We start from the raw sequence: 56,603 nt of genomic DNA, 5'->3' as shown, positions 1-56,603 counted from the left end.
ACTCGAGCACAACCGTCCCCGCGGTGCCCTCGCGTACCCTCGCGGCGTTCGCCGAGCGCGACATCGACAAGGTGTGCCGATCGGTGCGGATCTTCGGCAAGCAGGCCGCGCCCATCGTTTATGCGGGTTCCAAGATCGCGGTCAGTCACTGGGTTCGCCGCGCGGCTGCCACCCGCGACTGGGCGGGTGCCGGCATACGGCTCAACGCACTGGCGCCGGGCGCGATCCTGACCCCCCTTCTCGAGCGGCAGCTGGCGACCCCCACCGAGGCCAAGGCGATCCGGAGTTTCCCGGTTCCGATCGGCGGCTTCGGGGATGCCGCTCAGCTTGCCGACTGGGTGCTGTTCATGGTGTCCGACTCCGCGCAGTTCCTTTGCGGGAGCGTGATTTTCGTGGACGGCGGCTCGGACGCGTACTTCCGGGCCGCGGACTGGCCGCGGGCGGTGCCGGTCCGGCGACTGATCGGTTATGCCCGGCGGTTCCGGGGATTCACGCCGTACCGCTGACACCGGAGGTCGTTCGTTCGGTTCATCAACCGCCCGGTCCGGCCCCCACGGACCGGGGCGACTTTCTGTGCAGGTCAGAGGGTCGTTGGGAGGTGCCGACCGGATTGGGCGACGAATGTCCCGGTCACCGGGAACTGCCGTCTCCGCAACGCCACCGCGTGCGCTCATAATTCACTGCTTGCACCCGGAGGGTGATGCGAATCACGCGGGGGGAGCCGATGTGTGGGATGTCCTATCCGATGCGCGGGCCTCGCAGTTCTGTGAAGGAGTACCTGTTATGAAACTCGGTGGACTGACTCGCCATCGGCGAGCCGTGGCCGGCCTGAGCGCGCTCGCGGTTGTGAGCGTGGTCGGCCTGACGGCATGCGGCACTGACGATTCCTCGAGCAGCAGCGCACCGTCGGCGGCGACGACGTCCCTGCCCGCCGACCCGGCCGACGGCACGCCTGTCAAGATCGGCTTCATCTCCGCCGAGGGCGGTGCCGCGGTCTCACTGCCCGAGTACCGGCAGGGCGCGGAAGCGGCAGTCGAATACGTCAACCAGAACGGCGGGGGCCTGGCCGGGCACCCGGTCGAACTGGTCGTCTGCAAGCAGCAGGAGGAGCCCACCTCGGCCACCAAATGCGCCAACGAGCTGGTGGAGCAGGGTGTTTCAGCCGTGCTGTCACCCGGGACATCCATGGGGCAGGTGATCGTCCCGATCGTCACCGGGGCCAAGATCCCGTACGTGACGCTCAACGCGGTCTCCGCCGCCGAGCTCACCTCACCGGGTGTCTCGGCTCTCTCCGCCGGACTCCCCGGGACGCTCACCGCCACGGCGACGGGCGCGAAGAGTGAGAATCTGAAGAAGGTCACGATCTTCGCCAGCGACGGTGGCGGCATCGGCAACGTGATCCGCCAGATGGGTGATCCGATCTTTCAGGCGATGGGCATCGATCTGAACGTCGTGCCGATCCCGCTGGGCGTGCCGGACCCGACCCCGATGGTCTCGGCCGGACTGTCGGAGAAGCCCGACGGAATCAGCGTCGTGGCGGATGCGGCAACCTGCGCTGCCGTGCTCAAGTCGGTCCAGACCCAGAACCCCACGATCAAGAAGATCCTCAACCCGATCTGCCTGGACCCGAACGTCACCGATGTCGTCGGTCTCGACGCCGTGAAGGGCAACATCGGCATCACCGCGACCGACTACCTCTCCGACGATCCGGATTCGGTCCTCTACCGGAGCGTCTTCGAACAGTACGCACCCGATCTGTCGATCACCGGTGCCGGATCCTCGGGCTACCAGGTCGTTCTCGGCGTAGTCCGTGCTGCCGACGGTATCCAGGGCGAGGTGAACGCAGCCGCCATCGCGGATGCCCTGAAGGCGAGCAAGAACGTCGAGATGCCCGCGGGTGGCGGAGTCACCTTCACCTGCAACGGGTCCGCCTTCCCGCAGATGCCGACACTGTGCGCGAGCCAGACGCTCTACGGCACGATCAACGATCAGGGTGTCCCGGTCGACCTGAAGGCCGCCGGACAGAAGCCGGCCGCGTAAGCGTCTGGGCAGAAGGAAACAACATGACTGACCATCTCTCCTATCTCGTACTCGGCCTCGGCAACGGCGCGGTGTACGCGGCCATCGGGCTCGCACTCGTGATGACCTTCAAGAGCTCCGGCGTCGTGAACTTCGCGACCGGCGCGGTTGCCCTGTACACCGCGTACACCTACGTCCTGCTGAGGAAGGGGGAGCTGATGGTCCCGATCCCGGGCCTCCCCAAGTCGATTCACCTCGGTGGACCACTTGGGGTGGTTCCGGCCATGGCGATCGCGCTCGTCATAGCCGCTGTTCTCGGGGTGCTCTGCTACGCCTTGATCTTCCGGCCGATGCGCAATGCCTCGGTGGTGGCCAAGGCGGTGGCCTCGATCGGTCTGATGATCGTCCTGCAGGCGGTCATCGCCCAGCGGGTCGGCACGCAGATCCCGCTGGTTGAACCGATTTTCCCGATGAAGACCATCCCCATCGGCGATGGCGTCGCGCCAACCGACCGTATGTGGCTCGCGGGTTGCGTCGTCGGTCTCGCGATCGTCACCACACTCGCCTTTCGGTACACCAGATTCGGCGTCGCGACCGAGGCGGCGGCCGAATCGGAGAAGGGTGCCTATCTGACCGGACTGTCGCCGGACAAGATCGCGTTCAGCAACTGGGCACTGTCCTCGGTGTTGGCCGGCCTCGGCGGCATCCTCATCGCCCCGCTGGTCTCGCTGAATCCGGTTGCATACACGATGTTCATCGTTCCCGCGCTCGCCGCGACGCTCGTCGGCAACTTCTCGTCCATCTGGCTCACCGTGATCGCCGGGATCGCGATCGGCGCCTTGCAGTCCGAGGCGACCAATCTGCAGAACACCTTCGACTGGATTCCGAAAACTGGTCTCTCCGAAGCGATCCCGCTCATCCTCATCCTCGGCTTCCTGGTGGTGAAGGGGCGGCCGCTACCCGATCGCGGTGCGGTGGTGCGCCAGGCACTGGGCCGGGCGCCCCGTCCGGAGCGGATCGTCCTCCCCGCACTGTTGTCGATCGCGTTGGCCGTCATAGCCTTGATGCTGACCACCGGGAGCTATCGGGCGGCCGTGATCACCAGCATCATCTTCGCCGTCGTCGCGTTGTCCCAGGTGGTCGTGACCGGTTATGCCGGGCAGGTGTCGTTGGCCCAGCTGACCCTGGCCGGCGTGGGTGCCTACTCCCTGTCGGTTCTCAACACCCACCTCGGCATCCCGTTCCCGTTCGCGCCCATCATCGCGGCGGTCGTCGCCACCGTGCTCGGTGTCGTCGTCGGTCTGCCGGCCCTGCGCGTCCGCGGCCTACCGCTGACCGTCGTGACGCTCGCGCTCGCGGTGTTCCTGGAGGCGTTCTGGTTCCGGAACCCCTCGCTGAACGGCGGGGTCACCGGCGCGCCCATCGACACCCCGTGGTTCCTCGGGATCGACCTCGGGATCGGTGCCGGGGAGAACTACCCCCGCCTCGCGTTCGGCGTCCTGTGCCTGATCGTGCTCGTTCTCGTCGGGCTCGGTGTGGCCTGGCTGCGACGCAGCACACTGGGGACCGACATGCTGGCCGTCCGCGCCAACGAGCGGTCGGCGGCGGCAACCGGTATCGATGTGTCGCGAACCAAGCTGGCCGCCTTCGGGATCGGCGCGTTCATCGCCGGCCTCGGCGGCTCCCTGCTCGGCTACCAGCAGACCCTCGCCACCGCCGAGTCGTTCACGGTGTTCCTGGGAATCAGTCTGTTCGCGGTCATGTACATCGCCGGCATCACCTCGATCACCGGCGGGATCCTGGCCGGCCTCATGGCACCGGGCGGTCTGCTGTACATCGTCCTCGACCGTGCGGCCGACATCGGGGAGTACTACACGCTGATCAGCGGAATCCTGCTGATCGTCTCGGTGATGGCCAACCCGGACGGTATCGCGAGCCGGCTGCCTCACATTCCCTGGCCGGCGCTGCCCGCGCTGCGGCGGCGGGCCGCCGACGAGGTGTCGGTTGCCGCCGGATCCGCGACCTCAGGTGATGCGGCGCCGTCGATCGACCGCACCGATCCGGTTCTCGCGGTGGCCGGTGTCGGCGTCCGTTACGGCGCGGTGGTCGCCGCCGAGGACGTGTCGTTCGAGGTCTATCCGGGAGAGATCGTCGGACTCATCGGACCGAACGGCGCCGGGAAGACCACGATCATCGATGCGGTGACCGGATTCGCGCCATCCACCGGTGCGGTCACACTAGGGGGCCACGACATCAGCACGCTGCGCCCGCACGTGCGCAGTCGGCACGGGTTGGGTCGGAGTTTCCAGGACGTCGAGCTGTACGACGATCTTTCGGTGGCCGAGAACGTCACCGTCGGCGCGAGCCGGTCCCGTTCGGACGTGCCGGTGGAACGTCGGGTCACGCAGGTGTTGCAGATGGTCGGGCTCGACGAGATGGCCGACGCCGAGGTCGCCACCCTCTCCCAGGGCCGGCGCCAGCTGGTCTCGGTGGCACGAGTTCTCGCGGCATCGCCGAAGGTCGCGCTGCTCGACGAGCCGGCTGCCGGGCTGGACTCCTCGGAGAGCCAGTGGCTGGGCGAACGGCTGCGGATGGCCCGCGACGCCGGGACCTCGATCCTGATGGTCGACCACGACATGGACCTCGTCCTGTCGATCTGCGACCGCGTCGTGGTTCTCGACCTCGGCAAGGTCATCGCGACCGGAACGCCCGAGCAGATCCGCACCGAGGATGCTGTCATCCGTGCCTATCTCGGGATGCCAGGTGGCGCGGTGGATGCCGAGCACGAAGCGATCCCGGAGTTGCACGGCGCAACCCAGACCACAAGCACCCAGGAGGTCCTGTCGTGAGCGCGTTGCACTGCACGGGATTGACAACCGGATACACCAAGCAGCGTCCGTGTGTGCGGGACGTCGACCTCACGGTGGAGGCGGGCGAGATCCGGTGCCTGCTCGGTCCGAACGGTGCGGGAAAGACAACTCTGCTGCTGGCTCTGGCGGGGATGCTGCCGCGGTTCGGCGGTGACATCGAGGTCGACGGGACCTCTCTCGCCGGTGGACGTCCACGTGACGCGGTTCGTGCCGGGATGGTCCTCGTGCCGGACGACCGCGCGCTGTTCCGGCAGCTGTCGACTGTGCAGAACCTCCGACTCGCTGTGCGGGAGCGCAGTCGGCGAGCCGCGGCTGTGGACCAGGTCATCGAGTACTTTCCCTCGCTCGAGAAGCGGTTGAAGATCGACGCGGGGCGACTCTCTGGTGGCGAGCAGCAGATGCTCGCGATCGGCCGTGCCATCGTCCAGCGGCCGAAGGTCCTGCTCATCGACGAGCTCAGCATGGGGCTCGCGCCGGTGATCGTCGACGAGATCCTCGAGGTCCTCCGGCGCCTCGCCGCCGACACCGGGATGGCAGTCGTCCTCGTCGAGCAGCATGTGCACCTGGCTCTGAACGTCGCGGACACCGCGGCCGTGGTGGTGCACGGGAACGTGGTCATCGACGACTCGGCGTCGGCCCTGCAGGCCGAACCGGCGCGAATCGAGCGCGCATACATGGGAACCGAGGGCGCGGTGGCGGTCTGACGGTGGCGGCGACGGTCCCGCTGAATGGACTCACCGGCCTACTTCGCGCACAGACGTAGTGGAATCAGCATCGTCACGTCGACCCGGATCCGGTGCAACGGGATGTCGGAATATTAGAACGTGTTCTAGAATTGAGTGATGCGCTTGCGCGCGACTGCGGTGGTGAGCGTTCCCCAGGTGTACGAGAGTGAGGCGAAATGGCGGTTGACCAGGCGATTCGCGAGCAGATCGCTGCCGACCTGGCGCGGGCGGAGGCGTCGGCGACCGCGATCGACCGGCCCACCGACGCCCATCCTGACCTCGATGTGGTCGACGCGTACGAGATCCAGCTGATCAACATCCGCAAGCGACTCGACGCCGGGGCCAAGGTCGCCGGGCACAAGGTCGGCCTGGCCTCCGAGGCCATGCAGAAGATGATGGGCGTCGACGAACCGGACTACGGCCATCTGCTCGACGACATGCAGTACTTCGAACACACCCCGATCGACGCCAAGAAGCTCTGCTTTCCGCGCGTCGAAGTCGAGGTCGGCTTCATCCTGGGCGAGGACCTGCCGGGCGAGGGCTGCACCAACGAAGACGTGATCGACGCGGTGGCCTGGGTGGTGCCCTCGATCGAGTTGATCGACTCCCGGATCAAGGACTGGAAGATCACGCTCTGCGACACGATCGCCGACAATGCGTCGTCGTGTGGGTGGATTCTCGGTCAGCAACGCGTCCCGATCTCCGAGATCGACACCGGTGACATCGAGGCGACGTTGACGCGCAACTCGGAGATCGTCGCGAAGGGCAATTCGTCTGCGGTATTGGGCCATCCGCTGAACGCCGTGAGTTGGCTCGCGCGCAAGGTCGAGGGCTTCGGAGTGCGCCTGCGCAAGGGCGACGTGATCCTCCCGGGCACCGCGACGCGGGCCATCGACATCTCGTCGGGCGATCACTTCGTGGCGGAGTTCGCCGGCCTGGGCAGCGTCACGCTCGACTTCACCTAGACACGAAGTGTCGCTGAATCCCACCAGACACGAACAACTTTTATCGAGTAAGAGGAGGAACCCGTGGCAGCCAAGCTGACCGCAGCGATCATCGGGTCGGGCAACATCGGCACCGACCTGATGTACAAGCTGGAGCGCTCCGAGGTGATCGAGCCCCGCTGGATGGTCGGCATCGATGCTGCCTCCGAGGGTATGAAGCGCGCGGCCGATCATGGCCTGATCACGATGAGCGGTGGCGCCGACGAGCTGCTGGCGTCGTCGGAGCGTCCGGATCTGATTTTCGAGGCGACCTCGGCCTATGTGCACCGCGAGTACGCGCCGAAGTACGAGGAGGCGGGCATCATCGCCGTCGACCTCACCCCGGCCGCTGTCGGCCCCGCCGTGGTGCCGCCGGCCAACCTCCGCGAGCATCTGGATGCGCCGAACACGAACATGATCACGTGCGGTGGGCAGGCGACCATCCCGATGGTGCACGCGGTGAGTTCGATTGTGCCGGTGCCGTATGCCGAGATCGTGGCGTCGGTCGCCTCGGTGTCGGCCGGTCCTGGCACCCGCGCGAACATCGACGAGTTCACCGCGACGACCTCGGCGGGTGTCGAGACGATCGGGGGCGCGCAGCGCGGCAAGGCGATCATCATCCTGAATCCGGCCGACCCGCCGATGATCATGCGTGACACCATCTTCTGCGCCATCCCCGAGGATGCGGACATCGATGCGATCGCCGAGTCGATTCACCGACGGGAGAAAGAGATCCAGGCATACGTGCCGGGTTATCGACTGTTGCAGGACCCCCAGTTCGACCCGCCGAGCGTCCTCAACGGCGGTTTCGCGCGGGTCTCGATCTTCGTCGAGGTCGAAGGCGCGGGGGACTTCCTCCCGCCGTACGCCGGGAATCTGGACATCATGACCGCCGCCGCCACGAAGGTCGGCGAAGAGATCGCAAAGACGAAGTTGGGAGTCCCCGCATGAGCACCAATGTGGTTCTGACACCGCGCGACCCGAAGCTGATGGCTAGCGCGCGCAAGTACTCCGACACCCTCGACATCCGCATCACGGACTCGTCGCTGCGCGACGGCAGCCACCACAAGCGCCATCAGTTCACCGAGGAGGAGGTGCGCGCGATCGTCGGCGCACTCGACGACGCTGGTGTTCCGGTGATCGAGGTGACGCACGGTGACGGTCTCGGCGGGTCGTCGTTCAACTACGGCTTCTCGAAAACGCCTGAGCAACACCTGATCAAGGCGGCGGCAGAGACCGCGACGCGCGCCAAGATCGCGTTCCTGATGCTGCCGGGGCTGGGCACCAAGGACGACATCCGCGCCGCGCAGGACAACGGCGGTCAGATCTGCCGCATCGCCACGCACTGCACCGAGGCCGATGTCTCGATCCAGCACTTCGGACTCGCCCGTGACCTCGGTCTGGAGACCGTCGGCTTCCTGATGATGAGCCACAGCCAGCCGCCGGAGGTCATCGCCAAGCAGGCCCGCATCATGGCCGACGCCGGGTGCCAGTGCGTGTACGTCGTCGACTCCGCAGGTGCTCTTGTCCTGGAGGACGTGACGGTGCGAGTGGAGGCCCTGGTGGCCGAGCTCGGCAACGACGCGCAGGTCGGGTTCCACGGTCACGAGAACCTTGACATCGCGGTTGCCAACTCGGTCAACGCGATTCGTGCCGGTGCACAGCAGATCGACGGGTCGATCCGTCGATTCGGTGCTGGCGCCGGGAACACGCCCACCGAGGCATTCGTCGGCGTGTGCGACAAGCTCGGCATCACCACCGGCGTCGACTTCATGAAGATCGCCGACGCCGCACAGGATGTCGTCCGTCCGGCGATGCCGTCGGAGTGCCTGGTCGACCGGTCGGCGATGATGATGGGCTACGCCGGTTGCTACAGCTCGTTCCTCAAGCACGCCGAGGGTCATGCCGAACGATACGGCGTCTCGGCCGCGGAGATCCTCCTCGAGGCGGGTAGCCGCAAACTGGTCGGCGGCCAGGAGGACCAGCTCATCGACATTGCGCTCGAGCTCAAGAAGAAGCAGGACGCGAATGCCGGGGTCTGAGCTCGCGCCGGCTCATCTTGATCGAGTGAAAGATATTCAGCCAGAACGATACTGACAGCCTCCCACTGTTCGGGATCCCAGCAGCAGATGTGGACCGTTCGATAAGTGAATAACGAGCAACTCATCGAGGAGGTTCACATGACAGATCCCACACTCCGGCCGGTCTCGGCGTCTCACGTCGAGTGGTCGCTGGAAGCCGATGTCATAGTCGCCGGACTCGGCGTCGCCGGCGCCACAGCAGCGATCGAGGCTGCTCGCGCCGGCGCCGAGGTCGTGGCGCTCGAACGACTCGGTGGTGGAGGGGGCGCCGCCGCCATGTCCGGAGGTTTCATATACCTCGGCGGCGGTACTGCCCTGCAGAAGTCGCTGGGATTCGAGGACTCGGTCGAGAACATGAAGGCGTTCATGAAAGCCGCACTCGGACCTGGCGTCGACGAGGCCAAAGTCGATGTCTACTGCGAGGAAAGTGTCGAGCACTACAACTGGCTCGTGGACGCGGGTGTGGTGTTCGACGAATCGTTCTGGGGTGAGCCCGGTTGGGAACCGCCCCACGGCGAGGGGTTGATGTACTCCGGCGGAGAGAACGCCGCGCCGTTCAACGCCACGATTCCGCCCGCGCCCCGTGGCCATCTCCCACGACGTGCGGCAACTGCGGACAGCGAGCAGGCCGGCGGGTACATGTTGATGAAACCGCTTCTCGCGCTGGTCGAAGAACTCGGCGTGCAAACGCTCTACGACAATCGCGTCCAGTCGCTAGTGGTCGACGACGACGAGCGCGTCGTCGGCGTGATCGCCAGGAACTACGGTGTGGATCAGGCGATCAAAGCCCGGCGGGGAGTGGTTCTCGCGACTGGGAGTTTCGCCTACGACAACACGATGCTGCGCGACCACGCGCCACATATCGAAGGTCGTCCCGCGGCCTCGATCGAGAGTCACGACGGTCGTGCAATCCTGTTGGGTCAAGCACTCGGCGCGGCGACCGCGCACATGGACGCGACCGAGGTGGCCATCTTCTGCGACCCGCAGCTGATGGCCCGCGGGATCCTCGTCAACGGGCAGGGTCAGCGTTTCGTCACCGAGGACACCTATCCCGGCCGGATCGGGCAGGCGACGCTGTTGAACCAAGGAGGCGAGGCCTTCGTGATCATCGATGAGGCGTCGTTCGAGGAGGCGCTGACCACGGATTCGACGAGTGCGATGATGCGCGCCACCCCGAAATGGGTGTGCGAAAGTGTCGGCGAACTCGAGTCCGAGATCGGCCTGCCGTCTGGGTCCTTGTCCGCGACGATAGATCTGTACAACACGCACGCCGCGAACGGAACCGATCCGATGTTCGGCAAGAAGTTGCAGTGGTTGAAGCCCATCGGGACACCTGTTGCCGCATACGATCTACGCGGAATGATGGGCGGATTCACGCTCGGCGGGTTGAAGACATCGACCGACTCCGAGGTTCTCCACGTGTCGGGGGCGCCGATACCGGGGTTGTACGCAGCCGGGCGTTGCACGGCTGGCGTGTGTGCCGGTGGTTACGCGAGTGGTGCCAGTCTCGGGGATGGGAGCTTTTTCGGACGGCGCGCCGGGGTGAGCGCAGCAGCGGGGTGAGGGTTGAGACTGGGTCGACATATGGATTAGCTGTCTCTCCCATTCACCTGGACGCTCCTCTCGGAGCGTCGGCGGCACACCTAACGTGACACACATCACCAACGTGTATTCGCTGTAAGGATGAATTTTGAACCGATTCCCGCTGGCGTTCTTCTCGTTCGTCCACCTTGCGGACAACACCCCCGAGAACCATCGGAATTACAACCGGTGGCATTTGATGGACCATCGGCCGGAGAACCTTGCTCTCCCCGGGGTGGCTTGGGGAGAACGGTGGTCTCACAAGCCTGATATCGACTGTATGGACGGTGCGACAGCGGCATTCGGCTCGGTTGACTACGTTGCCATGTACTGGTTCAACGATCCTGTCGAAGAGTCTGTCGCGGAATGGAACCGGCTCGGCGCCGATTCATTCGAATGGGGTCGCGGGCCGTTGATTCCAGGTGTTCAACGGCCACTCCTGGGATTCTTTCGGCCGGTCAAGGGCTACGCGGCTGCATCGGCGCTTGTTTCGGCCGAGGTATTGCCGCTTCGACCGAATCGCGGTGTTCACCTCACCCTCACCCGATTCGACGACGCGCGAGGTGCTCCCGCACATGAACATCATGCCGCCGAGGATCGCGAACTGATACCTGAACTACTCGATCTCGCCGGGGTGGCAGGTGCCTGGACGTTCACCTTCAGCCACCATCAGAACGTAACCATGCGTCCTCGGATCAATTCCGATGACCCGGAGGGTTCGATGCGGATTCGACTTGTATACATCGATGGTGATCACAGCTCGACGACCGAGCGAATACGTCAGTCGCACGACGATTTCAATGCCTCGAGGGGATTCGACCGAGGAGATTCGTGTGTGCAGACCCTGGCGTGTATGTCGCTGGGCTCCATTGTGCCCTTCGCCGATTGGTGACAAGACGGGTGGCGGTCCAACGCCCTGGCGGTCCGGGCCAGCGGCGCTGACGGACGAACGACTGTAGGTAAGTGGATAAGGAGAACGATGAACATCACGACAACCGACGGGTCGAATGCGGTGGATCCGACACGGTACGGGCCATGGGCGGTCATCGCGGGTGGGTCTGAAGGAGTGGGCGCCTCGTTCGCTCATCAACTCGCCGACGCCGGGATCAATCTCGTGCTGATCGCACGCAAGCCCGGTCCGCTGGAGGAGACCGCCGCGGCGGTCCGGACGCGCGGAGTCGAGGTCCGAACTCTGTCTCTCGATCTGACCGATTCCGGAGCAATCGGTCAGATCTTAGCTGCGACCGAGGATCTGGACGTCGGGCTGCTCATCTACAACGCCGGTGCGAACAGTTATGGAAGCGATTTCGTCGAAGGCGACCTCGGTCGTTTTCAAGACGTGATCGACCTCAACATCACCGCGCAGCTGACACTGGTCCACTTCTTCGGTGCAAAGATGCGTGCGCGCGGTAGTGGCGGTCTGCTGCTGGTCGGCTCGATGAGCGGCTACCTGGGCGGGAAGCATCTGTCGATCTACGGCGCCGTCAAGGCCTTCGGCCGGGTCTTCGCCGAGTCGCTCTGGTTGGAATTGCGAGACCACGGCGTCGATGTGCTCGAACTCGTGCTCGGCGTCACCCGAACGCCTGCGATGGAGCGCGCCGGGATGAATCTCGGTGGAGCAATGAAAGTCAGCGAGCCCGACGACGTTGCGCGCGAAGGACTCGCCCACCTCGCAGACGGTCCGGTATGGGTCGCCGGCGGGAACGCGTCTCGTGCTGAGGAGATCAACGGTCCCGACCGTCGAGGGTTGATCCTCAAACAGCACGAGCGGATGCTGAAATTGTTCCCGCAGAGGGCGAAGGCCGATGCCGAATCCGCTCAAGCCAAGGGTTGAGAGGTGCGAATCGGGATCACCAGCCCGATTGTCACTCGGGTGCCCGGAGTCGCCGGGGAATGGGAGGCATCAGCGGGAATCGCCGAGCTCGCAGACATCGCCTCGGCGGCCGATGAGCTCGGGTTCGAGTATCTGACCTGTAGCGAGCATGTGGCTGTGCCGACCGAGGTGGCGGCCATCCGCGGCGGGACATACTGGGATCCGTTGGCGACCTTCGGTTTCATGGCCGCACGGACTCGTCGCATCAGGTTGTTGACCCAGGTGCTGGTGCTCGGTTATCACCATCCGCTCGAAATCGCGAAACGATACGGGACCCTCGATGCCATCAGTGGTGGCCGGCTCACGCTCGGTGCCGGAGTGGGTTCGCTGCGTGAAGAGTTCGAGCTCCTCGGAGCCGACTTCAACCGTCGCGGCGAGGTCGCCGACGATGCGCTTCGCGCGCTACGGGCCGCGATGTCTCAATCCGAGCCGCGGTACGAAGGAACTCATTACCGTTTCAGCGGAATGCTCATCGAGCCACATGCGGTTCAGAGTGACGTTCCGATCTGGATCGGGGGCCGTACCAAGAGGTCGTTGCGTCGCGCGGTGGAGCTCGGGGACGGGTGGGTGCCGTTCGGTCTGAGTCGCTCGCGACTGCGAGAGATGCTCGACTCGGTCACATTGCCGAAGAAGTTCGAGGTGATCCTCTCGGCAGGCACGGTGGATCCGTCCGCCGACCCAGACCAGGCTCGAATCGAGGTCGCTTCGACAACGGCCGCCGGAGCCACCGTGGTCGGAGTGACCATCACGGCCTCCTCGGCCGATCACTACATCGAGCAATTGACCGCACTGGCCGAAATGCATGATCTGCTTGGTCGAGGCGAGATTTCGAAAACGAGGGAAAAGGATTCGCATGATGTCGCCTGAGGATCGAATGTCAGCGATGGAGGCCAGGCTGCGGCTCTTGGTGGACGAGCGGGAGGTCGCTCGACTGGTGGCCTCGTATGGCCCACTCGTTGACAGTGGAGATGCGGATGCCGTTGCCGCGCTGTGGACTTCCGACGGGATCTACGACGTCGACGGCCTATACATGCACGGACGTGACGAGATCGTCGCGATGGTCAGGTCGCGGACTCATCAGGACTACATCGCGAGAGGCTGTGCCCATTTCCAGGGGCCGGTACATGTGACCGTGAACGCCGACGAGGCGACGGCGGCCGGTTATTCGCTGCTGATCCTGTCGCAGGACAGCGGGTTTCGAGTTCATCGTGCGACCGCACATCATTGGCGGTTTGTCCGGACCGGCGAGGGATGGAAGGCGAGCCGGCGGACGAGCCGTGCGCTCGACGGGAATTCCGTCGCCCCCGCACTGCTCAACGCCGCGGTGCACGGCGTCGACATCTGACACCGCCGCACGACTTGCGCTCAGCTGCGGATGATGTGCGCGAGGAAGTCGCGTGCCGCGCCGGCGCCCGGTTGGGCCCCTGACAGCCACACCGCGCGCAGAGGTCGGGCGAGGTCGAGGTCGGCGATGTCGATGTGGGTCAGCCGGTGTCCGAGATCGTCGGCGACCGAGAGGTCACTGAGCACGGCCGGCCCGGCTCCTGCGATGACCGCCGCCCGCACCGACGCCGTCGTGGACAGTTCCAGCACGGGTGGCGCGGTCTCCCGTCCCGGCCCGAGGGCCCGCGTCAGGGCGCGTTCGAAGAACTCCCGTGTCCCCGAGCCCTCCTCGCGGGTGACCAACGGGGTGCGGGCGAGGTCGGCGGCCGTGACCGGACGCCGCAGCCGCGTCCACGGATGACCCGGCGGCACGACGAGGACCAGCTCGTCACGCGCGACGCTCCGGCTGCGCAGACCGGTCGGAACGCGCGAGCCCTCGACGAAACCGAGTTCGACGTCGCCGGCACGGACGAGGTCGTACACGTGGTCGGAGTTGGTGGCGGTGAACGACACCTTCGGCGCGTGATCGTGCTGGGCGCCGAACGACACGAGCCAGCGGGGCAGGAGATGTTCGGCGACGGTCAGGCTGGCCGCAAGGCGTAGCTGATCACGGCGTTCGAGGCGCAACGCGGCCAGCCCGGCGTCGAACTCCCCGGCCAGGGTCAGCAAGCGGTCGGCCCATTCGGCGACGAGTCGTCCGGACTGGGTGGGTACCGAACCCCGCGGTGTGCGGGTCAGCAGGGTGACGCCGAGCTGGGTCTCCATCGCGCGGATTCGTGCCGACACCGCCTGCTGGGTGACGCCGAGCTGGGTCGCGGCGGCATTGAGACTGCCTGTCCCGACCACCGCCTGCAGGGTCTCCAGCGAAGCGAGGTCGGGCATCCGCGGACTCAGCACCATCGTTCGAGGGTACAAGCATCGCTGATACCCCAGGTACAAACACGATTTGTATCCTGTCAACGCTTTGGGTCCTACCGGCGTCGTGGCATTCGCGCGAACGTGGTGAACATGACCACGACGACCCCCACCGCCGGACTCGCCGAGAAAGACCGCCGGCCCGCAACCGACACCGGGACAAAGCGTCGCCACGTCTCCTACGTTCCGCCCAACTGGTTCGCCGCGGTGATGGGCACCGGGATCGTCGCGATCGCCGCGCACAGCCTGCCCTGGCAACCTCCGGGCCTGGCAGTGGTGGCGACGGTCTTCTGGCTGTTGGCCTGCGCGGTGTTCGCGGGTGTGGTGGCCGCCACCGTCCGCCACTGGGTCCGCGACCCGGAGATCGCCCGCGGTCACCTCGCCCACCGGGTGGTCGCCCACTTCTACGGCGCGGTGCCGATAGCCGTCATGACGGTCGGGACCAGCACGATGGTGGTCGGCACGACGGTCATCGGCCGCGATCTGGCACTGGGGATCGACGTCGTGTGCTGGATCATCGGCACGGTCGGCGGGGTGTTCACCGCGGTGGTCATCCCGTACCGGCACCTGATCGTCGGCCGCCCGGCCGTAGGTGAGGCTTTCGGCGGCTGGCTGATGCCGGTCGTCCCCCCGATGGTGTCGGCGTCGGCGGCCGCGGTGCTCGCCCCGCAGCTGCCCGGGGGCTGGGCGTCGGAGGTCGTGATGGTGATCGGCTGCGCGATGTTCGTAATGGCCGCACTCGCCTCGCTGCCGATCCTGGCGGTGCTGGCGGCGCGGCTGCGCAGCGGTGATGTCGGTGCCGCCCACATGGTCCCCACCTGGTGGATCGTTCTCGGTCCGCTCGGCCAGTCGATTACCGCCGCATGCCTGCTCGCCCATGTCGCACCGCACGTCGTGGGCGCCCCGACCGTCGGAACGCTGCATTCGTTCGCGATGGGCTACGGCCTCACCGTCTGGGCGGCCGCGACCCTGTGGATCGTCGTCGCCGCGCGGCTCACCGTGCGAACGCTGAGGTCGGGGAAGCCGTTCGCGATGACCTGGTGGTCGTTCACCTTCCCGCTCGGCACCTACGTCACGGGTTCGAGTGCGCTGGCACTCACGTTCGGCGGCGCGGTCTTCCAGGTCGCGGCCGTGGCCGGGTTCGCGGTTCTCGTCCTGGCATGGGGTGTGGTGGTGGTTCGGACGGTGCGCGGGGTGGTGTCGGGCGCGCTCCTGCGGGTGCCGTGATTCGCTGTCCGTCGGTCTGATCGGGCACGTGGTGTGACTGGTGGGATTTCTGTCCACCGCAGTTCACCACGGTTCACCGCTGTTGCGTGAGTGACATCGCTTGCAGCGCAGTCGGAATCGATGTCGATGGGGTTGTGGAGAAACTTCGTCGTCGAACGTTTGTGGGATCTCCTGACGTAGAAGTGGGCGGATTCCGGGTTCAATCGTGATGCGGAAGTTTCGGACACGCGCCGCCTCGTGTGAGGTTGGCCAATCGCGATCAGGGCGTCGGGTGTGTGAAATCCGTACGACCGCTTTGTCAATGACCGGAGGTGGCAGTTCGTTGCCTCGACTCGCGCATTGCTCATTTGACACGCGACCGCGTTGTGGATCTGCACTTCCCGTTTGCGAATGCTCTGCGCAGTGAGTCGAAACTCGGGAATACCGGAGGACTCCGCCTTACGGATCCATCGCCGTAACGGCGCCCAACATGATCGGTAAGCGCCTGAAAGTATGTGCCGTATCTCTTCTTTCATCTGATAAGCGCGGGCAAGTTGGCTGTTGACGTTACAGACAACATTGGATTGCAGCCGCCGTTGACTGTCGGTGAGGTTGTCGGGATTCTTCAATAACGCCCACCTCAATCGCCCGCGTTCTCCCTTCGACAAGCCAACAACTCGGTTCATCACCCGAGCGCGGCACCTGTCCAACGCCTGATTGACCCACTGCAGCACGTGAAATGGGTCCATGCACCTGTAGGCGTGCGGCGCCTGCTCGGCGAGGACTGCGCCGATGTACTCGGCGCCGTCAGCGCTGATGTGGGTGATCCGACGGGCGCGCACATCACCGAGCTCATCGAAGAACCGCTCGATCGTCTCCTTCTTGGCACCCTCACCCGCCCACACCAGTTGACCTGAGTCATGGTTGACCACGACGACCAAATATCGGTGGCCCTTGCAGTAGGAGATTTCGTCGATGCCGATGCGTCGCAACCCGTTCAAGCGTTTGGTGAGTCCGACATGGTCGTCGACCACGCGCTCAACGATACGAGACACCGTCCGCCAGGAGACCCGGAGATAAGTACTCACGGCGCTCATCGGCGCGCGCGCACATCCACGCGACGGCGTCGTCGAAAGCCCTGGTCATCTTCGCTTTCGGACGCGCCCACGGAACCCATTCGCTACCCACATTGTGGCGCGGGCACTGCACCCGTCTGGCCGGCAACTCGAGAATGCATCGCCAGCCACCCATGTCGAGATGGCGCCACCGTCGCCGCGCCGACGGCTGATCGTAACCAGGGCAGGGTTTCCGACATTGCGGGCACCGTGACCGTGCCCTGCTGTGCAGCTCCAGCGACACCACCATGATCTGCCCGCGATCATCCTCATCGAACCTGACACCCACCACTCGGGCACGCTCGATTCCGAGCAACTTCTGCAGTACTCTGACAGTGCGCAACGCCCACCCCTTCAGTCTTGGTCTTCGCAAATCAAAACCTAAGGGACAGTGGGCGTTGCGTGCGTTAGGCGCGCGAAAAGGCACCCACTTCTACGTCAGAAGAGCCACGTTGTGGCGAGTACCTTGGTGTCGTGCCCTCGATCACCGAACTCCGTGACACCCTCATCGTCTTGCAACCACCACCCGACGATCCGAGTGGTCGCGCGGTGTTCGACCGACTCGACGAACTCCGGGTGTTGCGCAATGTGCTGGATCATCAGATCGCTGTGCACGTGGCCCTTTTGGACGCGTCGGGTGCGGCGGCGCGCGCGGGGTCGACAACGCGGTCGTGGTTGATCGAGATGGGGATGCCACCATCGGTCGCCTACCGTGGTGTGCGGATCGCCGGCGGGCTGGCGTCGTTGCCGAAACTCGCCGACTGCGCCGCCGACGGGTATCTGTCCGCCGAGTGTGTCGACGCGGTCGTGCGCGGTATCGCCTCCATCGACAGGTGTTCCACATCAACGCTTTCCGACGACGACCGGCAGCTGTTCGAGACCGAACTGCTCACCCAGGCGTTCTCCGGTGCCACACCCGCCGAAATCGACACCCACGCCCGCGGCATCGCCATGGGTGTCGCCGAGGCCGATCCCGGCACGGTTTCGGCAGCTGATGACGCATCACTGAACACCGTGCACGCTCGGGTGACCGACGAGGGCAGAGTCGCCATCACCGGCGATGTGACGGCGGTGATCGGAGAGAAGTTCCTGACGATGATCGACGAACGATCCGGTCCACGTCCCGAACCCGACGGCGCCGACGATCGACGCAGTGCCGGGGAGCGTCGCGCCCTTCTGCTCCCTGAGGTGCGAGCGAAGCGAGCCTCGAAGGGCTTGGTGAGATGCGTCGCGAAACCCTTCGAGGCTCGTCGCTTGCGCTCCTCACACCTCAGGGAGCAGTGGTCATGTCGCCCTTACTGATTAAAGACCGGTGGTGGGCAATATCGGCCGCGTCGGCGCAGCGACTGTCGTGTGACGGTGGGGTGGCCGAGATCGTCCTCGACGGCGAGGGCGTGCCGTTGCGGATGGGGACGACGAAACGGTTGTTCCCGCATCATCTGCGTCAGGCGATCGTCGTGCGGGATGTGTGCTGTGTGAAATGTGGTGCCCCCGCGGCGCATACGCAGGTCCATCATCTGGTGCACTGGGCTGACGGTGGTCCTACTGATCTGGATAACGGGTGCCTGCTGTGCCAGCGGTGTCACACCCAGGTCCATCACCACGGCTGGCGCGTGGTGATGGGTCCCGATCGGCATCCGTGGTTGATCCCGCCGGCGGACATCGACCCGCGACGCCTACCTCGGCCGGCGTATAACCGGCGCTCCATGCGACTCGACGACGCCCTCGTGTAACGACCCCGACCCCACAGACCCTCGGCGTCGATCCGGCGCCACACGACCTTTGACAACTCAACAGTGTGAAAACGACTCCGACATCGGGGTTCAGTAACGAAACAGGCTATATAGCGCGCACTTTCGCTACAAGACGCCGGCGGGTGCGGTCTGCGGAACGTACGCGGCTCCGGTCGGCGACGGCGCATCGTGCATCCGGTCCACGTCTTCGAGACTCAGTCCGGTGGTCTCGACTCGGAAGGTCCATGTGACGAATGCGCCCAGCGCCGACGTTCCGGCGAGAAGAAGCACGATGATCGCCGTTCCCCAGGCATCGAGGAGGACGGGGAACAGGAAGGCGGTGAGGACTGCCCCGACCTTGGCGACCGAGGCGGCGAGGCCCGCGCCCGTCCCACGCAGCGAGGTGGGGAAGACCTCGCCGGCCAGCAGATAGGTCATGGAGTTCGGACCCAGGTTGGTCATGAGGTTGAACAACATGAAGCCGACGAACACGAGGACGACTTGCAGGGTTCCGTCGAGGAGGGTGGAGGCGGCGGTTGTCACCAACCCGACAGCGCAACCGAGGAAACCGAAGACCTGTAGTCGGATTCGGCCGAATCTGTTGACGAGGAGGATGGCCAACGCGATGCCGATGAGGAGGAAGGCATCGATGAGGACTGCGCCTTCGGCGCCGTGCAGGTCGTCGGCGACCACGCTGCTGACGGTCGCGTCGTCTGCGGCGGCGGTTCCGATCGTCGCGGCGATGATCGTCGGGGTGAAGATGCCGATCCCGTACGTTCCGAGGTCCTGCAGAAACCAGGGGATCGAAGCCAGGATCGTCGAGCGGCGCCAGGGTCGCCGGAACAGCGACCCGATGTTGGATGGTGACCCGTCGGCGGAGTCGGAGTCGGGGCCGGAGGCAGACTCGTCGCGGAGTGCGAGGGAGACGGTGGACGGGTACTGCGGTCGGCGAGTCAACAAACGCTTCAGCGCTCGCTCCGCCTCGTCGACTCTGCCTGTGCCGAGGAGCCAATGCGGACTCTGCACGATGAAGACCCGGCCGACGATCACCAGGACGGATGGGACGACAACCACGCCGAACATCCAGCGCCAGTCCGACAGTTCGTCGCGATTGCCCAGGATGATGACGCCGACGAGTGTGCCGGCCAGGGCGCCGACGGCCTGGAAGCCGAACGCCGCGAGCACCCCTCGACCCCGGATGCTGGTGGGCATGGTCTCGGAGATCATGGTGTGTGCGGTCGGGTAGTCGCAACCCAGCGCCATTCCCATGCCGACGAGACACACCACCAGCATCGGGAAGCCGGTGCTGAACGTGACGCCCACCAGGAAGGCCGTGAACAGAACCATCTCGGCCAGGAACAACTGACGGCGACCCCACCGATCGGACAGCCCGCCGAGGGCCGATGCGCCGATCATGATGCCCAACAGGGGCGCGGCCGTCACGACGCCGGATTGGGCTGAGCCGAGCCCGAAGTCGTCGACGATCAGTGGTAGGGCCACGCCCACAATGAAGACGATCATGCCCTCGAGGAACTTCCCCGCGGACGCGAGCAACCAGATCCGTCTTTGCATCGAGGTCATCGCGCCGGCGGTCGCGGGCGTGCCGTCCCGCCAGGCAGGAACCTCGTCCAGGTAACTCTGGACGGTGTCGGGAAGAGCTCCGGACTCGGTGGCGGACATGCGATTCCTGTTCTGCGCCGACGACTTCCACTCGATACGACGGTGAATCGTGCTGTGGAAGTCGGACGCTACAGGTTGTCGCTGGCCGTCTCGTTGCGGCGTGATGAACCTTTGTGGCCGCCGCTGAGCTGCTCGGTAGGACTCATGCGCGAGTCGCGTGAGTCCTACCGAGGCCTGGCCTCACATGCCGGCGGGCGGGTGCCCCAGACAGATGAGGGCGCCCATCGGGTCCTTGATCGCCGCGAGCGTGCCGTACGGGGTGTCCTCGCCGGCCATGAGGATCTCGGCGCCGAGTGACTCGGCCTGTTTCACGGTGGCGGCCACGTCGTCGACGGTGATGTAGATCTGCCAGAACGACGGCACCCCGGCGGGGAAGAGCTTGACCGAGTCCATGATGCCCGCGTACGACGTCTCGCCGTAGTAGATCTGGGCGTAGTTGTCGGGCCCGACGGCATCCGGGTCGCCACCGGTACCGATCTCCTCGATGCGCGCGCCGAGCACGGTCCGGTAGAAGTCGACAGACTTGGCGTAGTCCATGCTCTGGCATTCGAACCAGTAGGGCGTGCCGTGGTCGCCGAACTCGGAGTAACCCTTGTGCTTGTCCGGCTGCCAGAACCCGATCGCCGCGCCCGCTGTGTCGAAGGCCATCAGCATCGTGCCCTCCTCGCCGATGGCCATCGGGGGCACCATGATCGAGCCACCCGCCGCCTCGACTGCCTTCACCGTGGCGTCGGCGTCCTCGGTGTGGAGGTACACCGTCCAGATGTCGGGAGGTCCGGCGCCTTCCATCACCGGGCTCAGCCCCGCGACACGTTTGCCGTTCTTGAGGAGGTTGCGGTAGCCGCCGAACTCCTCGTCGGGAGCCTCGGCCTCCCAGCCGAAGATCGCGCCGTAGAACTCCTCGGCCTTCGCGGTGTCACTGCTCATCAGGTCGAACCAGATCGGTGCCCCCGAGGGGGCCGCATACTCTGCCATTTTCTGTGTCCTCTTCCTTGTTCCGCACAATGTGCTGGGCAACTGCTCGTCGACACACTTCTGACCGACAGGGTCGCGCAAACTCATCGGTCGCGGACCGCGTTGGGGGAGAGTCGACTCATATCCACCGGGATGGGCCATGGCACGCTGGTCGGATGACGACGCACTCGGCCACCGTCGAACGACTTCGCACCACGGCGTGGCCGGTGATGCTGGCCGGCGGACTGCTACTGGTCCTGCTCGCGCAGGTCCAGTGGGTTTGGACCGACGAAGGTGTGGAACCGTCGATCACCGGGTTGGGACACGTCAAGATCCTGGGGGCCAGCGACGACGACGTCGCGTTCTTCTTCGAGGACAAGACGGACCGGCCGGGTCTGAGCGTGGTCGTGGCGGGGGCGGTGATCGCCGTCGTCGCGGCCCTGGGCTGGTGGCGTGCCCGACTCCGGCCGTCCGCCATCGGAGTGATCGGGCTCGCGTCCATCGTCGCACTGGTTGTCGGCGTTAGGGTGCTGAGTGACCCTGCCGCGCAATTGTTCTCCGACTCGGTGTCGGAGGCGCTGGGTGCAGACCTGCCCGCGATGCAGGCCGGTTACGGACTGATCGGGACCGTCGTGGTCGCGGCCCTGTTGCTGGTGGTCGTCGTGGGATGGGTGCTCACGACGTGGTGGCCGCGCCCGACGCTCAGCCAAACCGACGAATCGTCTTGATGTAGCCCATGTTCTTCAGTTTCGTGAAGCCGATCGGGACGCCGTTGGGGCCGTAGGCGTTGAACACGCGGCCCGCGCCGGCGTAGATGCCGACGTGCCCGGCGTCGCGGCCGAAGATGATGATGTCGCCCGGTGCGAGTGCCCGGAACGGGATCGCGTGTCCGACCTTCGCCTGCTGCTGGCTGGTCCGGGGGAGGTGGACGCCGGTCGTGTAGAACGCCCACCGCACCAGCCCGGAGCAGTCCCACGAATGCGGGCCGACGCCGGCCCACTTGTACGGCTTGCCGATCTGGGTGATCGCCGCCCCGAGTGCGTTGAGGCCGACGGTGGTCGGCACCGGCAGGTAGACGTGAACCGACCCGGAGGAGTCCGACGATCCCGCGGCCGCGGCACGACCGGTGTCGAGGAGTGGCGAGCCGGCGAGCGGAACACCGACCGACAGCGCGGCGGTGAGTGCGATGGTGCAGGTCACGCGCGTGGCACGCGTCATCGGTACGGACATGACGACAGCTTGGCCGAGGTGGCCCGGCGTGTCGCCCGTCGTTCCCCAGGTGTGACGAAGGTGTGACCGCTGTGATGCCTGAGGCTTGTGTTAACTAATGGTGCTGTAGCTCTGGTTAATTGCCGGCGCCGATGTCACCAGTAGCCGTCGGGATCCGAGGCGGGGGACTCGGCAGGAATGATGCCCTCGGTGACCCCGTGGTCGATACTCGCCGACAATCGGGCACAGGTGGGCATCATCGCGCCGGGGAGCAGCGGGCCGTTCCCCGTCTCGCCGTTCCCGCCGTCGCCGCCGGCGCGCATCTGCTCGAGGCCGAGGCAGCGCTCCCGGGCGTCGGCGTTCCACTGCACGCTGGTGTGGAACGAACTCGTCTTCTTCACGAGCACGCAGGCGTGGCACGCCCGGCACTCGATCTCGCGCATCCCACCCTGCAGATAGTGCTCGCGGTCGCGGCGGGTGGCCTCGTGAACCCGGGCGAGCCGGTCCGGATCGTCGTGGAAGTCGGGCGCCTTGGCCCAACGGTCGGAACCCACGCGAACCCCTGCTGCCCGGGTCATCATCAGACCTCGGCCTTGTCGGCGGAGTCCGAGGCCGCGGATTCGGTCGCTTTCTCGGCCTCTTGGCGACGCAGGTTCTCCTGGATCTCCTCGTTCCAGCTCTCGAGGGCCTTGGAGGTGTCGATCTCGTACTCGAACCGGCCGGTCATCTCGTCGGTGACCTCGGCCTTGTCGACGTAGAACTGGTCGTACCAGCGGCGGAGCTGGTAGACCGGGCCGTCCTCCTCGACGAGCAGGGGATTGTCGATACGGGTCTTGTTCTTCCAGATCTCGACGTCCTGCAGGAAGCCCACCTCGACGCCGGCGCTGATCTTCGTCGCCATCTTCGACGCCTGCTCGGCGGTCAGGCCCTCGGGGACCTTGGCCATCACGCCGTACATCAGGACGAAGGAGTTCTCGTCGATGGGGTAGTGGCAGTTGGTGAGGATGGTCTCCACGGCATATCCGCCGTAGTACTGGATCATCGGATTCAGCATGTACGACGGCCCGTAATACGCCGCGATCGATTCGAGGCGGCTGTCGCCGTAGTTGGTGCCGAGGGTGACATCGGGCCGGCCATGCGAATTCATGTACTGCGCCGCGATCTCACCCTCGAAGACGTTCTTGAAGTAGTCCGGGAGTGCGAAGTGCACATAGTAGAAGTGCGCCATGTCGACGACGTTGTCGATGATCTCGCGACAGTTGGACCCTTCGATGACGATGCGGTTCCAGGTCCACGGCGTCCACTCGTCGGACCCGAACTCCTCGAGTTCGGGAATGATGCACTCCTCCGGGGGAGGGTTGCCCTCGGGATCGTTGTAGACGAAGACCTGGCCGTTGCGGACCATCGACGGCCACGAGCGGGTCTTGGCGAGCTTCGGATTGCGCTTGGCGTAGGGCACGCCGGCGCAGCGTCCGTTGCCCTTCCACAGCCAGCCATGGAACGGGCACGCCACGTTGTCGCCGGACAGCCTGCCCTGGGAGAGGTCGCCGCCCATGTGTCGGCAGAAGGCGTCGAGTACGTTGACCTCGCCCTTGGTGTCCACCCAGGCCACCAGCTTGGTGCCGAAGATCGTGACCGAGTGGGGCTTGCCGTCGGAGAATTCCTCGAGCAGTCCGAGGCAGTGCCATCCCCGCGCGAAGCGGGTGGGTGGCGCACCCGTGTCGATCTCCCGGATGCCCACGTCCGCCCCGTCGGAGGCGGCGGCTGCGCTCGGCGCACCGGGGCTGCTCGGGGTCATCGTCTCGGGTCCTGAAGACATGTGCCCTCTCCTGTCTGTGGCTCGTGTCGCGTCGAAGAACTGTACCCAATACTAGAACACGTTTCAGATTTGTCAGCCCGATCGCCTCCTTCGAGGGCGATCGGGCCTGTACATGGGCATAAAGTCGCAGTGCTCGACAGAAATGAGAACGTGTTCTAATCTCGAACTCGATGGTTACAGCGGCCGGCGTGCCGGTCGAGGGAGAGACGAGTAGGAGCAGGCGAGATGCCAGCACAACGGAGCGAAGCCGCCGAGCAGGTCCTGGAGAAGATCAACGTCCTGCTCCCGGAACTCGAGCAGCGCGCGCAGTCGACCGAGGATCTGCGCCGCATCCCCGACGAGACCGTGTCGAGCCTCGAGACCGCAGGCTTCTTCAGGCTGCTGCAGCCCGAGCAGTGGGGTGGCTACGAGGTGGACCCGGTCACCTTCTACGAAGCGGTCCGCCGCATCGCGTCGGCGTGCGGGTCCACCGGGTGGGTCTCCGGCATCATCGGCGTGCACAACTGGCACCTCGCGCTGTTCGATCAGCAGGCACAGGAAGACGTATGGGGTTCGGACACCAACGTCCGCATCTCGTCGTCGTACGCGCCGATGGGTATGGGTGAGGTCGTCGACGGCGGCTACAAGGTCAATGGTTCGTGGGCGTGGTCGTCGGGTTGCGAGACTGCTGACTGGGTCTTTGTCGGGGGTCCGGTCATCAAGAACGGCAAGCCCGTCGACTTCGTCAGCTTCCTGATCCCCCGCGAGGACTACACGATCAGGGACGTGTGGAACGTCGTCGGCCTGCGCGGCACCGGGTCCAACACCATCGAGGTCAAGGACGTGTTCGTGCCCCGGCACCGCATGCTGAGCATGCGCACGATGTCGATGGGGCAGAGTCCGGGCCTGGAGCGCAACACCGCGCCGGTGTACAAGATGCCCTGGGGCACAATTCATCCCAGCACCATCGCGACACCGATCGTCGGGATGGCCTATGGCGCCTACCGCGCCCACGTCGAGCATCAGGGCAAGCGGGTCCGGGCCGCCTACGCGGGCGAGAAGGCCAAGGAGGATCCGTTCGCCAAGGTCCGGATCGCCGAGGCCGCCAGCGACATCGACGCCGCCTGGCGTCAGCTGTCGGGCAACCTGCAGGCCGAGTACGACCTCATCCTCGCCGGCGAGGAGATCCCGATGGAGTTGCGCCTGTCCGCCCGGCGCGACCAGGTGCGCGCGACCGGACGGGCGATCGCCGCGATCGACCGGCTCTTCGAGAACTCGGGCGCACACGCCCTGGAGAACGGGACGCCGATCCAGCGCTTCTGGCGCGATGCCCATGCCGGACGCGTGCACGCAGCGAACGACCCCGAACGCGCCTACGTCGCATTCGGCAACGGCGAGTTCGGGATTCCCATCGGCGACACGATGGTGTGACCCTTCGTGACGCTCGCAAGCTCGCTCCTCAGGGAGCAGGGGCCAAGGCTCGCAAGCTCGCTCCTCAGGGAGCAGGGGCCAAGGCTCGCAAGCTCGCTCCTCAGGGAGGTGGAGGCGCGTCCCCTGCTCCCTGAGGAGCCCGGAGCTTGCGGAGGGCGTCTCGAAGGGCCTGGTCAGCACCGCCGGCAAGAGCACACAACAGGAGTCAGCAGATGAGTGACAGTCCGATCCGCTCGTTGGGGTACATGAGGATCGAGGCCACCGACATCGGGGCGTGGCGGACCTACGGCCTCAAGGTCCTCGGCATGATCGAGGGTTCCGGTCTCACCGAGGGCGCCCTGTATCTCCGGATGGACGACTTCCCCGCCCGGCTGGTCATCGTGCCGTCCGAGCACGACCGGCTCGCGAGCGCCGGCTGGGAGGTCGCGAATGCCGCAGAGCTGCAGAATGTCCGGGATCGCCTGGCACGTGCGGGGGTGGTCTTCCGGGAGGGCAAGGACGAGGAGATCGCCGACCGTCGCGTCGCCGAGATGATCGTCTTCGACGATCCGGCGGACAACACCCTCGAGGTCTTCCACGGCGCCGCGCTGGAGCACCGGCGCGTGGTCAGCCCGTATGGGCACCGATTCGTCACCGAGGAACAGGGCCTGGGCCACGTCGTACTGACCTGCTCCGACGACAAGGCCGCACTCGAGTTCTACCGGGACGTACTGGGATTCAAGCTCCGCGACTCGATGCGGTTGCCTCCGCAGGTGGTCGGCCGCGAAGAGGGCGACGAGGTGCCGTGGTTGCGGTTCCTCGGGTGCAATCCACGGCACCACTCGCTGGCGTTCCTGCCGATCCCGAACAGCACCGGCATCGTGCATCTGATGGTCGAGGTGGAGAACGCCGACGACGTCGGGCTCTGTCTGGACCGGGCGTTGCGCAAGAAGGTGCCGATGTCGGCCACTCTCGGCCGCCACGTCAACGACCTGATGCTGTCCTTCTACATGAAGACGCCCGGCGGCTTCGACGTCGAGTTCGGCTGTGAGGGAAGAACCGTGAAAGACGACGAGTGGATCGCCCGGGAGAGCACGGCCGTGAGTCTGTGGGGGCATGACTTCAGCGTCGGGTTCAAGGGCTGAGATGCCCTCGGACGCCCAGACCCAGCAACCGCGGTCGCCATACGGGTCCGCCGACTTCGATTCCCGCCAGTTCCGGACCGCGATGGGCCAGTTCTGCACCGGGGTCACCGTCATCACCACGCTCGACGACGAGGGCAAGCCGGTCGGTTTCGCCTGCCAGTCCTTTGCCGCGCTGTCGCTCGACCCGCCACTAGTGCTGTTCTGCCCGATGAAGACCTCCCGGAGCTGGAAGGTGATCGAGAAGACGGGCAAGTTCTGCGTGAACGTGCTGTCGAACCGGCAGCAGGACGTCAGCGCGGCGTTCGGCGCCCCCGGTGACGACAAGTTCGCGAACATCACCTGGGACCCGTCGCCGGCCGGCCTTCCGGTCATCCGTCACGGACTCACCTGGGTCGAGTGCGACGTGGACAGCGTCACCGACGGCGGCGACCACCACATCGTCATCGGGCGTGCGTTGACCCTCGGAGAAGTGCTGCAGGACAAGCCGTTGCTGTTCTACCGTGGCGGCTACCTGTCGACCGAACACCCGCGGGTCACGCCCGCACAGGCAGAGCTGGAGAATTTCCTGACATGGACGGGCGGGGACACCTGGCTATGACCGTCGACGACGCGACGAGCACCCATACGACAAGCACCGACACGGCGAGTTCCGCACCACCACTGGTCACGCAGCCGCTCCTGGACGCGATCGCGGAGGCCGAGAGGCTGGTGGCGTCGGCCGACTTCGCCGAGACCGACCAGGACCTCGCCGAGGGCTACGACTACCTCGCGGGCAGCATCGCCGCGATCGTCCAGCTGGTGCGAGCCCGGTCTCTGTCGCACCCGAACTTCGTGACGTCCACCGGGCCGTCGACGAAGATGGGCCTGGACAACCCGGACACGCTCTACTACCACGCCGACGTCGAGCCCACCGGCACATACCGCGTGCGCGGCCGCCGCGGTAGCACGGCGGATCTGAGCTTTCAGGTGCTGCGCGGGGACTACACGGCGTCGTCGGTGCCGGGCGGCGAGGACGCCTTCGACGACCGCCGACTGACCATCGCCTCCGACGGCTCGTATGAACTGACCTTCGGCCCGCCCATCCCGGACGCGCCGGACGACTACTTCCCGCTCGGCGAGGGCGCCTCGATGCTCGCGGTGCGCGAGGTCTACTCCGACTGGTCCGAACGCAAGGGATCGATCACCATCGAACGGGTGGACACCGTCGGAACCGCGCCGGCGGAGCCGGACCTGGCACGGGTGTCGCGCCGGTACGCGACGGCGGGCAAGATGCTGACGGCCCGCATCAACACCTGGTTCAACTTTCCGAAGTGGTTCTACCTCGACGAGCCGGTCAACACCTTCACCGAGCCGCGGCAGACCCCCGGCGGGCTCAGTACGCAGTTCTCCTCGGTCGGTCATTTCCGGCTCGGTCCGGACGAGGCGATGGTCATCACCATCCCGCGGTCCGACGCCCCGTACCAGGGCTTCCAGCTCGGCAGCATGTGGTACATCTCGCTGGACTACGTCAACCACCAGACCAGCCTGAACTCCGCTCAGGCGCAGGTCGATCCGGACGGCATGATCCGGATGGTGGTGTCGCATCGCGATCCGGGCGTCGCCAACTGGATCGAGACGACCGGCCGGTCGAAGGGCATCCTGCAATTCCGCTGGCAGCGCAGCGATTCGCCGATCGGTCCGGACCTGGGTCCGACCGCGCAGGTCGTCGCCTTCGATGACGTGGCCGACCATCTGCCGCACCTCGACCACAACCGGATCGACGCCGACGGCTGGGCGGAACGGATCGCGGCACGTCAGCGTGCCTTCGCCGAGAGGATGCTGGGATGAGCGCGCAGGGGGGTCTGCTGGCCGACAAGGTGGTCGTGGTCTCGGGCGTCGGTCCGGGACTGGGGCGCTCGATCTGCCTGCGTGCGGCCGCCGAGGGCGCGCGGGTCGTCCTCGCCGCCCGTACGGAATCGCGCCTGAAAGAGGTTGCCGCCGAGATCGACGCGGCCGGCGGGACCAGTCTGGTCGTCCCGGCCGACATCACCGATGACGCCGCCGTCGACAACCTGGTCGCCACCACCGTCGCCGAGTTCGGCCGAGCCGATGTGCTGGTCAACAACGCCTTCGCACTCCCGTCGATGAAGCCGTTGTCCCGCACCGACTTCGACCAGATCGCGAGCAGTATCGACGTCACCGTGCTGGGCACGCTGCGTGTGATCCGCGCGTTCACCGGAGCGCTGGCCGAGGCCGACGGCTCGATCGTGAACATCAACTCGATGGTGATCCGGCACTCCGAACCCCGTTACGGCAGTTACAAGATCGCGAAGTCGGCATTGCTGGCGATGTCGCAGTCGCTGGCCTCCGAGCTCGGCGACAAGGGGATTCGCATCAACTCGGTCGCACCGGGTTACATCTGGGATGACCAGCTGAAGTGGTATTTCGGCGAGGTCGCCAAGAAGTACGGCATCTCACCCGACGACGTCTACGAACAGACGGCGTCGAAGTCCGACCTCAAGCGATTGCCGGAGCCGGACGAGATCGCCGATGCCGTCGTGTTCCTCGCCTCGCCGATGGCGCGTGCCATCACCGGGCACACCCTGGACGTGAATTGCGGTGAATACCATGACTAGTGCGGCACGTACCGACGTCGGCACGATCGAGGACCTGCATTCCTCGGCGACTCGCGCCACCGGCCTCGACGACTTCGGGGACACCGACTACCTCGAGCCCCTGGGCATCCTGCTCGAGTCGTACCGGTCCGAGGCGGGACTGACCGAGCTGGGCAGCAAGATGTTCCGCTTCTTCCTCAAGGGTGCGCTGGTCGCCCGGCTGCTCAGCGAGGCGTCGTGGAAGGCGAACCCCGGGTACGCCGAGGTCGAGGTGACCCGGCCGATCTTCGTGACCGGCCTGCCCCGCACGGGAACGACTGCGCTGCACCGCCTGCTGGCCGCCGACCCCGCGCATCAGGGCGTCGAGATGTGGCTGGCGGAGTTCCCGCAGCCCCGGCCGCCGCGCGACACCTGGTCCGACAACCCGGTGTACCAGCAGATCCAGGCCGGCTTCGAGCTGCACCACGTCGAGAACCCCGAGTTCATGGGGTTGCACTACATGGACGCGGGCGAGGTCGAGGAGTGCTGGCAGCTGCTCCGGCAGAGCGTCATGTCGATCTCGTACGAGTCACTGGCGCACGTCCCGACCTACTCGCAGTGGCTCAGCCGCCAGGACTGGACGTCGGCGTACCTCCGGCATCGCAAGAACCTGCAGCTGATCGGGCTCAACGATCCCGGGAAACGCTGGGTGCTGAAGAACCCCAGCCATCTCTTCGCGCTCGACGCGCTCATGGCGGCGTATCCGGATGCCCTGGTGATCCAGACGCACCGGCCGCCCAGCACCCTGATCGCGTCGATGTGCAGCCTGGCCGAGCACGCCACCCCGGGATGGTCGACGACGTTCACCGGTGCGCAGGTCGGCCAGGACCAGCTCGAGTTGTGGTCACGCGGACTCCGGGAGTTCTCGGCGGCGCGCAAGCGTTACGACCCCGCCCAGTTCCTGGACATCGACTTCACCGACCTGCGGTCGGACCCGATGGGCACCGTCGAACGCGTCTACGCGGCGCTCGACACCCCGATGTCGGAGGCGGCGCGGGCCGCGGTCACCGCTCTCGACGAGGAGAGCCAGACGGGGGCGCGCAAACCCCAACACCGTTATCAGCTCGCCGATTACGGACTCGACGAGGCGACGGTCGAGGCGGCCTTCGCCGTCTGAACCCGATGGCCGGTCGGGCGCTCTACAGTGCATCGCATGACAGAACCGGAGAACCGACAGTCGCCGGAGGGATTGAGCCGGCTCATCGCATTCGCCGACGCGGTGGTCGCGATCGCGCTGACACTGCTGGTGCTCCCGCTCGTCGACATCGCCAACGATCTGCGTGAGGACTCGTCGGTCGCGGACGTGGTGTCCGACAGGTCGGTCGAGTTGGTCAGCTTCTTCATCAGTTTCGCCGTCATCTGGATCCTCTGGCGTCAGCATCATCAGACGATGGAGTACTTCCGCGCCTACGACCACACGCTGATCAATCTCCACTTCGTCTGGTTGCTGACGATCGTGGCGCTGCCGTTCGCGACGGCCCTCGTCGACGGCGCGCATGTGGAGCAGGCCAACATTCTCTACATCGGAGTGCTGGCTGTCTCCGTGGGGTCTCTCATCGCGATTGCGGAGTGGGGCCGTCGACATCGGGAACTGCTCGCCGACGACGACGCGACGAACCGGTGGGCGGCGTCGTCGAGCGGAGTCAGCACGCTTCTGATCCTGGCGGTCGCGTTGGTCGTCGCGATCGTGTTCCCGCGCAGCGGAAATCTCCCCCTGGTGCTGCTGGTGCTCACCGACCCGATCGAGCGGACGGTCGCCCGCCGACGCAGCCGGCGGGACTGACCGCGTCAGCGCAGCGAGCGCGCGAGTTCGGCCACGGCGGTGTGCGGCGCGCCGAACATCTGCGAGGTCGCCTGAGCGCGTTTGAAGTACAGCTGGATGTCGTGTTCCCAGGTGATGCCGATCCCGCCGTGCAACTGGATCGCCTCGCCCGCGACACGACGGTAGGCGTCGGAGCAGTATACGTGGGCGGCCAGTGCCAGGTCACCGGCATCGGGATCGTCGGCGGCGATCGCGGCGACGGCGGCCCGGGCGATCGACCGCGCCGTCTCCACCGACACGTACATGTCGGCCATCCGATGTTTGAGTGCCTGAAACGACCCGATGGTGCGGCCGAACTGCTTGCGGGACTTGGTGTAGTCGACGGTGAGGTCGAGGGCTCGCTGGGCGCCCCCGACCTGCTCGGCGGACAGCAGGGCCCACGCGAGCGCGCGGAGGCGGGTCGCGAGATCGTCCGGTGCCGGGATCGCCGTGGATGCGACCTCGTCGAAACGCACCGACGACAGGGCCCGGGTGGGGTCCAGGACGGGCATCGGCGAGACCGACACGCCGTCCGCATCGGCGGCCACCTCGTGCAGGGTCACATGCGTGCCGGGGCCGGCCGCGAGGACGAGGAGCACGTCCGCCGACTCGGCGTCGACGACGAAGTGCGCAGTCCCGGAGAGGAGTCCGGCGTCGGCGCGTACGCCGGGAATCTGCCAGCCGCGTTCGCCGGCCCAGCACACCGCGGCCGTCCGTTCACCGGCGGCCAGGGCGGGGAGCAGTCGCGAGGACGCGTCATCGTCGGCCGCGAGGAGGATCGTGCCGGTGGCCAGCGCGGAACCGAGCGCCGGGACGGGACTCAGTGCGGCGCCCAGTTCCTCGAGTACCGCGGCCGACTCCGCCCACGAGGCCCCGGCGCCGCCGAACTGCTCGGGAATCGCCAGCGCGGCCACGCCGATCTCGGTGCACAGCGTCTGCCACAGGCTCGAGTCGATCCGCCCGGGGGCCGACATGGCGGCGCGGACCGCCGTCGAATCGCCGCGGCGGCGCAGCAGATCCCGCACTGCTTCGGCGAGTGCCTCCCGTTCCTCGGCGCTGATCGCCGGCCTCTCGGTGCCGGTACTGACGGTCACAGCGTCTCCAGGATGCGTTGGCGGTGGACGGCGGGGGAGCCCCAGGCATTGAGCAGCGCCCGGGTCTTGGTGATGTACAGCGAGATGTCGTGTTCGGCGGTGTAGCCGATCGCACCCATCACCTGCAGCGAGCGGCGGGCCGAGAGGTCGGCGGCCTCGGCGGCCGCGACCTTGGCCGCGGACACGTCGCGGGAGACGTCGGTGCCCTCCGGCACCTGTCCGTCGATGCCCAGGGCGGCCGCGTGGACGAGGGGACGGGCCATCTCGAGGGCGATCGCCACGTCCGCCAGATGGTGCTTGACGGCCTGGAAGGACCCGATCGGACGGCCGAACTGCCTGCGCGACTGCGCATATTCCGACGCGATGGACAACATCGCCTGACCGAGACCGAGCAACTGCGCTGCAGTGGCCAGGGCACCCGCGTCGGCTGCGTCGGAGGCATCGACCCCGGTCGCCAGTACGTCCCCGGCGGTGACCCGGGACAAGGTGCGGGTGCCGTCCACCGACGCCTCGGTGCTCTGCACCGTCGCGCGCGAGAGCACGCCGGCGTCGACCAGATACACATCGGCGGAGGCGGTGTCGGCGGCCAGTGGCTGGAGGGGGCCGATCGCGCATGTCGCCAGTCGGCCCTCGGCGAGGTCGCTGAGCGGACCCGACACGTCGGCGTCGTGCAGCAGGATCGGCAACACGGCCACGCTCTCGACGATCGGCCCCGGGGCGCAATGGCGTCCGAGCTGTTCGACGGCGACGACCATCTCCACCGCCCCGGCACTGCTGCCGCCGTGTGATTCATCGATCAGCAGTCCACTGATGCCCGCATCGGCGAGCTGCGAATAGACCTTGGCGACGGCCGCGCGGTCGCCGGCCGCCCAGGCGCGCGTGGCGGTCGGCATGTCGGCCTTGCCCAGCATCGCGTCCACCGTCGAGGCGAGGTCCGTGTGGATGTCGGTGAGTCGGAAGTCCATGGGTATCAGCGATCTCCGCGGGGAAGGCCGAGCAGTCGCTCGGCGATGACGTTGCGTTGGATCTCGTTGGTGCCCGCGTAGATCGGTCCGGACAGCGAGAACAGGTAGCCGTCGGTCCACGCATCGTCGAGTTCGGCTGCGGGACCCTGCAGGTCGAGCGCCGTCTCGTGGGCGGCGATGTCCCACTGGGACCAGAAGACCTTGTTGATCGACGACTCCATGCCGAGCGCGCCGCCGGCCGCGAGGCGGCTCACCGTCTGGTAGGTCGACAGTTCGTAGGCGCGCGACCCGATCCACGCATCCGCCACGCGCGCATCGGTGTTCGCCGTCGGCGGGACGTCATCCCGGTTCGACCGCCAGAGTTCGACGAGGCGGTCGGTGGTGGCCAGGAACCGGCCGGGTGCGCGCAACGACAGGCCGCGCTCGTTGGCGGCGGTGCTCATCGCGACCCGCCACCCGTTGTCCACCTCACCGATGACTCCCGATTCACCCGGATCGGACGGGTCGTCGGGGACGAAGACGTTCTCCAGGAACAGTTCCGCGAACCCGGCCTCGCCGTCGAGCTGTGCGATCGGCCGGACGGTCACGCCCTCGCTCCGCAGGTCGAACATGAAGTAGGTGAGCCCCTTGTGGCGCTGCGCCTGCTTGTCGGTGCGGAACAGGCCGAAGGCCCGATCGGCGAAGCTCGATCGCGAACTCCAGGTCTTCTGCCCGTTCAGCAACCAGCCGCCGTCGGTGCGGACGGCGGTCGACCGCAGCGACGCGAGGTCGCTGCCGGCCTCGGGTTCGCTCCAGGCCTGCCCCCAGATGTCGTCGGCGTTGGCCATCCGCGGCAGGATGCGTTCCAGTTGAGCGGGACTCGCGTGCTCGAACAGCGTGGGTGCGAGGAGGAAGATGCCGTTCTGGCTCACGCGTCCGGGCGCGCCCGACCGGTAGTACTCCTCCTCGAAGATGACCCAGTGCAGCAGCGGCGCATCGCGGCCGCCGTACTCCTCCGGCCAGCTGACGACCGACATCCGGTCGGCGGCCATCGTCCGCTCCCACTCGCGGTGCGCCTCGAATCCCTCGGCGGTGTCCATCGACGGGAGAGGTTCGCGCGGAACATGATCGGCCAGCCAAGCGCGGACCTCGGCGCGGAAGGCGTCGGCGGCGTCGTCGAAGAGCAGGTCCACGTCAGCTCCCCGATCCCGCTGCGGTGCCGGTCGATGCCGACGCCTTCATCGACTTCGCGTCCATGCCGCCGAGCGAGTCGCCGCCCGCCTCGGAATTGGCGGCGTGGGCGAAGTGGTGCCAGCCGAAGACCGAGTCCATGGAATTGCGCAGGCCCATCTGGTCTTCGCAGATGTTGACGGCCTTCTTGCTCAGGAACAGACCCTGCATCGGCATGGCGACGGCCTTCTCGGCGATCTCGTCCACCTTGGTCTCGAGCGCCTCACGGGGCACGACGTGGTTGACCATGCCCCAGTCGGCTGCCTGCGTGGCGGTGAAGCGTTCGCCGGTGAACAGGATCTCCTTCGCCCGGCGCGGGCCGAGCACGAAGGCGTGGGCAAAGTACTCGACACCGGGAATCCCCATCCGCGCGACCGGGTCAGAGAAGAACGCGTCGTCGGAGGCGACGATGAAATCGCAGATCCACGCGAGCATGAGGCCGCCGGCGATGCACGCGCCGTGAACCTGTGCGATGAGGGGTTTGGGGATGTCGCGCCAGCGGCGACACATCCCCATGTAGACCTCCATCTCGCGGGCGAGACGCTGATCGGCGCCGGTCTTGTCGGTGTGGTCCCAGTGCAAAACGGCGGCGTTCTCGTAGAAGGTGTCGAAATCGCGCTCGGGCGTACCGATGTCGTGGCCCGCGGAGAAGTGCTTGCCGTTGGCCCGAAGCACGATCACCTTGACCGCGGCGTCGTCGACGGCCTTGCGGAACGCCGCGTCGAGCGAATACGTCATCACCGAGTTCTGAGCGTTGCGGTACTCCGGGCGATTCAGCGTCACATAGGCCACCGCGCCCTCGGGTCCGCCGGTCTCGTAGGCGACCGGTGAGGTGTCCGGGCCGAGATCGTCGGGTCCGAGCGGGGGTGGGATGACGGCGTCACTCATGCCACCGAGCCTAACCTAGCAAGTGCTTGGTTGGTAGTCGGTGACGGCGATCGGCGGCGTCAGGCGTGCGGTGTGGGGTGGTAGGTCAGTTCTTGGATCCGGCCGTCGAGGAGGCGGCTGTCGACGAGATCGAGGTCGAAGTCCGTGGCCGCGCCGATCACCGGCTCGGTGCCGCTCGTGCCGCTGATCACCGGAAAGATCGTCACCCGGACGAAGTCACGAGGCCGGCGGATGACCGTCGCGGGCATCGCGCATCAGGGTGGGCCACTCATCGATCTCGTCGGTGGCGGTGCCCTCGGGGTCGGCCGGCATCATCTCGACGAACTCGCGGAACGTGGTGGCGCCGAGAACCATCCGATGATCTCTCTGCTCCCTGAGGAGCGAGCTTGCGAGCGTCACGAAGGGTCTCGCAAACCCGGTCGCCGGACCCTTCGTGACGGCCCTCCGCAAGCTCCGGGCCTCCTCAGGGGGCAATGGGGGTCGCTTTTCAGATTGGGGAGCAGGGTGCCGCCGGAAGTCATCGGTGGCCCGAGCGGGGTCAGGAGATGACGACGCTCCCGCTGCAACTCGTGGACGGGATGCTCCAGAGTGCGTTCCGGTTGACCGCGCCGAAGGTGACGTTGACGCGGCCCTTGCCGATCTGGTTGACGGGGATCACGAAGTAGTGGACGCCCTGATAGGGCGGGTTCACCCGCACGTTGCTGACCTTCGAACCGCGCTTGCCGGTGGCGAGATTGTGCCAGTCGAGACGGGCCGAGGACTGATACCCGCCGGGGAAGTAGCTGGTGAAGTCGCTGGCGATGTAGGCGTTTCCGGCATATGTGCTGACGATGGCGCGACGCGCCAGGAACGGGACGTCGACGACATTGGGGCTCACGCCGACGCAGTTGGACAGCGGGTATTCGCGAGTCACCGCGTTCGCGTCGCCGGTGGCTGCGACCCCGAGACCGGCGGCCGAGGTCAGTGCGATGGCGGCGGCGGCCAACCGGGTGATCGTCTTCGTGCCGGGCATGTCTCGACTCCCTTGCTGGTGGCGATGATCGCGTTGCGCGATCATCGGTCAGTTTCCCGCAGAAAGCCCGATTCGTGGCGATTTCGGCGCGGCGAGTTCATTCGATCGGCCGATTGTCTTCTCGTCCGAGGTGGAGCGAGATCCCGTCGGCGGCCGCGCGCGTCTCCTCGCCCAGCGTGCGGAGCTCGTCGACATCGAGGGTCCGGTTCGGGCATACGACGATCGCCGCGACCACTCGCCGGGCGGCGTCGAAGACGGGTGCGCCGATCGTGACCACGGGGACACCCGTGCCGTCGGTCGCGCAGGCGTCGATCTCCTCGGGTAGGTAGTCGATGACCGACAGCTCGGTGAGCAGGTCGCCGACCCGCGCCCGCAGGGTGTCCGACATGGTGTCGAGGGAGCTGAGGGCCTCGATCATCGCCACGTGGTCGTCGGTCATCCGCTCGATCGAATAGCCGCGTTCGGCGACGACGTCGAGCACCATGCGGAGGCGGGTCCGGGTGGACTCGGCGGCCTGCGCGATCCAGCTCGAACGGGTCTCGTCCGGATCGAACGCGATGAACTCTCGGCAGATCGGCGGACGCAATCGGATGCGGCTGCCGTTGCGCAACCAGGGATGTTGCGCGGTCTCCGGTGCGACGTGGGGCGGGAAGGCGTGCGAGGCGAGCGTCACCGCGTCCGCCGAGGTGCGCCGGGCGACGAAGGACGGCACGGCGAAACGGTCGCAGAGCTCGCGCGCCGCCGAGGTGGCCCAGCGAACGAGGTGGTCGGCGCCGTCGGCATTGCGGACGAGACCGACGAAGGCAGGTCCGACGGCGAAGGTGCCTGCCGACGGGTCGCGGATCAGCCAGCCGCACTCCACGAGCTCGGAGACGACGGCATGCGCGGTGGCGCGCGACATCGAGGTCTGACGGACGATCTCGGCCAGGGTCATCGACGGCTGCTCGGCGCCCGCGAGGAGTTCGACGATGCGGACGACCCGGGCAGTGGGCGGTGACGCCGCACGTGCCGGTTGACGCGCGGCAGAGAAGTCACCTACGGTTTGTGTCACATTGTCAACACTTAGTGTCGAATATTCGACATGTCAAGGGGGTTGCTCCGGTGGCCATCACCATCGATGCCGACGGCGAACGTCGTCTGGATCGCACCGAGTCCACAACCGATGGTCGTCCGCACCATCGCGGGTACGAGCTCTCGCACCTCGCGGCGCTCGAGGCCGAATCGGTCCACATCTTCCGTGAGGTCGCCGCGACCTTCGAACGTCCGGTCCTGCTGTTCTCCGGCGGCAAGGACTCCGTGGTGATGTTCCACCTGGCGCGGAAGGCGTTCTGGCCGGCGCCGATCCCGTTCCCGCTCATGCACGTCGACACCGGGCACAACTTCGACCAGGTGATCGAATACCGCGATCGCGTGGTCGCCGAGACCGGGGTCCGCCTTCTCGTCAGCTCGGTGCAGGACGACATCGATGCCGGGCGGGTCGTCGAGCAGACCGGCCCGGGTGCCAGCCGCAACCGGCTGCAGACCGCGGCGCTGTTGCGCGGGATCACCGAGAACCGTTTCGACGCCGTGTTCGGCGGGGCCCGGCGCGACGAGGAGAAGGCGCGGGCGAAGGAGCGCGTGTTCAGCTTCCGTGACGAGTTCGGCGCGTGGAATCCGCGCGAGCAGCGACCCGAGCTGTGGCGCCTCTACAACGGGCGTCACGCCAAAGGGGAGCACATCCGGGTGTTCCCGCTGTCGAACTGGACCGAGCTCGACATCTGGCAGTACATCGCCGCCGAGGACATCGATCTGCCGGAGATCTACTACGCGCACCAGCGCGAGGTGATCCCGCGCGACGGCATGCTGCTCGCGAAAACCCGCTTCCTGCAGGAACTCCCGGGTGAGGAGGTGCGGACCGAGACCGTGCGGTTCCGGACCGTCGGCGACGCCACGTGCACCGGGTGTGTGCTGTCCGGCGCGGACGACGTGATGAAGGTGATCGAGGAGATCGAGGTCACCCGGTTGACCGAGCGGGGAGCCACGCGCGCCGACGACCGGATCTCCGAGTCGGGGATGGAAGACCGCAAGAAGGAAGGTTACTTCTGATGGGCGACCTCAACGCCGTCGGCGGCGCGACGGAGATGCTGCGTCTGGCGACCGCGGGCTCGGTGGACGACGGCAAGTCGACACTCATCGGCCGGCTGCTCTACGACTCGAAGGCGATCTTCACCGACCAGCTCGAATCGATCGAGCGCACCAGCGCCGAGCGCGGTGACGAGTACGCGAACCTCGCCCTGCTGACCGACGGGCTGCGTGCCGAACGCGAGCAGGGCATCACCATCGACGTCGCCTATCGGTACTTCGCCACGCCCAGGCGGAAGTTCATCATCGCCGACACGCCGGGTCACGTGCAGTACACGCGCAACATGGTGACCGGCGCCTCGACCGCCGATCTGGCGATGATCCTCATCGACGCGCGCAAGGGTGTGCTGGAACAGACGCGTCGGCATGCGTTCCTGTCGTCGTTGCTCGGCATCCCACATCTGACGGTCTGCGTGAACAAGATGGACCTCGTCGACTGGTCGCAGGAGCGTTTCGACGAGATCTGTGCAGATTTCGTCGATTTCGCGACCAAGCTCAACGTCGTGGATCTCACTTTCATCCCGATGTCGGCGTTGCGCGGCGACAACGTCGTCGAGCAATCCGCGGCGATGCCGTGGTACGAGGGGCGGCCGCTCCTCAATCACCTCGAACACGTATACATCGCGTCCGACCGCAACCTGATCGACACCCGTCTCCCCGTCCAATACGTCATCCGGCCGCAGCGCAGCGACGGTGCCGACCATCGGGCCTACGCGGGTACGGTCGCCGGCGGGGTGCTCGCCAAGGGCGACGAGATCGTTGTCCTGCCGAGCGGATTCAGCACCACGATCACCGAGATCTGGGCGCCGGGAGGCCAGCCGGTCGACGAGGCCTTCGCGTCGATGGCCGTGTCCGTCGAACTGGCCGACGAGATCGACATCGTGCGCGGCGACATGCTGGCGCGGCCCAACAACCGTCCGTACGTCGGGCGCGATCTGGACGCGATGGTGTGCTGGTTCGCCGACGACGCCGAGCTCCGCCCTGGGAACAGGTATCAGCTGCTGTGTGGAACACGGCTGACCCGAGCGCAGGTGAACGGGCTCAACTACCGCCTCGACGTCAACTCGCTGCATCGTGACGAGGAAGCAGAGGGACTGTCGCTGAACGAGATCGGGCGCGTCGTCCTGCACACCCAGGAGCCGGTGACCTTCGACTCCTATCGCCGCAACCGGGACACGGGCAGCTTCATCCTGATCGACGAGGCCACCAATCGCACCGTCGGTGCCGGGATGATCACGGCGCCGGTGAGTCACGACAGCCACGTCGTGTGGCAGGCGACGAAGGTCGACCGCGAGCACCGTCCGCACCGCGGCGCCACGATCTGGTTGACGGGACTGTCCGGCTCGGGCAAGTCGTCGCTCGCGGTCGAACTCGAGCGGCGCTTCGTCGCCGAGGGGCGTCCGGCATACCTGATGGACGGCGACAACCTGCGGCACGGGCTGAACTCGGATCTGGGCTTCTCCGATGACGACCGGCGGGAGAACATCCGCCGGACCAGTGAGGTCGCGGCGTTGTTCGCCGACTCGGGATCGGTGGCGATCGTCTCGCTCATCAGCCCCTTCGCCGACGAACGGCAGCGGGCCCGCGAGATCCACGCCGAGCGCGGGTTGCCGTTCTACGAGATCTTCGTCGACACCCCGCTCGCGGAATGCGAGCGACGCGACCCGAAGGGACTCTACGACCGCGCCCGTCGGGGGGAGATCAGTCAGTTCACCGGCATCGACTCGCCCTACGAGCGGCCGTCGAGTCCGGATCTCCTCATCACGCCCGACGACGGTCCGCCGTCCGAGGTCGCCGACCTCGTCTTGCGTAACCTGGGTCTGTGAGTGCGCTCTGCCACCCGGCGCCGAGCGCTGTTGTGCCACCGGTACCCCGACCGAGAGGAACCCCGTGATCGACGATCGCGCCCTGGCGGGCGAACTGGCCACCGCCGCAGGTGAACTCCTGCTCGACATCCGGCGTTCCAGCGGACTGACGGGGAAGGAGCTCGGTCAGGAGGGCGACCGCCGGTCCGACGAATTCATCCTCGGGCGTCTCGCACAGGAGCGGCCGGAGGATGCCGTGCTGTCCGAGGAGTCGGCCGACGACAAGTCGCGGCTGTCGGCGCCGCGGGTGTGGATCATCGATCCGGTCGACGGCACGCGCGAGTACGGCACCTACGAGCCCGGTGGCGGGCGTACCGACTGGGCGGTGCACGTGGCGCTCTGGTCGGCCGACGACGGGCTGATCGCGGGTGCGGTGGCGCTCCCGGCACTCGGGGTGACCTATCTCGACGACGATTCGACCGTCGAACCGGTGGAGGGCCTGGCCTCGCGGCCCCGCACCGGTGTCCCGCGCGTCGTCGTGAGCGGTTCGCGGCCACCGGCCTTCGCCGACGAGGTGGCCGCGGCCATGGCCGGCGAGGTGCTGCCGATGGGGTCCGCCGGGGCGAAGGCGATGGCGGTCGTGCGCGGCGAGGCCGACGCCTACGTCCATGCCGGCGGCCAGTACGAATGGGACTCGGCCGCGCCCGTCGCGGTCGCGAAGGCGAAGGGCCTGTGGTGCGGGCGGATCGACGGTTCGCCGCTCGTCTACAACAACGAGGACACCTACCTGCCCGACCTCGTCATCTGCCGGCCCGAGTTCACCGAGGTGATCCTCACGGTCACCTCCGAGGGCGCGGGCGGCTGAGGTACGCCACGGTCAGTGCGTGACGACGATCTTGATCGCGACGATCGCAGTCGCGACGAAGGTCACCGCACCGGAGCTGAGAAGCGTTCCGCGGCTTGGCCGCTCGTTGTTGAGTCGATCGATGACGAACACCGTGCCGCCGATGCGCAGCAGGATCACGATCTCGGCGACGAGCTGGGCGGTACGGGGCTCGATCCAGCCGATCAGCCCGATCAGCAGGATCGCGCAGGGCAGGAGCGCCGAGGTCAGGATGGGCACCGAGTCACGGAGATGGCCGAGCGCCTCTGATCGTGTCGGTTGCACCTTTCCGTCGGAGACCCGGCGGGAGACGCCCTCGGCGAAGACGTGCGCGATGAAGGTCGACGCGGCCGTGCCGGCGAGGATCGCGATCCCCACGAAGTCGTCCTCGACGTGCAGCGGGATGAGGACGGCGAGGATGAGGATGTTGCCGTAGATGTAGGCGCTGATCCGTGGGGCGGCGTGCTTGCGGTCGAGCGGGTTGTCGCGGCTGAACAGCGGGCCGTGCAGCAGGGTCCACGGACGAGTGCTCATAGACGCCGAAACTATCAGCGCGGGACCAGTTCGGCGACGACAGCGGCAATGGTGTCGTCGGGCCGACTCAGGCAGACCGTCGCCGCCACGGTCGCCACCTGCTGCACATTCGCGGTCACGTCGAGCTCGGTGAGAACCGCCGCCCGCTCCGCGTCGTCGAGTTCGCGGAACTGCGCGCACGTCATCGTCGACGCGGCGCCGGTCCCGGTGTCGGAGCCGCGCGACGGCGACGCAGTCGTCCGGCTGGTGGTCGCGGATGTGGCGGGGCTGCTGGTCTCGGTGGCGCTCGTGGTCGAGACCACGCTCTCGGGTGCAGGCGCGGGCGCGGGCTCATCGGACGAGCACGCGCCGACCGTGAGCATCGCCAGCGCGGTCATCGTCAGGCCCGCGGCGAGCCGGGTCGGACGGAAACTGCGGGCGGGTACGGACATGCAGGGCTCCTCGTGGAATGTGCAGCGGTGGTGTTGTGATCGGTGGTGTTGTGATCGGCGGTCGGTGTGGCTTCGTGGCTTCGACTCGGCTCCTCGCTTCGCTCGGTGCCGGCTCAACCAGCAGATGGGGTCGGTGCCGGCTCAACCAGCAGATGGGGTCGGTGCCGGCTCAACCAGCGGATGGGGTCGGTGCCGGCTCAACCAGCGGATGGGGTCGGTGCCGGCTCAACCAGCGGATGGGGTCGGTGCCGGCTCAACCAGCAGATGGGGTCGGTGCCGGCTCAACCGGCGGATGGGGGCGGTGCTGTCCGGGCCGACGGGGTGGGTCGGTGGGGCATTCAGCGCATGAGCCCGGAGAGGACGCCCGAGATGGCCGACCGGACGTCGGCGGTCTCGATGCGCATGAGGTCGTCCTGGCTGAGTGCGTCGAAATCGCCGGCACCGCTGAGGCGGAACTCGCGCTCCTCCTCGGCCGCCTCGATGATGTTGCGGATGAAGCGACCGTTACCGGCGAGATCGGTGGCGCGCCGCACGGTGCCCTGGTGTTCGCGGACATCGTGGTACAGCGGAGCGCACGCCTGCTCGATCTCGGTCATCGCCTCGCGGGTCAGCGACGAGTCCCGCTTGCGCGCAATGAATTCGGCGATACGAGCGAGCTCGTCGGGAGTGTAGGAGTCGAAGCGCACGCGGCGGGCGAAGCGCGAGGCCAGGCCGTCGTTGGACGCGAGGAACCGATCGATCTCGGAGTCGTAGCCGGCGATGATGACGACGAGCCGGTCGCGGTCGTCCTCCATCCGCGCCAGCAGCGTGTCGACGGCCTCGCGACCGAACGCGTCGCCGCCGGACAATCCCTGCTGGATCAGGGTGTAGGCCTCGTCGATGAACAGGACACCGTCCATCGCGGAGTCGATCAGCGCCGAGGTCTTGATCGCGGTGCTGCCGAGGTGCTCGCCGACCATGTCGCGGCGGGTCGCCTCCACCACCTTGTCGGACTTGATGAACCCCAGGCCGCAGTAGATCTTGGCGACGATGCGCGCCACCGTGGTCTTGCCGGTGCCGGGCGGTCCGGTGAAGGCGAGGTGCAGGCTGCGCGCCGACGTCGACAACCCGCGGTCGGCGCGGACCTTCGCCAGCGTCGCGGTCGACTGCAGTTTGGCCACCTGCTGCTTCACCGAGTCGAGCCCGATCTGTTCGGCCAGTTCGCGTTGCGCCTCGGTCACCAGGGAGCTCTGCTCATCCGGATCCCCGGACCCCGACACCAGGGTCTCGGCGCGATCGGGCACCGACTTCGGGTCCCACCGGTCGGTGCGCTCGGCGATCTGTTCGGGAGTCGTCGCGGTCACGCGGAGGGAAGGCGAGCGGATGGCCTCGGCCGCGGCCGCGAGCGACGGGTCGCGGGCATAGGCCTGCTCGAACATCGACTTGGCCTTCTCTTCCTGTCCCTGCTCGCGCAGGGCGAGGCCGTAGACGAACATCGCCTGCGTCGAACAGGCCGCGATCGGGCCGTCGACCGCGTTCTGCAGTCGGCGCATGCCCTCGCCGAGCATGCCGAGGTGCACACACGACGTCCCGGCCATGAAGTCGGCGACGGCCTGCATGTAGGGGTCGTTCCACCGATCCGACCTGGTGAGCGACGTCAGGACGTCGGGCCACCGCTGGGTGGCGAAGTGGAGGAAGGCGCGCACGAAGTCCACGATCGGCACGCGATGGGCCGGGGGCACCTCGTCGAGCACGTCTTCGGCACCGGCGAAGTCCGCTCCGCGAACCAGGCTGGCGGCATAGGCCGCGGTCGCCTCGACCGCACTCGACGCCGGGAAGTCGATCATCATGCCCGTGTACCAGCGCCCCGCGATCGTACCGGGCGGGAGTCCGAGCCGGCGCTGCTCCGCGCCGATCGATCCGCGTGCGCGGTAGAGACCCAGGAGGACCTCGTTGCTGTTGTCGCCGCAGGCGAGCCTGCCGATCCAGGCGTCACCCAGGGACGGATCCCACTCCGTCGCGCGGGTGAAGGCCTTGGCGGCCTGGGCGGGATTGTCGACGGGCTCCTGGCCCTCGACGGGGATGTTCAGCGACAGGACACCGAGTTCGAAGAGCGCCCTCGCCTTGCGGACATCGGCCATCGCTTCCCCCTGTGTCGTCCCATCGGCGTACCGAAGCCCCTGTACCGATCTCCCCGGGCGCATCCGCTCGGTCGCCGGGGACAGACTATCGCTAGACCGCCCCGGCGCCGGGTGCAGATCTCCCAGGTCCGCACCCGGACCGCCCCGACGGCCGGAACCGCCCGCGTCCGCCTAGACTGATCAGAGTGAGTGCCCAGGTGGATACCGTCTCAGCCGCTGCCCAGACCCCGGATCATCCGCAACCCTTCCGCGAACTCGGTCTCAAGGACGACGAGTACGCGCGCATCCGCGAGATCCTGGGCCGCCGGCCCACCGACGCGGAACTCGCCATGTATTCGGTGATGTGGTCCGAACACTGCAGCTACAAGTCGTCGAAGGTGCACCTGCGCTACTTCGGCGAGACCACCACCGACGAGATGCGTGCGAGCATGCTGGCCGGTATCGGCGAGAACGCCGGTGTCGTCGACATCGGTGACGGCTGGGCGGTGACCTTCAAGGTCGAATCGCACAACCACCCGAGCTACGTCGAGCCGTACCAGGGCGCCGCGACCGGCGTCGGCGGAATCGTGCGCGACATCATGGCGATGGGTGCGCGTCCCATCGCGGTCATGGATCAGCTGCGCTTCGGCCCGGCCGACGCCCCGGACACCCGCCGCGTCGTCGACGGCGTGGTGCGCGGCGTGGGCGGTTACGGCAACTCGCTCGGCCTGCCGAACGTCGGCGGCGAGACCGTGTTCGACGCCAGCTACGCGGGCAACCCGCTCGTCAACGCGCTGTGTGCCGGTGTGCTGCGCACCGAGGACCTGCACCTGGCCTTCGCCTCGGGCGCGGGCAACAAGATCATCCTGTTCGGCGCGCGTACCGGGCTCGACGGCATCGGTGGTGTGTCGGTGCTGGCGTCGGAGACCTTCGACGACGCGGACGCCGGGAGCGAGGCGAGCGGGTCCAGTGGTGCAGCGGGATCTCGGCCCAACCGCAAGAAGCTGCCGAGCGTGCAGGTCGGCGACCCGTTCACCGAGAAGGTGCTCATCGAGTGCTGTCTCGAGCTCTACCACGCCGGCCTCGTGGTGGGCATCCAGGATCTCGGCGGTGCCGGATTGTCCTGTGCGACCAGCGAACTGGCTGCGGCAGGCGACGGTGGCATGCACATCGACCTGGAGAAGGTGCCGATGCGCGCCGAGGGCATGACCCCGGCGGAGGTGCTCTCCAGCGAGTCGCAGGAACGCATGTGTGCGGTGGTGACGCCGGAGAACGTCGAGAAGTTCCTCGAGGTCTGCCGCAAGTGGGACGTGCTCGCGACCGTCATCGGCGAGGTCACCGACGGTGATCAGCTGGTCATCACCTGGCACGGTGAGACCGTCGTCGACGTGCCGCCGCGCACCGTCGCCCACGACGGTCCGGTCTACGAGCGCCCGGTCGCCCGACCCGACTGGCAGGACACCGTCATCGCGTCGACCACCGAACCGCTGCAGCGTCCGAGCACACCCGATCAGCTGCGCGAGACCTTGCTGACCATGCTCGCCTCACCCGCGCTGTGCAGCCGCAAGTTCATCACCGACCAGTACGACCGGTACGTCCGCGGCAACACCGTTCTCGCCGAACACGCCGACTCGGGCTTGATCCGGATCGACGAGGAGTCCGGGCGCGGGATCGCGCTGGCGACCGACGCCTCGGGCCGTTACACCTTCCTCGATCCGTACCGCGGGGCCCAGCTCGCGCTCGCCGAGGCCTACCGCAACGTCGCCGTCTCCGGTGCGACGCCGAAGGCCGTCACCAACTGCCTCAACTTCGGCTCGCCGGAGGACCCCGCGGTGATGTGGCAGTTCCAGCAGGCGGTCCGCGGACTTGCCGACGGCTGTGCACAGCTCGGCATCCCGGTCACCGGCGGCAACGTGAGCTTCTACAACCAGACCGGGGCGACGGCCATCCTCCCGACCCCGGTGGTCGGTGTCCTCGGCGTGATCGACGACGTGCACCGACGCATCCCGACCGGGATCGGCACCGAACCGGGCGAGACGCTCATCCTCCTGGGTGAGACGCGGGACGAGTTCGACGGCTCGATCTGGGCGCAGGTCAGCCACGATCATCTCGGTGGCGTTCCGCCGCAGGTCGACCTCGAGCGGGAACGACTGCTCGCCGAGATCCTGACCGCGTCGTCGCGCGACGGACTGATCTCCGCGGCACACGATCTCAGCGAGGGCGGGCTGATCCAGACCGTCGTCGAGGCGGCCCTGGCCGGTGAGACCGGCTGCCGGATCCTGCTGCCCCAAGACGCCGACCCGTTCGTCTGGTTGTTCTCCGAATCGGCCGGCCGGGTGCTCGTCGCGGTGCCGCGTACCGAGGAGTCACGGTTCACCGCGATGCTCGACGCACGCACGCTGCCGTGGACGCGGATCGGCGTGGTCGATCAGGGCAGCGACGCGGTCGAGGTCCAGGACTACTTCTCGGTGCCTCTCGCCGAACTCCGCGAGGTCCACGAGGGCACCCTTCCGAGGATGTTCGGCGACGCCGTCTAGTTGCATCTCGCAACGTTGTAGCCTGCGAGGATTCCGTTGTACGTCAATGGAATCAATATCGTTTGCAGACGTGTCGCGCCCGGTGGCGGTCGGTTACGCTCCTTGAGTTCTCTGACCGAGTCGAAAGGGCGCAGATGAGCTACCCCTATGATCCGAACCAGCCGCCGAACTACGGCGCGGGTGGTTACGGACAGCAGCCGTACGGTGGATTCCCGGGCGGCAACCCGGCGGGTCCGGAGCCGGACAACAACCTCGTGTGGGCGATCCTGGCCACGGTGCTGTGCTGCCTGCCGCTCGGGATCGTGTCGATCGTGAAGTCGACGTCGGTCAGCAAGCTGTGGGCGGCCGGCGATTACGCCGGTGCGCAGAAGGCCGCCGACGAGGCCAAGAAATGGGCGATGTGGAGTGCCATCTCGTCGGTCGTCATCTGGGTGCTGATCGTCATCGTCTATGTCATCTTCTTTGTCATCCTCCTCGGCGCCTCCGCGTCCACGTCCACGTACTGAGCGCTTCGAGAGGGCCGTCCTCGGACGGGTCTCGGCCCTCTCGAAGCATCGGTTCCTCGGGCCGGCGACCGTCGTCGCCGGTACCGGGATGGTCTGTGCGGGCGTGTGGTTCGGCGATCCGACGACACCGGGTGGCGCCCTTCCGGTGTGTCCGACCAAGCTGATCTTCGGCGTGACATGCCCTGGTTGCGGATCGCTCCGCGCGATCTATTCGCTGCTCCACGGTGATGTCCCGGCCGCCCTGCACTACAACGCCGTCGGGGTGCTCGCGATGGGGTTGCTGCTCGTCGCCTTCGCGGCATACTGCGTGCGGCTGTGGACCGGCCGCCGGATTCGCAGCTGGCAGCATCTCCGCTACTCCGGCGTCGTCGTACTGGTGGTCGTGGTGGCCTGGTTCGCGATCCGGAACATCCCGGTCGAACCGTTCTGGTCACTCCACGTGTGAACGTCTGGCGGCACCGCGGATCCAGCGAGCCAGCCGCGAACCGGGCTCGCGCACCGGATCGTCGAGGTCGAGCGTCGCCAGGGCCTCGGGATCGTCGGTCGTGATCTGATCGATCCGCAAGTCCAGCAACCGTCTGATGTCCGGGGCGACACGTGGCCCGACCCGCGTGACCGTGTACCCGTCGACCAGACGACGGTTCTCGTGAAAAGCGCCGATCAGATCGTGGCCGCGACGATCGGCCGCCAGGATCAACCGGTTCTCCAGGTAGACCATCTCGGCATCCGGTGATGCCGCCACCGCGCGGTCGACGAAGCCGTCGAAGTCCCTGGATCGGATCGCGGCCTCGGCGGCACCGTGATGGCAAGGGTCGTAACCGATCCGGATGCCCGGCGCGGCCGAGGTCAGCGTCTCGACCGCCGCGGCGTCGCCGCACGACAGGATGTAGTGCCTCGCGTGCGGCGCAACGCTGCGGGCGAACACCGCCACGGCCGCCGGGTCGAGAGCGGCGTCGTCTTCCTTGAAGTCGAGCTGGAGCGACGCGGTGGGCGCGACGTCGACGCCGTCGAAGAGCTCGGTCAGATCCTCGAGCAGGAGCACGCGATCCTCGATGGGTCGGCCGGTGTTGTCCCGCAAGTGCAGGTCGCGCAGGTACGACGCGGGGAGTGCCGACACCGTGCCGGTGCCGGTGGTGGCGTGGTCGACGGTGCGGTCGTGCAGGACGGCGAAGCCGCGCTCGGCGTGGATCACGAGGTCGATCTCGATGCTCGCGCCGAGACGCATGCCCTCGACGATGCGGGTCGCGGTGAACTCCGGATCGTCGGCGCGGCGTCGGCCACGGTGCCACTTGAGCATCGTCCGATGGCCGGCGTGGTCGATGGCGATCGGGGCGGCCGCGGGATCTGAGGGCGACATGGCAGTCACAGCTCCGACCTTAGCGATGCATCTCACCGAATCGACGCGCCGAAGTGGAACGTGTTCTAGTTTGGTTCGCATGACATTGCGCGTGGTCGAGTGGTCGACCGGAACCGTCGGACGACATGCCATCGCCGGGATCGACGCCCGGCCCGACCTCGAACTCGTGGGGGTGTGGGTGTCCGACCCCGCCAAGGTCGGCAAGGACGCCGGTGAGCTGGCCGGTCTCGACCGTGAGCTGGGCGTCGCCGCGACCGACGACCGTGATGCGTTGATCGCCCTGAAACCCGACTGCATCGTGCACACGGCGATGACCGACGATCGCGTCATGGAGTCGATCGAAGACCTCATCTTCTTCGTGGAGAACGGGATCAACGTGGTGTCGAGCGGCCCGGTGGTGCTGCAGTTCCCGCAGGGGATTCTGCCGGATTCGCTTCTGGACCGGATCGCGGCCGCGGGCGAGTCGGGCGGGGCGAGCCTCCACGTCAACGGCATCGACCCGGGATTCGCCAACGACGTGCTGCCGCTGGCGATGACGAGCCTGTCGCAGCGCATCGACGAGGTGCGCTGTCAGGAGATCGCCGACTACTCGACCTACTACCAGCCGGTCGTCATGCGTGACCTGTTCGGCTTCGGCCGGCCCCTGGACACGACACCGCTGATCTTCGCGCCGGGCATCCTGTCGATGGGGTGGGGGAGTGTCGTTCGACAGATCGCCGCCGGCCTCGACCTCGTGCTCGACGAGCCGCTCGTCGAACGTGTCGACCGGGTGGAGGCCGATCGCGACTACTCCACGGTGTCCGTCGAGATCCCCAAGGGGACGATGGCCGCGGTGCGCTTCGAGGTCGTCGGCCAGGTCGACGGCGTGGATCGCGTTGTGCTGGAACACTACACACGCACCCACCCCGATCAGTGCCCGGACTGGCCGTCTCCGACCACGGGGGACGGGTGCTACCGCATCGAGATCTCCGGCGAACCCGAGATGGCCGTCGAGTTCGGGCATCACGGCGAGAACGGCGACCACAACGTGTCCGGCATGATCGTCACCGCGATGCGCCTGGTCAATTCCGTTGCAGCCGTTGTCGATGCGAAGCCAGGCCTGGTCACCGCACTCGATCTCCCGCTCGTGACCGGCCGGGGGTTGTTCGCGCGGAAGTAGTCGCTCTCGACGACGGTGGTCGGGGTGATCCGAACTTGTGGGAGGTGTCGATGGCCTTGATTTCCGCCTGCACCATCGTGGGCGGCCCGCACAGATGGGCCGCATTGGTTACGGCGTATCGCGCCGTCCACTCGCCGTCGGCGCAAAGTCGGTCGAGTTGCGCTGCGATCACACGTGGTCGGTGAGTATGCGTGCGAGTTCTGCTTCGACTGGAGTAAGGGATCGGGTGATGAGATCTTCCGGCAATGTTCGCGGGTGGACCAATTCGCGGTAGGCGAGTTCGAGGCGCCGGCCGCTGTCGCCATAGCCGACGGCGTCGGCGCGCGACAGGTCTGGGCGTGGTTGATCGCCGGACCGGGTTGGTGGTCCGTGGATCTCGTTGCGCACGGTGTTCAGATGTTCGGCGAATCGCCGGGGTATGTCGGGTCGGCGGTTGATGCGTTCGGGGTTGGGTGGCGCGCCGGGCTCGGCATTCAACCGCCAGAGGCAGCGGCCTTCGTCGGGTCCGGACCGTTCGATTCGCGTGGTGTATTGCCCGGGTTGGTCGCCGACCATCCGGTTGTGCCGCGGGCAGGCCGGGGCGAGGTCGTCGATGTCGGTGAGACCACCCTTGGCCCAATCCTTCTGGGCGTGATGGAGTTCGACGTGGGTGGCGGGCTGGTCGCATCCGGGTGCGGAACAGACTTCACCGTCGGGGCGGGCGAAGGAGACGAGGCGTTGTTCGCGGGTGGCGAGACGCTTGCCCCTACCGAAATGCAGCGGCACCGCGGTGGCGTCTTTGAAGATCGCCAACCACGGCTGGATCTCGCCGGCCATCGCGATCAGGTCGGGGATGGGCAGCAGGGTGCCGGTGGCGGTGGTGGCGAGTCCGGCTTCACGGATCAGATCATTGAGGTCGCCTTTGATGATCAGTTGCACGGGCAGCCCGCGGTGCGAGGTTCCGAGCGTGCCGTCGGCGAAACCGGCGGTGAGTGCGGCGTCCAGTGCGTCGTGATTGGTCTGGGCGGGGGTGCGTTGGTCGCGGTCGGCTGCGAGGGCCAGGGCGTCGGAATCGGCGGTGCCGGCCGGCCCGCTGGGCGAGTTCGGGTCGTCGGGGTTGTTGAGTCCGGGTTTGCCCCAGACGGCGAACATCATCGTGAGTCGGGCGGCGAGTTCAGGGGTGAGGGTGCCGGAGATGGTGGCGGTGCCGTCGGCGCGTTGCCGCCCGATCCACACGCCGCGGCGTCGTTTCTGGTCGGTGTCGTCGGACAGGGTGCCGTCCGGGTCGAGATGGGCCAACAAGCGCGCGCCCAATTGGGTGATGTCGGCGGGTGTGTGGTCGGCGGCGATCTCGGCCATCTGCCGTTCCGCAGCGACTTTCACGTCGTGGTCGACAGCGTTCGGGATGCGGTCGAGGACGTCGAGGACGTCGAGGGCGGATTGGACGTGTGCGGTGCCGACGGCGCCTCGCGCGAATGCCTCAGCCAGGCAGGGGTGTTCGGGTTCCAAGATTTCACCGCCGAGGCTGGTGCGGGTGGCGGTGGCGTCCATCTGCTTGCGTCGGCGCGTCGGGTTGGAGACCCGCAGCCGGTGGGTCATGAACTGCATGAGGGTTCGGCAGCCGGCCTTGCGGGGGAGGTCGCGGGCTTCGACCTGATCCATCTGCCGGTCACCGGCAACGGTCAGGCGTGCGATGGCACGTTCGGTATCGGCTGCCACGTCAATCAACTCGGCATCGGTACACGGCGACAGGTCCACAGTCTGCAATTTGTCGAGAATCGCATGCAGCTCGGCCACCAGCTCGACGGCACGCGGTTGCGGCGCCGCCGAATCGTCGTCGACGTGTGTCGTGTCGGCCATGACGGTCACCTCCCCCGGGAGCCGTTGCTGCGAATGTACGTTCGAGTGTACACGATCTCGGCGCATCTGGTCGCGAAAAGCTCTGTCCAGCAATCTGTATGGTCTCTTGTGATGGTGAAGGGAGCTTGTCGGCGGCAACAGATATAACCTAGCGGAACAACGAACATCCTCGTTGCAGTCAACCGGGCGTTGTCACCACGACGGCAGCCCGCGCGCTTCTAATTGGGCACGTAGGTTCTCCCGACCGTGCAACGACTCTGCGCCGGCGAGCCGGGCGAGAACCCTTGTGCTCCAGTCGCCGTCGAGGCCATGCCGGCTGTTGTATCCGGTCAGGGTTTCGTCGTAGGTATCGACGTGCGAGTCCGCGGCCGCGGCGTCGTAGGTCTCCCGGTGGAGAACGGCGGCTTGGGGGAGGCGGGGTTTGACGCCCGCAGGCTCGGTGGGGTCGGGTCGGCCGATCGCCAGCCCGAAGGTTGCGATCGCATGGTCGGGCAATCTCAGCTCGTCGGCCACCTCTAAGGGGTGATTACGGATTGCGCCGACGAACACCGTGCCGAGGCCCAGTGATTCGGCGGCGACGACCGCGTTCTGGGCGGCGAGTGCGGTGTCGACGAACCCGATGATCGTGGATTCCAGATAGTCGGTCGCATCGAGCGGCACTGCCCGGCGCGTAGCGAGGCGCCGGGCACGGCCGAGATCGGCGACCCAGACCAGGAACAGCGGCGCGTCGTCGATGAACCCCTGGTTGTTGGCCAGCACCGACAACCGGCGCTTGCGATCCGGATCTCGCACCGCGATCACGCTCCACGCCTGCAGGTTCGACGCTGTCGGGGCCGACTGTGCCGCCGCGACGATGGCGTGGAGCCGGGCATCATCGACGGGATCCGGCAGGAACCGACGGACCGAACGGTGCGCCAGCTGAACGCCGAGGACCTCGCTGACCACGTCGAGGGTGGCTTCGGGGTCGGCGTAGCGTTCGGTGATGGTCATGCCGAGCATGCTGATGCGCGGGGACCGGTGTGACAACCTTCTCGCGCGGACTGGGCGGAAGTCCCCGCGGCGGCGAGCGGAACGTCGCCCTCCGCGCCGGCCATCAACCCTGGCGCGCCTTGAATCTGGGGTTGCCCTTGTTGATCACGTAGATGCGTCCCTTGCGCTTGACCACCTGCGAGCCGGGCTGGGTCTTCAACGAACGGATGGATGCACGGACCTTCAACGGAGCCTCCTTAATGGAAATTGTTTCCATTAAAGCAGCTCCGTCGCCTCGGGTCGACGGCCGGGTCTCAGACCTCCCAGGTGTGTACCGGCTCGCCCTCGTGCATCTGGGTCACGTAGTCGCGCAGCATTCCCTGCAAGGCCTGCGCCCGGCTCTCGCCCGCGCGTTCGCGGGCCGCCACGGCCTGGCGTTGCCAGACCGACCCGGTCTGACGAGAGATGCAGCGGCCCTCGATGACCGAGAGGTAGCGCTTGCGGGCCTTGTCGGAGACCCCGAACCGACGCAGTCCGTCCTCGGCGAGCACGAGGAGCCGGCGGAGGACGAGTTCGTCGGGCCGGACCCAGCCGACGTCGGGCCAGTACAACTGGGACTCCATCCCGGCGCGTGCGCCGGACTGCAGGTTCTCGGCGGCGGCATTGAACGACATCCGCGACCACAGCGGGCGGTCGGACTCGACGAGACCGCGGACGACACCGTAGTAGAAGGCGGCATTGGCCATCGTGTCGACGACCGTCGGGCCGGCGGGCAGCACGCGGTTCTCGACGCGGAGGTGGGCCTGGCCCTCGTGGATGTCGTAGACCGGCCGGTTCCAGCGGTACACGGTCCCGTTGTGTAGGCGCAGCTCGTCGAGGGTCGGGATGCGTCCGTCGTCGAGTTCGGCGAGTGGATCGGTGTCGGTGGAGACCGGGAGGAGGGCGGGGAAGTAGCGGGTGTTCTCCTCGAAGAGGTCGAAGATCGTGTTGATCCATCGCTCCCCGAACCACACTCGAGGCCGCACGCCTTGATTCTTCAGCTCCAGCGGACGGGTGTCGGTGGCCTGCTCGAAGACCGGGATGCGGCTCTCGTGCCACAGCGCGGTCTCGGCGAGGAACGGCGAGTTGCCGGCCAGTGCGACCTGCACACCGGCGATGGCCTGTGCCGCATTCCAATGCGCGGCAAAATCTTCCGGCGCCACCCGGAGGTGCAGCTGGAGGGATGTGCAGGCGGCCTCGGGCAGGATCGAGTCGGTCGAGGTGCGCAGGTGTTCGGTGTGGTGGGCGTCGGTCAGCGGTACGCCGGTGATGTCGATCTCGAGGTCCTCGCCCCGCGCGGCGAAGATCTGCTCGTTCAGCAGGTCGTACCGTGGGTTCGCCGAGATCCAGTGATGGGCGAAGTGTTCGGACCTCAGCGTCGGGAGCATGCCGATCATCACGAGGTGGCTCGAGGTCTGCGCGGCCCGCTGTTCGGCCCGGTTGAGCGACGTGCGGAGCGCCTGTTCGAGTGAGATCGTGTCGTCGGTGGTGAACGGTCGCGGCGAGACGTTGATCTCGATGTTGAACTGACCGAGTTCGGTCTGATAGTCGGGATCGGCGATCGCCTCGAGGACGGCGGCGTTGGCCATCGCCGGTCGCATGTCCTCGTCGACGAGGTTCAGCTCGACCTCCATGCCGAGCAGCGGCTTCGGCGGACGCCCCTGGTCGGTGAACAACCCGTCGGCGAGCATCCGGGCGATCGCTTCCGTCCCGCGCCCCACCTGACGCCGGAAACGAACCCGGTCCTCGCCGGTGAACTGCTGCTTGGACACCTCGGCTCCCATGCGGTCAATACTGCCCGATCCGGGCCGCCCCGAACCCTGTTGGGAGAATGGCCGGGTGCCGCCACGCAGGAGAGTGGATCCAGCAGAGGTCCGAGCCGCAGTGCTGGCCGTCTCGGACTGGCTCGTCGACCCGACCGCGCCGCCGCCGGGACGGGCCGCCCTCGCCGACGCCGTCCGACAGTCGGCCCGGACGCTCGAACAACTGGCGCCCGGGAACTCGGTCGAGGTCCGGGTGCCCCCGTTCGTCGCGGTGCAGTGCATCGAGGGTCCCCGCCACACCCGCGGGACGCCGCCGAACGTCGTCGAGATGTCGCCGCGGACCTGGCTGCTGCTCGTCGCGGGCGTCCTGTCCTACGACGACGCGCTCGCCGCGGGCGACATCGACGCCTCCGGACACCGCGCCGGCCTGGTCGCCGACCTGCTCCCACTGGTCCCGATCGGAGCGTCGGGCGACCGGTGAGCCGGAGTGTGATCCGTCACTCGCCGCCGGTGTCGAGGAATGACCCGCCGGCCCACACTGCTGCAAGATTCGCATCGGGAGCCGACGGACCCGTAAACTCCGTGATGTCTCCCAGCCCACTCGACTGACCGATCCGCAGCCCCAGGGAGCTAGTCGATGCCTGATCATTCGATCGCCAACATGAACCTGCTCGCTCCCACGACGCCGGCGGGGGGATGCTCCGCACGCGGCGCGGGCGCGGTCAACCCGGCTCCGCTGGACGAACCCGAGAACGAACCGCGTGAGGAATGCGGTGTCTTCGGGGTCTGGGCACCCGGTGAGGACGTCGCCAAACTGAGCTACTACGGGCTCTACGCCCTGCAGCATCGCGGCCAGGAGGCCGCCGGTATCGCGGTCGGCGACGGCAGTCAGGTGGTGGTCTTCAAGGACCTCGGACTGGTCAGCCAGGTCTTCGACGAGCAGACCCTCGGTGCGATGAGCGGCCACGTGGCGATCGGCCACTGCCGATACTCCACGACCGGGTCGACCACCTGGGAGAATTCCCAGCCTATCTTCCGCACCACCGACGCCGGCACCGGCGTCGCGCTGGGCCACAACGGCAATCTGGTCAACACCGCGGACCTCGCGGCTCGTGCGCGTGAGCAGGGGATCAAGAGCTCGGCGGCCACGTCGGACTCCGATGTCGTGGGTGCGCTGCTCGCGCACGGCGCCGCCGACAGCTCCATCGAGCAGGCTGCCATGGAACTGCTGCCGACGCTCAAGGGCGCCTTCTGCCTGACCTTCATGGACGAGCACACGCTCTACGCCGCCCGCGACCCGCACGGGGTGCGTCCGCTGTCGCTCGGCCGTCTTGATCGCGGCTGGGTCGTCGCGTCGGAGACCGCCGCCCTCGACATCGTCGGTGCGTCGTTCGTCCGGGACATCGAGCCGGGTGAGCTGCTGGCGATCGACGCCGACGGGGTCCGCAGCTCCCGCTTCGCCGAGCCCACACCCAGCGGCTGCGTCTTCGAATACGTCTATCTCGCCCGCCCGGACTCGGTGATCCACGGGCGCTCGGTCCACTCGACCCGCGTGGAGATCGGTCGGCGCCTCGCCAAGGAGCACCCCGCCGAGGGTGACCTGGTGATCCCGGTACCGGAGTCCGGCGTGCCGGCGGCCGTCGGTTTCGCCCAGGAATCGGGCATCCCGTATGGCCAGGGACTGATGAAGAACGCCTACGTCGGCCGGACCTTCATCCAGCCGTCGCAGACGATCCGCCAACTCGGCATCCGCCTCAAGCTCAACCCGTTGCGCGAGGTCATCCGCGGCAAGAAGCTCGTCGTCGTCGACGACTCCATCGTGCGGGGCAACACCCAGCGCGCGCTCATCCGGATGCTGCGGGAGGCCGGGGCCGCCGAGGTGCATGTTCGCATCGCGTCGAGCCCGGTCCGGTGGCCGTGTTTTTACGGCATCGACTTCGCGTCGCCCGCGGAGCTCATCGCCAATGGCATGGAATCCGAGGCCGGCATGGTCGAGGGTGTCCGGCAGGCCATCGGCGCCGACTCGCTCGGGTACATCAGCATCGACGAGATGATCAACTCGACCGGTCAGGCCGCGTCGGCCCTGTGTGCGGCCTGCTTCGACGGCAAGTACCCGATCGAGCTGCCCAAGGAGACGTCGATGGGCAAGGCCGTCCTCGAACAGATGCTGGCCAGCGCTGCCGGCGACCGGACGGTGGACCCGCTGACCAAGCCGAACGACAACGTCAGCGCGGTCATGCGGCCCTGATTCCCCGCCATCTGCCCTCCGGTACCGTATG

General features: G+C 67.0%; 53 protein-coding genes and 2 pseudogenes (1 of these 55 running past the window's edge). 31 read left to right on the top strand and 24 right to left on the bottom strand.

Annotated features, from left to right (window positions below; all coding sequences use genetic code 11):
* The 12 genes from AB4Z55_RS23295 to AB4Z55_RS23240 form a co-directional block, all read left to right on the top strand.
* Positions 1-506: the 3' portion of an SDR family oxidoreductase gene (locus tag AB4Z55_RS23295; protein ID WP_354560685.1), read on the top strand. Its footprint begins 364 nt before the window's first position; only the last 506 of its 870 coding nucleotides appear in the window; its start codon lies beyond the left edge, outside the window; it ends in the stop codon at positions 504-506.
* A gap of 277 nt (positions 507-783) precedes the next feature.
* Entirely contained in the window at positions 784-2,040 is a 1,257-nt protein-coding gene (locus tag AB4Z55_RS23290) for an ABC transporter substrate-binding protein (protein ID WP_354560683.1), read from the top strand.
* A gap of 23 nt (positions 2,041-2,063) precedes the next feature.
* Positions 2,064-4,868 (top strand): ATP-binding cassette domain-containing protein, encoded by a 2,805-nt coding sequence (locus tag AB4Z55_RS23285; protein WP_369520645.1) that lies wholly within the window; start codon positions 2,064-2,066, stop codon positions 4,866-4,868.
* Entirely contained in the window at positions 4,865-5,593 is a 729-nt protein-coding gene (locus AB4Z55_RS23280) for an ABC transporter ATP-binding protein (RefSeq protein WP_354560679.1), read from the top strand. The genes AB4Z55_RS23285 and AB4Z55_RS23280 overlap by 4 nt, the downstream gene beginning before the upstream one ends.
* A 197-nt stretch (positions 5,594-5,790) precedes the next feature.
* Complete coding sequence (locus AB4Z55_RS23275; RefSeq protein WP_354560677.1) at positions 5,791-6,579, top strand: 2-keto-4-pentenoate hydratase; 789 nt, start codon at positions 5,791-5,793, stop codon at positions 6,577-6,579.
* 63 nt (positions 6,580-6,642) lie between these two features.
* The gene (locus AB4Z55_RS23270; protein WP_354560675.1) at positions 6,643-7,548 is read left to right on the top strand and encodes an acetaldehyde dehydrogenase (acetylating); all 906 of its coding nucleotides are present in this window, start codon (positions 6,643-6,645) and stop codon (positions 7,546-7,548) included.
* Complete coding sequence (gene dmpG / locus AB4Z55_RS23265; protein ID WP_354560673.1) at positions 7,545-8,639, top strand: 4-hydroxy-2-oxovalerate aldolase; 1,095 nt, start codon at positions 7,545-7,547, stop codon at positions 8,637-8,639. The genes AB4Z55_RS23270 and dmpG overlap by 4 nt, the downstream gene beginning before the upstream one ends.
* Before the next feature lie 138 nt (positions 8,640-8,777).
* Positions 8,778-10,241, top strand: a complete 1,464-nt coding sequence (locus AB4Z55_RS23260; protein ID WP_369520644.1) for an FAD-dependent oxidoreductase — start codon at positions 8,778-8,780, stop codon at positions 10,239-10,241.
* A 127-nt stretch (positions 10,242-10,368) separates the two neighbouring features.
* Positions 10,369-11,151: a hypothetical protein gene (locus tag AB4Z55_RS23255; RefSeq protein ID WP_369520643.1), complete on the top strand. Its 783-nt coding sequence runs from the start codon at positions 10,369-10,371 to the stop codon at positions 11,149-11,151.
* Between the two features lie 87 nt (positions 11,152-11,238).
* Complete coding sequence (locus AB4Z55_RS23250; protein ID WP_369520642.1) at positions 11,239-12,093, top strand: SDR family NAD(P)-dependent oxidoreductase; 855 nt, start codon at positions 11,239-11,241, stop codon at positions 12,091-12,093.
* 3 nt (positions 12,094-12,096) lie between these two features.
* On the top strand, positions 12,097-12,999 hold the full coding sequence (locus tag AB4Z55_RS23245) for an LLM class F420-dependent oxidoreductase (protein WP_369520641.1): 903 nt from the start codon (positions 12,097-12,099) through the stop codon (positions 12,997-12,999).
* Between the two features lie 7 nt (positions 13,000-13,006).
* Complete coding sequence (locus AB4Z55_RS23240) at positions 13,007-13,477, top strand: nuclear transport factor 2 family protein (protein ID WP_369520640.1); 471 nt, start codon at positions 13,007-13,009, stop codon at positions 13,475-13,477.
* A gap of 20 nt (positions 13,478-13,497) precedes the next feature.
* On the opposite strand, the gene AB4Z55_RS23235 is transcribed toward AB4Z55_RS23240, so the two are convergent.
* Positions 13,498-14,415 carry a LysR family transcriptional regulator gene (locus AB4Z55_RS23235; protein ID WP_369520639.1) on the bottom strand — a complete coding sequence of 306 codons (918 nt, stop codon included), beginning with the start codon at positions 14,413-14,415 and terminating at the stop codon, positions 13,498-13,500.
* Between the two features lie 99 nt (positions 14,416-14,514).
* On the opposite strand from AB4Z55_RS23235, the gene AB4Z55_RS23230 reads away from it, so the two are divergent.
* Positions 14,515-15,657: a TDT family transporter gene (locus tag AB4Z55_RS23230; RefSeq protein WP_369520638.1), complete on the top strand. Its 1,143-nt coding sequence runs from the start codon at positions 14,515-14,517 to the stop codon at positions 15,655-15,657.
* A gap of 314 nt (positions 15,658-15,971) precedes the next feature.
* On the opposite strand, the pseudogene AB4Z55_RS23225 reads toward AB4Z55_RS23230, so the two are convergent.
* Both AB4Z55_RS23225 and AB4Z55_RS23220 read right to left on the bottom strand, forming a co-directional pair.
* Positions 15,972-16,733: pseudogene (locus tag AB4Z55_RS23225) on the bottom strand (ISL3 family transposase); the annotation flags it as partial.
* Complete coding sequence (locus AB4Z55_RS23220; RefSeq protein WP_369521053.1) at positions 16,675-17,001, bottom strand: transposase family protein; 327 nt, start codon at positions 16,999-17,001, stop codon at positions 16,675-16,677. The pseudogene AB4Z55_RS23225 and the gene AB4Z55_RS23220, both read right to left, overlap by 59 nt.
* 224 nt (positions 17,002-17,225) lie before the next feature.
* Here AB4Z55_RS23220 and AB4Z55_RS23215 point away from each other — a divergent pair.
* Positions 17,226-18,484, top strand: a pseudogene (locus AB4Z55_RS23215) (HNH endonuclease).
* 126 nt (positions 18,485-18,610) lie between these two features.
* On the opposite strand, the gene AB4Z55_RS23210 reads toward AB4Z55_RS23215, so the two are convergent.
* Together AB4Z55_RS23210 and AB4Z55_RS23205 are read right to left on the bottom strand one after the other, a co-directional pair.
* Positions 18,611-20,164 (bottom strand): MFS transporter, encoded by a 1,554-nt coding sequence (locus AB4Z55_RS23210; protein ID WP_369520637.1) that lies wholly within the window; start codon positions 20,162-20,164, stop codon positions 18,611-18,613.
* 180 nt (positions 20,165-20,344) lie between these two features.
* Positions 20,345-21,139, bottom strand: a complete 795-nt coding sequence (locus AB4Z55_RS23205) for a VOC family protein (RefSeq protein ID WP_369520636.1) — start codon at positions 21,137-21,139, stop codon at positions 20,345-20,347.
* A gap of 155 nt (positions 21,140-21,294) precedes the next feature.
* On the opposite strand from AB4Z55_RS23205, the gene AB4Z55_RS23200 reads away from it, so the two are divergent.
* Positions 21,295-21,846, top strand: a complete 552-nt coding sequence (locus AB4Z55_RS23200; RefSeq protein ID WP_369520635.1) for a hypothetical protein — start codon at positions 21,295-21,297, stop codon at positions 21,844-21,846.
* On the opposite strand, the gene AB4Z55_RS23195 is transcribed toward AB4Z55_RS23200, so the two are convergent.
* The 3 genes from AB4Z55_RS23195 to AB4Z55_RS23185 all read right to left on the bottom strand — a co-directional run bounded on the left by AB4Z55_RS23195 (position 21,821) and on the right by AB4Z55_RS23185 (position 24,146).
* Positions 21,821-22,348 carry a C40 family peptidase gene (locus AB4Z55_RS23195; RefSeq protein WP_369520634.1) on the bottom strand — a complete coding sequence of 176 codons (528 nt, stop codon included), beginning with the start codon at positions 22,346-22,348 and terminating at the stop codon, positions 21,821-21,823. The two genes, AB4Z55_RS23200 and AB4Z55_RS23195, sit on opposite strands and share 26 nt — an antisense overlap.
* 134 nt (positions 22,349-22,482) lie before the next feature.
* Positions 22,483-22,905 carry a hypothetical protein gene (locus AB4Z55_RS23190; RefSeq protein ID WP_248644690.1) on the bottom strand — a complete coding sequence of 141 codons (423 nt, stop codon included), beginning with the start codon at positions 22,903-22,905 and terminating at the stop codon, positions 22,483-22,485.
* A 2-nt stretch (positions 22,906-22,907) separates the two neighbouring features.
* Positions 22,908-24,146 carry a Rieske 2Fe-2S domain-containing protein gene (locus AB4Z55_RS23185; RefSeq protein WP_369520633.1) on the bottom strand — a complete coding sequence of 413 codons (1,239 nt, stop codon included), beginning with the start codon at positions 24,144-24,146 and terminating at the stop codon, positions 22,908-22,910.
* Between the two features lie 225 nt (positions 24,147-24,371).
* Here AB4Z55_RS23185 and hsaA point away from each other — a divergent pair, with 225 nt between their 5' ends.
* The 7 genes from hsaA to AB4Z55_RS23150 all read left to right on the top strand — a co-directional run bounded on the left by hsaA (position 24,372) and on the right by AB4Z55_RS23150 (position 31,096).
* A complete protein-coding gene (gene hsaA, locus AB4Z55_RS23180; RefSeq protein ID WP_369520632.1) occupies positions 24,372-25,556 on the top strand; it encodes a 3-hydroxy-9,10-secoandrosta-1,3,5(10)-triene-9,17-dione monooxygenase oxygenase subunit in 1,185 nt (394 codons plus the stop codon).
* Between the two features lie 212 nt (positions 25,557-25,768).
* Entirely contained in the window at positions 25,769-26,680 is a 912-nt protein-coding gene (gene hsaC, locus AB4Z55_RS23175) for an iron-dependent extradiol dioxygenase HsaC (protein ID WP_369520631.1), read from the top strand.
* Between the two features lies 1 nt (position 26,681).
* Complete coding sequence (gene hsaB / locus AB4Z55_RS23170) at positions 26,682-27,278, top strand: 3-hydroxy-9,10-secoandrosta-1,3,5(10)-triene-9,17-dione monooxygenase reductase subunit (protein ID WP_004023128.1); 597 nt, start codon at positions 26,682-26,684, stop codon at positions 27,276-27,278.
* Positions 27,275-28,507 carry a hypothetical protein gene (locus AB4Z55_RS23165; protein ID WP_369520630.1) on the top strand — a complete coding sequence of 411 codons (1,233 nt, stop codon included), beginning with the start codon at positions 27,275-27,277 and terminating at the stop codon, positions 28,505-28,507. The genes hsaB and AB4Z55_RS23165 overlap by 4 nt, the downstream gene beginning before the upstream one ends.
* Positions 28,504-29,295, top strand: coding sequence for an SDR family oxidoreductase (locus AB4Z55_RS23160; RefSeq protein WP_239400100.1), 792 nt, complete (start codon positions 28,504-28,506; stop codon positions 29,293-29,295). Before AB4Z55_RS23165 ends, AB4Z55_RS23160 begins: the two co-directional genes overlap by 4 nt.
* Positions 29,288-30,430 carry a sulfotransferase gene (locus AB4Z55_RS23155; RefSeq protein WP_248644693.1) on the top strand — a complete coding sequence of 381 codons (1,143 nt, stop codon included), beginning with the start codon at positions 29,288-29,290 and terminating at the stop codon, positions 30,428-30,430. Before AB4Z55_RS23160 ends, AB4Z55_RS23155 begins: the two co-directional genes overlap by 8 nt.
* 36 nt (positions 30,431-30,466) lie before the next feature.
* The gene (locus AB4Z55_RS23150) at positions 30,467-31,096 is read left to right on the top strand and encodes a TMEM175 family protein (RefSeq protein WP_369520629.1); all 630 of its coding nucleotides are present in this window, start codon (positions 30,467-30,469) and stop codon (positions 31,094-31,096) included.
* 5 nt (positions 31,097-31,101) lie between these two features.
* On the opposite strand, the gene AB4Z55_RS23145 is transcribed toward AB4Z55_RS23150, so the two are convergent.
* From AB4Z55_RS23145 to AB4Z55_RS23110, 8 genes are all read right to left on the bottom strand, one after another.
* Complete coding sequence (locus tag AB4Z55_RS23145; RefSeq protein ID WP_354560646.1) at positions 31,102-32,208, bottom strand: acyl-CoA dehydrogenase family protein; 1,107 nt, start codon at positions 32,206-32,208, stop codon at positions 31,102-31,104.
* Complete coding sequence (locus AB4Z55_RS23140) at positions 32,205-33,173, bottom strand: acyl-CoA dehydrogenase family protein (protein WP_354560644.1); 969 nt, start codon at positions 33,171-33,173, stop codon at positions 32,205-32,207. Before AB4Z55_RS23140 ends, AB4Z55_RS23145 begins: the two co-directional genes overlap by 4 nt.
* Positions 33,174-33,178: 5 nt before the next feature.
* Positions 33,179-34,345, bottom strand: a complete 1,167-nt coding sequence (locus AB4Z55_RS23135) for an acyl-CoA dehydrogenase family protein (protein WP_354560642.1) — start codon at positions 34,343-34,345, stop codon at positions 33,179-33,181.
* A 1-nt stretch (position 34,346) separates the two neighbouring features.
* On the bottom strand, positions 34,347-35,270 hold the full coding sequence (locus AB4Z55_RS23130; RefSeq protein WP_239400092.1) for an enoyl-CoA hydratase: 924 nt from the start codon (positions 35,268-35,270) through the stop codon (positions 34,347-34,349).
* Between the two features lie 59 nt (positions 35,271-35,329).
* The gene (locus tag AB4Z55_RS23125; RefSeq protein ID WP_354560640.1) at positions 35,330-35,518 is read right to left on the bottom strand and encodes a hypothetical protein; all 189 of its coding nucleotides are present in this window, start codon (positions 35,516-35,518) and stop codon (positions 35,330-35,332) included.
* A complete protein-coding gene (locus tag AB4Z55_RS23120; RefSeq protein WP_354560639.1) occupies positions 35,487-35,624 on the bottom strand; it encodes a hypothetical protein in 138 nt (45 codons plus the stop codon). The genes AB4Z55_RS23125 and AB4Z55_RS23120 overlap by 32 nt, the downstream gene beginning before the upstream one ends.
* A 184-nt stretch (positions 35,625-35,808) precedes the next feature.
* On the bottom strand, positions 35,809-36,282 hold the full coding sequence (locus AB4Z55_RS23115) for a hypothetical protein (RefSeq protein WP_354560638.1): 474 nt from the start codon (positions 36,280-36,282) through the stop codon (positions 35,809-35,811).
* A gap of 97 nt (positions 36,283-36,379) precedes the next feature.
* Complete coding sequence (locus tag AB4Z55_RS23110) at positions 36,380-37,333, bottom strand: helix-turn-helix domain-containing protein (protein WP_354560637.1); 954 nt, start codon at positions 37,331-37,333, stop codon at positions 36,380-36,382.
* A gap of 86 nt (positions 37,334-37,419) precedes the next feature.
* Here AB4Z55_RS23110 and cysD point away from each other — a divergent pair, with 86 nt between their 5' ends.
* From cysD to AB4Z55_RS23095, 3 genes are all read left to right on the top strand, one after another.
* Positions 37,420-38,367 (top strand): sulfate adenylyltransferase subunit CysD, encoded by a 948-nt coding sequence (cysD, locus tag AB4Z55_RS23105; protein WP_354560836.1) that lies wholly within the window; start codon positions 37,420-37,422, stop codon positions 38,365-38,367.
* Entirely contained in the window at positions 38,367-40,229 is a 1,863-nt protein-coding gene (gene cysC, locus AB4Z55_RS23100; RefSeq protein WP_369520628.1) for an adenylyl-sulfate kinase, read from the top strand. Before cysD ends, cysC begins: the two co-directional genes overlap by 1 nt.
* Positions 40,230-40,293: 64 nt before the next feature.
* A complete protein-coding gene (locus AB4Z55_RS23095) occupies positions 40,294-41,073 on the top strand; it encodes a 3'(2'),5'-bisphosphate nucleotidase CysQ (protein ID WP_369520627.1) in 780 nt (259 codons plus the stop codon).
* A 12-nt stretch (positions 41,074-41,085) separates the two neighbouring features.
* Here the strand turns inward: AB4Z55_RS23095 and AB4Z55_RS23090 are convergent, their stop codons facing one another.
* From AB4Z55_RS23090 to eccA, 3 genes are all read right to left on the bottom strand, one after another.
* Positions 41,086-41,625 (bottom strand): hypothetical protein, encoded by a 540-nt coding sequence (locus AB4Z55_RS23090; RefSeq protein ID WP_369520626.1) that lies wholly within the window; start codon positions 41,623-41,625, stop codon positions 41,086-41,088.
* Positions 41,626-41,639: 14 nt separating this feature from the next.
* The gene (locus tag AB4Z55_RS23085; protein WP_101820924.1) at positions 41,640-42,056 is read right to left on the bottom strand and encodes a hypothetical protein; all 417 of its coding nucleotides are present in this window, start codon (positions 42,054-42,056) and stop codon (positions 41,640-41,642) included.
* Positions 42,057-42,394: 338 nt separating this feature from the next.
* Entirely contained in the window at positions 42,395-44,176 is a 1,782-nt protein-coding gene (gene eccA / locus AB4Z55_RS23080; RefSeq protein ID WP_369520625.1) for a type VII secretion AAA-ATPase EccA, read from the bottom strand.
* A 185-nt stretch (positions 44,177-44,361) separates the two neighbouring features.
* On the opposite strand from eccA, the gene purL reads away from it, so the two are divergent.
* From purL to AB4Z55_RS23065, 3 genes are all read left to right on the top strand, one after another.
* Positions 44,362-46,692, top strand: coding sequence for a phosphoribosylformylglycinamidine synthase subunit PurL (gene purL / locus AB4Z55_RS23075; protein WP_369520624.1), 2,331 nt, complete (start codon positions 44,362-44,364; stop codon positions 46,690-46,692).
* A 134-nt stretch (positions 46,693-46,826) separates the two neighbouring features.
* Positions 46,827-47,198 carry a CD225/dispanin family protein gene (locus tag AB4Z55_RS23070; protein ID WP_004023149.1) on the top strand — a complete coding sequence of 124 codons (372 nt, stop codon included), beginning with the start codon at positions 46,827-46,829 and terminating at the stop codon, positions 47,196-47,198.
* Between the two features lie 88 nt (positions 47,199-47,286).
* On the top strand, positions 47,287-47,643 hold the full coding sequence (locus AB4Z55_RS23065; protein ID WP_101820927.1) for a DUF2752 domain-containing protein: 357 nt from the start codon (positions 47,287-47,289) through the stop codon (positions 47,641-47,643).
* Here AB4Z55_RS23065 and AB4Z55_RS23060 read toward each other — a convergent pair.
* Complete coding sequence (locus AB4Z55_RS23060) at positions 47,629-48,555, bottom strand: glycerophosphodiester phosphodiesterase (protein ID WP_369521052.1); 927 nt, start codon at positions 48,553-48,555, stop codon at positions 47,629-47,631. The genes AB4Z55_RS23065 and AB4Z55_RS23060 overlap by 15 nt on opposite strands.
* 79 nt (positions 48,556-48,634) lie before the next feature.
* On the opposite strand from AB4Z55_RS23060, the gene AB4Z55_RS23055 reads away from it, so the two are divergent.
* Positions 48,635-49,714 (top strand): diacylglycerol kinase, encoded by a 1,080-nt coding sequence (locus AB4Z55_RS23055; protein ID WP_101820928.1) that lies wholly within the window; start codon positions 48,635-48,637, stop codon positions 49,712-49,714.
* A 168-nt stretch (positions 49,715-49,882) separates the two neighbouring features.
* Here the strand turns inward: AB4Z55_RS23055 and AB4Z55_RS23050 are convergent, their stop codons facing one another.
* From AB4Z55_RS23050 to AB4Z55_RS23035, 4 genes are all read right to left on the bottom strand, one after another.
* Positions 49,883-51,553, bottom strand: coding sequence for a DUF222 domain-containing protein (locus AB4Z55_RS23050; protein ID WP_369520623.1), 1,671 nt, complete (start codon positions 51,551-51,553; stop codon positions 49,883-49,885).
* 192 nt (positions 51,554-51,745) lie between these two features.
* Positions 51,746-52,543, bottom strand: a complete 798-nt coding sequence (locus tag AB4Z55_RS23045) for an NADPH-dependent oxidoreductase (RefSeq protein ID WP_369520622.1) — start codon at positions 52,541-52,543, stop codon at positions 51,746-51,748.
* 103 nt (positions 52,544-52,646) lie between these two features.
* The gene (ykgO, locus tag AB4Z55_RS23040; protein WP_369520621.1) at positions 52,647-52,769 is read right to left on the bottom strand and encodes a type B 50S ribosomal protein L36; all 123 of its coding nucleotides are present in this window, start codon (positions 52,767-52,769) and stop codon (positions 52,647-52,649) included.
* A gap of 67 nt (positions 52,770-52,836) precedes the next feature.
* Positions 52,837-54,345: a hypothetical protein gene (locus AB4Z55_RS23035; protein ID WP_004020927.1), complete on the bottom strand. Its 1,509-nt coding sequence runs from the start codon at positions 54,343-54,345 to the stop codon at positions 52,837-52,839.
* A gap of 55 nt (positions 54,346-54,400) precedes the next feature.
* On the opposite strand from AB4Z55_RS23035, the gene AB4Z55_RS23030 reads away from it, so the two are divergent.
* Together AB4Z55_RS23030 and purF are read left to right on the top strand one after the other, a co-directional pair.
* Positions 54,401-54,805, top strand: coding sequence for a sterol carrier family protein (locus AB4Z55_RS23030; protein ID WP_051987072.1), 405 nt, complete (start codon positions 54,401-54,403; stop codon positions 54,803-54,805).
* Positions 54,806-54,961: 156 nt separating this feature from the next.
* The gene (gene purF / locus AB4Z55_RS23025; protein ID WP_004020925.1) at positions 54,962-56,572 is read left to right on the top strand and encodes an amidophosphoribosyltransferase; all 1,611 of its coding nucleotides are present in this window, start codon (positions 54,962-54,964) and stop codon (positions 56,570-56,572) included.
* The last annotated feature ends 31 nt before the right edge of the window (positions 56,573-56,603 follow it).

The organism is Gordonia sp. ABKF26, from assembly GCF_041103195.1.
GTDB classification, from domain to species: domain Bacteria; phylum Actinomycetota; class Actinomycetes; order Mycobacteriales; family Mycobacteriaceae; genus Gordonia; species Gordonia terrae.
Note: the sequence above shows the minus strand (reverse complement) of the source record. Positions and strands in the feature narration are given on the sequence as shown.

Coding starts and splice junctions, on each gene's coding strand:
- AB4Z55_RS23285 (WP_369520645.1), top strand. CDS start 2,064: ATGACTGACCATCTCTCCTATCTCGTACTCGGCCTCGGCAACGGCGCG.
- AB4Z55_RS23260 (WP_369520644.1), top strand. CDS start 8,778: ATGACAGATCCCACACTCCGGCCGGTCTCGGCGTCTCACGTCGAGTGG.
- AB4Z55_RS23240 (WP_369520640.1), top strand. CDS start 13,007: ATGTCAGCGATGGAGGCCAGGCTGCGGCTCTTGGTGGACGAGCGGGAG.
- AB4Z55_RS23275 (WP_354560677.1), top strand. CDS start 5,791: ATGGCGGTTGACCAGGCGATTCGCGAGCAGATCGCTGCCGACCTGGCG.
- AB4Z55_RS23205 (WP_369520636.1), bottom strand. CDS start 21,139: ATGGCAGAGTATGCGGCCCCCTCGGGGGCACCGATCTGGTTCGACCTG.
- hsaC (WP_369520631.1), top strand. CDS start 25,769: ATGAGTGACAGTCCGATCCGCTCGTTGGGGTACATGAGGATCGAGGCC.
- AB4Z55_RS23250 (WP_369520642.1), top strand. CDS start 11,239: ATGAACATCACGACAACCGACGGGTCGAATGCGGTGGATCCGACACGG.
- purF (WP_004020925.1), top strand. CDS start 54,962: ATGCCTGATCATTCGATCGCCAACATGAACCTGCTCGCTCCCACGACG.
- AB4Z55_RS23115 (WP_354560638.1), bottom strand. CDS start 36,282: ATGCCCGGCACGAAGACGATCACCCGGTTGGCCGCCGCCGCCATCGCA.
- AB4Z55_RS23140 (WP_354560644.1), bottom strand. CDS start 33,173: ATGGACTTCCGACTCACCGACATCCACACGGACCTCGCCTCGACGGTG.
- AB4Z55_RS23125 (WP_354560640.1), bottom strand. CDS start 35,518: ATGCCCGCGACGGTCATCCGCCGGCCTCGTGACTTCGTCCGGGTGACG.
- AB4Z55_RS23195 (WP_369520634.1), bottom strand. CDS start 22,348: ATGTCCGTACCGATGACGCGTGCCACGCGCGTGACCTGCACCATCGCA.
- AB4Z55_RS23185 (WP_369520633.1), bottom strand. CDS start 24,146: ATGTCTTCAGGACCCGAGACGATGACCCCGAGCAGCCCCGGTGCGCCG.
- AB4Z55_RS23210 (WP_369520637.1), bottom strand. CDS start 20,164: ATGTCCGCCACCGAGTCCGGAGCTCTTCCCGACACCGTCCAGAGTTAC.
- AB4Z55_RS23050 (WP_369520623.1), bottom strand. CDS start 51,553: ATGGCCGACACGACACACGTCGACGACGATTCGGCGGCGCCGCAACCG.
- AB4Z55_RS23070 (WP_004023149.1), top strand. CDS start 46,827: ATGAGCTACCCCTATGATCCGAACCAGCCGCCGAACTACGGCGCGGGT.
- AB4Z55_RS23035 (WP_004020927.1), bottom strand. CDS start 54,345: ATGGGAGCCGAGGTGTCCAAGCAGCAGTTCACCGGCGAGGACCGGGTT.
- AB4Z55_RS23055 (WP_101820928.1), top strand. CDS start 48,635: ATGACATTGCGCGTGGTCGAGTGGTCGACCGGAACCGTCGGACGACAT.
- AB4Z55_RS23130 (WP_239400092.1), bottom strand. CDS start 35,270: ATGAGTGACGCCGTCATCCCACCCCCGCTCGGACCCGACGATCTCGGC.
- hsaB (WP_004023128.1), top strand. CDS start 26,682: ATGCCCTCGGACGCCCAGACCCAGCAACCGCGGTCGCCATACGGGTCC.
- AB4Z55_RS23200 (WP_369520635.1), top strand. CDS start 21,295: ATGACGACGCACTCGGCCACCGTCGAACGACTTCGCACCACGGCGTGG.
- hsaA (WP_369520632.1), top strand. CDS start 24,372: ATGCCAGCACAACGGAGCGAAGCCGCCGAGCAGGTCCTGGAGAAGATC.
- cysC (WP_369520628.1), top strand. CDS start 38,367: ATGGGCGACCTCAACGCCGTCGGCGGCGCGACGGAGATGCTGCGTCTG.
- dmpG (WP_354560673.1), top strand. CDS start 7,545: ATGAGCACCAATGTGGTTCTGACACCGCGCGACCCGAAGCTGATGGCT.
- AB4Z55_RS23065 (WP_101820927.1), top strand. CDS start 47,287: ATGGTCTGTGCGGGCGTGTGGTTCGGCGATCCGACGACACCGGGTGGC.
- AB4Z55_RS23190 (WP_248644690.1), bottom strand. CDS start 22,905: ATGACCCGGGCAGCAGGGGTTCGCGTGGGTTCCGACCGTTGGGCCAAG.
- AB4Z55_RS23090 (WP_369520626.1), bottom strand. CDS start 41,625: ATGAGCACTCGTCCGTGGACCCTGCTGCACGGCCCGCTGTTCAGCCGC.
- AB4Z55_RS23120 (WP_354560639.1), bottom strand. CDS start 35,624: ATGGTTCTCGGCGCCACCACGTTCCGCGAGTTCGTCGAGATGATGCCG.
- AB4Z55_RS23220 (WP_369521053.1), bottom strand. CDS start 17,001: ATGGTGGTGTCGCTGGAGCTGCACAGCAGGGCACGGTCACGGTGCCCG.
- AB4Z55_RS23235 (WP_369520639.1), bottom strand. CDS start 14,415: ATGGTGCTGAGTCCGCGGATGCCCGACCTCGCTTCGCTGGAGACCCTG.
- AB4Z55_RS23045 (WP_369520622.1), bottom strand. CDS start 52,543: ATGACCATCACCGAACGCTACGCCGACCCCGAAGCCACCCTCGACGTG.
- AB4Z55_RS23165 (WP_369520630.1), top strand. CDS start 27,275: ATGACCGTCGACGACGCGACGAGCACCCATACGACAAGCACCGACACG.
- AB4Z55_RS23150 (WP_369520629.1), top strand. CDS start 30,467: ATGACAGAACCGGAGAACCGACAGTCGCCGGAGGGATTGAGCCGGCTC.
- AB4Z55_RS23060 (WP_369521052.1), bottom strand. CDS start 48,555: ATGTCGCCCTCAGATCCCGCGGCCGCCCCGATCGCCATCGACCACGCC.
- AB4Z55_RS23085 (WP_101820924.1), bottom strand. CDS start 42,056: ATGTCCGTACCCGCCCGCAGTTTCCGTCCGACCCGGCTCGCCGCGGGC.
- AB4Z55_RS23290 (WP_354560683.1), top strand. CDS start 784: ATGAAACTCGGTGGACTGACTCGCCATCGGCGAGCCGTGGCCGGCCTG.
- AB4Z55_RS23160 (WP_239400100.1), top strand. CDS start 28,504: ATGAGCGCGCAGGGGGGTCTGCTGGCCGACAAGGTGGTCGTGGTCTCG.
- AB4Z55_RS23155 (WP_248644693.1), top strand. CDS start 29,288: ATGACTAGTGCGGCACGTACCGACGTCGGCACGATCGAGGACCTGCAT.
- eccA (WP_369520625.1), bottom strand. CDS start 44,176: ATGGCCGATGTCCGCAAGGCGAGGGCGCTCTTCGAACTCGGTGTCCTG.